This is a genomic window from Cellulomonas sp. P2_B4 (assembly GCF_056404795.1).
In genome coordinates, this window is the sequence record NZ_JBFUDI010000013.1 from 1 (window position 1) to 57,671 (window position 57,671).

General features: G+C 72.8%; 45 protein-coding genes, 2 tRNA genes and 1 pseudogene (1 of these 48 running past the window's edge). 37 read left to right on the forward strand and 11 right to left on the reverse strand.

Annotated features, from left to right (window positions below):
* The 13 genes and pseudogenes from AC1DZC_RS17840 to AC1DZC_RS17900 all read left to right on the forward strand — a co-directional run.
* Nucleotides 1-943 (forward strand): annotated as a pseudogene (locus AC1DZC_RS17840) (hypothetical protein); the annotation flags it as partial.
* Between the two features lie 10 nt (nt 944-953).
* Nucleotides 954-1,496, forward strand: a complete 543-nt coding sequence (locus AC1DZC_RS17845) for a hypothetical protein (RefSeq protein WP_477038958.1) — start codon at nt 954-956, stop codon at nt 1,494-1,496.
* Nucleotides 1,497-1,515: 19 nt separating this feature from the next.
* Entirely contained in the window at nt 1,516-1,935 is a 420-nt protein-coding gene (locus AC1DZC_RS17850) for a hypothetical protein (RefSeq protein ID WP_477038906.1), read from the forward strand.
* Between the two features lie 55 nt (nt 1,936-1,990).
* Nucleotides 1,991-6,079, forward strand: coding sequence for a peptidoglycan-binding protein (locus AC1DZC_RS17855; RefSeq protein WP_477044203.1), 4,089 nt, complete (start codon nt 1,991-1,993; stop codon nt 6,077-6,079).
* Nucleotides 6,076-6,963: a hypothetical protein gene (locus AC1DZC_RS17860; protein WP_477044204.1), complete on the forward strand. Its 888-nt coding sequence runs from the start codon at nt 6,076-6,078 to the stop codon at nt 6,961-6,963. The genes AC1DZC_RS17855 and AC1DZC_RS17860 overlap by 4 nt, the downstream gene beginning before the upstream one ends.
* The gene (locus AC1DZC_RS17865) at nt 6,963-8,015 is read left to right on the forward strand and encodes a hypothetical protein (RefSeq protein ID WP_477044265.1); all 1,053 of its coding nucleotides are present in this window, start codon (nt 6,963-6,965) and stop codon (nt 8,013-8,015) included. The genes AC1DZC_RS17860 and AC1DZC_RS17865 overlap by 1 nt, the downstream gene beginning before the upstream one ends.
* Nucleotides 8,012-8,812 carry a phage baseplate assembly protein V gene (locus AC1DZC_RS17870; protein ID WP_477038910.1) on the forward strand — a complete coding sequence of 267 codons (801 nt, stop codon included), beginning with the start codon at nt 8,012-8,014 and terminating at the stop codon, nt 8,810-8,812. The genes AC1DZC_RS17865 and AC1DZC_RS17870 overlap by 4 nt, the downstream gene beginning before the upstream one ends.
* 24 nt (nt 8,813-8,836) lie before the next feature.
* Entirely contained in the window at nt 8,837-9,169 is a 333-nt protein-coding gene (locus AC1DZC_RS17875; RefSeq protein WP_477038911.1) for a hypothetical protein, read from the forward strand.
* A gap of 43 nt (nt 9,170-9,212) precedes the next feature.
* Nucleotides 9,213-9,707: a GPW/gp25 family protein gene (locus AC1DZC_RS17880; protein WP_477038912.1), complete on the forward strand. Its 495-nt coding sequence runs from the start codon at nt 9,213-9,215 to the stop codon at nt 9,705-9,707.
* Nucleotides 9,704-11,287 (forward strand): baseplate J/gp47 family protein, encoded by a 1,584-nt coding sequence (locus tag AC1DZC_RS17885; RefSeq protein ID WP_477044205.1) that lies wholly within the window; start codon nt 9,704-9,706, stop codon nt 11,285-11,287. The genes AC1DZC_RS17880 and AC1DZC_RS17885 overlap by 4 nt, the downstream gene beginning before the upstream one ends.
* Nucleotides 11,280-15,560 carry a hypothetical protein gene (locus AC1DZC_RS17890; protein WP_477044206.1) on the forward strand — a complete coding sequence of 1,427 codons (4,281 nt, stop codon included), beginning with the start codon at nt 11,280-11,282 and terminating at the stop codon, nt 15,558-15,560. Before AC1DZC_RS17885 ends, AC1DZC_RS17890 begins: the two co-directional genes overlap by 8 nt.
* Nucleotides 15,557-16,561, forward strand: coding sequence for a hypothetical protein (locus tag AC1DZC_RS17895; protein ID WP_477044207.1), 1,005 nt, complete (start codon nt 15,557-15,559; stop codon nt 16,559-16,561). The genes AC1DZC_RS17890 and AC1DZC_RS17895 overlap by 4 nt, the downstream gene beginning before the upstream one ends.
* A gap of 62 nt (nt 16,562-16,623) precedes the next feature.
* Nucleotides 16,624-20,757: a hypothetical protein gene (locus tag AC1DZC_RS17900; RefSeq protein WP_477044208.1), complete on the forward strand. Its 4,134-nt coding sequence runs from the start codon at nt 16,624-16,626 to the stop codon at nt 20,755-20,757.
* A gap of 3 nt (nt 20,758-20,760) precedes the next feature.
* On the opposite strand, the gene AC1DZC_RS17905 is transcribed toward AC1DZC_RS17900, so the two are convergent.
* Genes AC1DZC_RS17905 through AC1DZC_RS17915 form a run of 3 tightly spaced genes read right to left on the reverse strand, consistent with a single transcriptional unit; the run spans nt 20,761 to nt 22,788 of the window.
* Nucleotides 20,761-21,177 carry a nitroreductase/quinone reductase family protein gene (locus tag AC1DZC_RS17905; protein ID WP_477044209.1) on the reverse strand — a complete coding sequence of 139 codons (417 nt, stop codon included), beginning with the start codon at nt 21,175-21,177 and terminating at the stop codon, nt 20,761-20,763.
* Nucleotides 21,178-21,187: 10 nt separating this feature from the next.
* Entirely contained in the window at nt 21,188-22,264 is a 1,077-nt protein-coding gene (locus tag AC1DZC_RS17910) for a Gfo/Idh/MocA family protein (protein WP_477044210.1), read from the reverse strand.
* Nucleotides 22,265-22,299: 35 nt separating this feature from the next.
* A complete protein-coding gene (locus tag AC1DZC_RS17915; RefSeq protein WP_477044211.1) occupies nt 22,300-22,788 on the reverse strand; it encodes a winged helix-turn-helix transcriptional regulator in 489 nt (162 codons plus the stop codon).
* 73 nt (nt 22,789-22,861) lie between these two features.
* On the opposite strand from AC1DZC_RS17915, the gene AC1DZC_RS17920 reads away from it, so the two are divergent.
* Nucleotides 22,862-23,452, forward strand: a complete 591-nt coding sequence (locus AC1DZC_RS17920) for a dihydrofolate reductase family protein (RefSeq protein ID WP_477038920.1) — start codon at nt 22,862-22,864, stop codon at nt 23,450-23,452.
* Complete coding sequence (locus AC1DZC_RS17925; protein WP_477044212.1) at nt 23,452-24,267, forward strand: MBL fold metallo-hydrolase; 816 nt, start codon at nt 23,452-23,454, stop codon at nt 24,265-24,267. Before AC1DZC_RS17920 ends, AC1DZC_RS17925 begins: the two co-directional genes overlap by 1 nt.
* 21 nt (nt 24,268-24,288) lie before the next feature.
* Here the strand turns inward: AC1DZC_RS17925 and AC1DZC_RS17930 are convergent.
* Nucleotides 24,289-24,362: transfer RNA gene (locus tag AC1DZC_RS17930), tRNA-Gly, on the reverse strand.
* Nucleotides 24,363-24,480: 118 nt separating this feature from the next.
* Between AC1DZC_RS17930 and AC1DZC_RS17935 the strand changes: the two genes are divergently transcribed.
* The 7 genes from AC1DZC_RS17935 to AC1DZC_RS17965 all read left to right on the forward strand — a co-directional run bounded on the left by AC1DZC_RS17935 (nt 24,481) and on the right by AC1DZC_RS17965 (nt 31,011).
* Nucleotides 24,481-24,557, forward strand: a tRNA-Pro gene (locus AC1DZC_RS17935).
* Nucleotides 24,558-24,821: 264 nt separating this feature from the next.
* On the forward strand, nt 24,822-26,234 hold the full coding sequence (gene tig, locus AC1DZC_RS17940) for a trigger factor (protein WP_477038959.1): 1,413 nt from the start codon (nt 24,822-24,824) through the stop codon (nt 26,232-26,234).
* Between the two features lie 218 nt (nt 26,235-26,452).
* Nucleotides 26,453-27,070: an ATP-dependent Clp protease proteolytic subunit gene (locus AC1DZC_RS17945; protein WP_477038922.1), complete on the forward strand. Its 618-nt coding sequence runs from the start codon at nt 26,453-26,455 to the stop codon at nt 27,068-27,070.
* A 45-nt stretch (nt 27,071-27,115) separates the two neighbouring features.
* Entirely contained in the window at nt 27,116-27,817 is a 702-nt protein-coding gene (locus tag AC1DZC_RS17950) for an ATP-dependent Clp protease proteolytic subunit (protein WP_028047103.1), read from the forward strand.
* 246 nt (nt 27,818-28,063) lie between these two features.
* Nucleotides 28,064-29,341 (forward strand): ATP-dependent Clp protease ATP-binding subunit ClpX, encoded by a 1,278-nt coding sequence (clpX, locus tag AC1DZC_RS17955; RefSeq protein ID WP_477038923.1) that lies wholly within the window; start codon nt 28,064-28,066, stop codon nt 29,339-29,341.
* Between the two features lie 31 nt (nt 29,342-29,372).
* Nucleotides 29,373-29,687, forward strand: a complete 315-nt coding sequence (locus AC1DZC_RS17960) for a chorismate mutase (RefSeq protein WP_477038924.1) — start codon at nt 29,373-29,375, stop codon at nt 29,685-29,687.
* Between the two features lie 127 nt (nt 29,688-29,814).
* A complete protein-coding gene (locus tag AC1DZC_RS17965; RefSeq protein WP_477044213.1) occupies nt 29,815-31,011 on the forward strand; it encodes a baeRF2 domain-containing protein in 1,197 nt (398 codons plus the stop codon).
* Nucleotides 31,012-31,131: 120 nt separating this feature from the next.
* Here AC1DZC_RS17965 and valS read toward each other — a convergent pair whose 3' ends face one another.
* A complete protein-coding gene (gene valS / locus AC1DZC_RS17970) occupies nt 31,132-33,765 on the reverse strand; it encodes a valine--tRNA ligase (protein ID WP_477044214.1) in 2,634 nt (877 codons plus the stop codon).
* Between the two features lie 204 nt (nt 33,766-33,969).
* Between valS and AC1DZC_RS17975 the strand changes: the two genes are divergently transcribed.
* The 4 genes from AC1DZC_RS17975 (at nt 33,970) to AC1DZC_RS17990 (ending at nt 40,976) form a co-directional block, all read left to right on the forward strand.
* Nucleotides 33,970-37,818, forward strand: coding sequence for a Pls/PosA family non-ribosomal peptide synthetase (locus AC1DZC_RS17975; RefSeq protein ID WP_477044215.1), 3,849 nt, complete (start codon nt 33,970-33,972; stop codon nt 37,816-37,818).
* On the forward strand, nt 37,815-39,116 hold the full coding sequence (locus tag AC1DZC_RS17980) for a M1 family metallopeptidase (RefSeq protein ID WP_477044216.1): 1,302 nt from the start codon (nt 37,815-37,817) through the stop codon (nt 39,114-39,116). The genes AC1DZC_RS17975 and AC1DZC_RS17980 overlap by 4 nt, the downstream gene beginning before the upstream one ends.
* Before the next feature lie 79 nt (nt 39,117-39,195).
* Nucleotides 39,196-40,212: a TIGR03557 family F420-dependent LLM class oxidoreductase gene (locus AC1DZC_RS17985; RefSeq protein WP_477044217.1), complete on the forward strand. Its 1,017-nt coding sequence runs from the start codon at nt 39,196-39,198 to the stop codon at nt 40,210-40,212.
* Nucleotides 40,209-40,976, forward strand: a complete 768-nt coding sequence (locus AC1DZC_RS17990; protein WP_477038930.1) for a coenzyme F420-0:L-glutamate ligase — start codon at nt 40,209-40,211, stop codon at nt 40,974-40,976. Before AC1DZC_RS17985 ends, AC1DZC_RS17990 begins: the two co-directional genes overlap by 4 nt.
* On the opposite strand, the gene AC1DZC_RS17995 is transcribed toward AC1DZC_RS17990, so the two are convergent.
* Nucleotides 40,960-41,541, reverse strand: coding sequence for an HhH-GPD-type base excision DNA repair protein (locus AC1DZC_RS17995; protein ID WP_477044218.1), 582 nt, complete (start codon nt 41,539-41,541; stop codon nt 40,960-40,962). The genes AC1DZC_RS17990 and AC1DZC_RS17995 overlap by 17 nt on opposite strands.
* A gap of 45 nt (nt 41,542-41,586) precedes the next feature.
* Between AC1DZC_RS17995 and cofC the strand changes: the two genes are divergently transcribed.
* Nucleotides 41,587-42,189, forward strand: a complete 603-nt coding sequence (gene cofC / locus AC1DZC_RS18000; protein ID WP_477044219.1) for a 2-phospho-L-lactate guanylyltransferase — start codon at nt 41,587-41,589, stop codon at nt 42,187-42,189.
* Here the strand turns inward: cofC and cofD are convergent.
* The 4 genes from cofD to AC1DZC_RS18020 are packed head-to-tail and all read right to left on the reverse strand — an operon-like array spanning nt 42,163 to nt 45,882.
* Nucleotides 42,163-43,122 carry a 2-phospho-L-lactate transferase gene (gene cofD / locus AC1DZC_RS18005; RefSeq protein WP_477044220.1) on the reverse strand — a complete coding sequence of 320 codons (960 nt, stop codon included), beginning with the start codon at nt 43,120-43,122 and terminating at the stop codon, nt 42,163-42,165. The two genes, cofC and cofD, sit on opposite strands and share 27 nt — an antisense overlap.
* Nucleotides 43,119-43,886: a putative F420-0 ABC transporter ATP-binding protein gene (locus AC1DZC_RS18010; protein ID WP_477038934.1), complete on the reverse strand. Its 768-nt coding sequence runs from the start codon at nt 43,884-43,886 to the stop codon at nt 43,119-43,121. The genes cofD and AC1DZC_RS18010 overlap by 4 nt, the downstream gene beginning before the upstream one ends.
* Nucleotides 43,877-44,896, reverse strand: coding sequence for a putative F420-0 ABC transporter permease subunit (locus tag AC1DZC_RS18015; protein WP_477038935.1), 1,020 nt, complete (start codon nt 44,894-44,896; stop codon nt 43,877-43,879). The genes AC1DZC_RS18010 and AC1DZC_RS18015 overlap by 10 nt, the downstream gene beginning before the upstream one ends.
* Nucleotides 44,893-45,882: a putative F420-0 ABC transporter substrate-binding protein gene (locus AC1DZC_RS18020; protein ID WP_477044221.1), complete on the reverse strand. Its 990-nt coding sequence runs from the start codon at nt 45,880-45,882 to the stop codon at nt 44,893-44,895. The genes AC1DZC_RS18015 and AC1DZC_RS18020 overlap by 4 nt, the downstream gene beginning before the upstream one ends.
* A gap of 215 nt (nt 45,883-46,097) precedes the next feature.
* On the opposite strand from AC1DZC_RS18020, the gene AC1DZC_RS18025 reads away from it, so the two are divergent.
* Nucleotides 46,098-47,357 carry a hypothetical protein gene (locus AC1DZC_RS18025; protein ID WP_477044222.1) on the forward strand — a complete coding sequence of 420 codons (1,260 nt, stop codon included), beginning with the start codon at nt 46,098-46,100 and terminating at the stop codon, nt 47,355-47,357.
* A gap of 10 nt (nt 47,358-47,367) precedes the next feature.
* Here the strand turns inward: AC1DZC_RS18025 and AC1DZC_RS18030 are convergent, their stop codons facing one another.
* Entirely contained in the window at nt 47,368-48,690 is a 1,323-nt protein-coding gene (locus AC1DZC_RS18030) for an aminotransferase-like domain-containing protein (RefSeq protein ID WP_477044223.1), read from the reverse strand.
* 233 nt (nt 48,691-48,923) lie between these two features.
* Between AC1DZC_RS18030 and AC1DZC_RS18035 the strand changes: the two genes are divergently transcribed.
* From AC1DZC_RS18035 to AC1DZC_RS18075, 9 genes are all read left to right on the forward strand, one after another.
* Nucleotides 48,924-49,772 (forward strand): nitrilase-related carbon-nitrogen hydrolase, encoded by an 849-nt coding sequence (locus AC1DZC_RS18035; protein WP_477038938.1) that lies wholly within the window; start codon nt 48,924-48,926, stop codon nt 49,770-49,772.
* A gap of 16 nt (nt 49,773-49,788) precedes the next feature.
* The gene (gene hydA, locus AC1DZC_RS18040; protein WP_477044224.1) at nt 49,789-51,207 is read left to right on the forward strand and encodes a dihydropyrimidinase; all 1,419 of its coding nucleotides are present in this window, start codon (nt 49,789-49,791) and stop codon (nt 51,205-51,207) included.
* A 10-nt stretch (nt 51,208-51,217) separates the two neighbouring features.
* Nucleotides 51,218-52,234, forward strand: a complete 1,017-nt coding sequence (locus AC1DZC_RS18045; protein ID WP_477038940.1) for a TIGR03842 family LLM class F420-dependent oxidoreductase — start codon at nt 51,218-51,220, stop codon at nt 52,232-52,234.
* On the forward strand, nt 52,231-53,163 hold the full coding sequence (locus AC1DZC_RS18050) for an ABC transporter permease (protein ID WP_477044225.1): 933 nt from the start codon (nt 52,231-52,233) through the stop codon (nt 53,161-53,163). The genes AC1DZC_RS18045 and AC1DZC_RS18050 overlap by 4 nt, the downstream gene beginning before the upstream one ends.
* Nucleotides 53,160-53,960, forward strand: coding sequence for an ABC transporter ATP-binding protein (locus AC1DZC_RS18055; protein WP_477038942.1), 801 nt, complete (start codon nt 53,160-53,162; stop codon nt 53,958-53,960). Before AC1DZC_RS18050 ends, AC1DZC_RS18055 begins: the two co-directional genes overlap by 4 nt.
* A complete protein-coding gene (locus tag AC1DZC_RS18060; protein WP_477038943.1) occupies nt 53,957-54,739 on the forward strand; it encodes an ABC transporter permease in 783 nt (260 codons plus the stop codon). The genes AC1DZC_RS18055 and AC1DZC_RS18060 overlap by 4 nt, the downstream gene beginning before the upstream one ends.
* 110 nt (nt 54,740-54,849) lie before the next feature.
* Entirely contained in the window at nt 54,850-56,016 is a 1,167-nt protein-coding gene (locus AC1DZC_RS18065; protein ID WP_477044226.1) for an ABC transporter substrate-binding protein, read from the forward strand.
* Between the two features lie 88 nt (nt 56,017-56,104).
* Nucleotides 56,105-57,418: an aminotransferase class III-fold pyridoxal phosphate-dependent enzyme gene (locus tag AC1DZC_RS18070; RefSeq protein ID WP_477044227.1), complete on the forward strand. Its 1,314-nt coding sequence runs from the start codon at nt 56,105-56,107 to the stop codon at nt 57,416-57,418.
* A gap of 29 nt (nt 57,419-57,447) precedes the next feature.
* Nucleotides 57,448-57,671, forward strand: the beginning of a protein-coding gene (locus AC1DZC_RS18075; RefSeq protein WP_477044228.1) for an SDR family oxidoreductase. 535 nt of this gene lie beyond the right edge of the window; the window shows 224 of its 759 coding nt (coding positions 1-224); its start codon is at nt 57,448-57,450; its stop codon lies off the right edge, out of view.

Below are 57,671 nucleotides of genomic sequence, written 5' to 3' on the forward strand. Positions count from 1 at the left end.
GCCGGCGACGCCCGCGCCGCGCACGCGCGTGCGCCCGACCACCCCGGAGCCGGCGACGACGCAGGAGGTCTGCCCGCCGGGACAGCAGCCGCGACACCGTCCGTCGGTCACGCCCCTGCCGCAGCCCGCGCGTCCGGAGCAGCCGATGGTGCGCACGCCCGACCCGGGCGCGCACCGCACCTCGGTGCCGGCACCGCTCCCGCCGGTCGACCGGCGCGAGCAGCGGATCGAGCCCGACTGCCCGCCCGACGAGGTGCCGGGGTCGCCCGCCCGGGCGGCGCGGCTCACCGACCAGCCGGCGAGCTGCCGGGTCCCGGCGGGGCACCTCCTGGCGCTCGCGGGCCCGACGAGGTCGCTGGAGGTCGCCTCCTCGGAGCCGCGGTCGCTGCCGCGGCCCCGGACGCCGCAGGTCCGTCGGCCGCGGCCCACCGCGCCCGCGGAGCAGTTCGCCCCCGGGGTGGCCGACCGGCTGGTGCGCAGGCTGGGCACCGACGTCCCGACCGCGCGGCTGCTGCGCCGGGGGCTGCGGCCTCTCGAACCGCAGGACACCCCGACCAAGGCGCAGCTGCTCGCGCTCGCGGTCCCGACGAGGGTCGTCGCGACGCCCTCGGACGCCGCGCCCGTCCCACCGCGCCGTCGTCGCGCAGGGACGCCGCCGACGCCCGCCCCGACGCCCACGCCCCGCACGGACGAGACGGCCGTACGGACGCTCGGCGGGTTCGCCGAGCAGCCCACCGAACCCGCGCGGCTGCCCGCCGACGACCGGTCCGACGAGGCGGCGTCCGGGCTCGGCGGCGCGTTCCAGGCCGCCGGCCGCCGCGAGATGCCGGCCGTCCCCGGACCCACGCCCGGCGCGGTCGCGGGGCTGGCCGAGCCGGACCTGGAACGCCTGATGACCCGCGTGCTCGACGACGCGGCCCGTCGGCACGGGATCGAGGTGTGACGTGCGACCGATGCTCGCCGGCACGGAGCTGCCGCAGGTGCAGGACCTCACCACGACGGACCTGCGCGCCGTCGCCGAGCACAAGGCTCCCGGCAAGGACGGCTCGATGCTGCAGAACCTCGGCCGCGCGCCCACCGGCGTCACGGTGCGCGGGGTGGCCACCGACACGCACGCCCTCGAGCTGCTCGACACGCTCAAGAGCGACCTGCGCACCGGGCAGCCGGTCGCGTTCGTCGCGGACATCACCGCGGACACCACGATCGAGCAGGTCCTCATCGACGACCTGCAGATCCGCCAGCTCGCGGGCCGCCCGGACCGGTTCGCCTACGCGCTCACGCTGCGCGAATTCATCGAGCCGGTCGAGCCCGCCAGCACCGACGCGCTCGACGCGGACATCCTCGGCGACGCCGGCGACCTCGTCGGCGACCTGCTCGACGGCCTCGACATCGCCGTCCCGTTCGCGACAGGACTGGAGAACTTCATCACTCCGTTGTCCGACCTGCTCGCACGTCTCGCCGCCTTCCGCGACGCGATCAGCGCGAACCAGCACTGACAACCGACAGGAGAGACCGATGGCCGACCAGAGCCTCTTCGACCAGCTGAAGACCGTGCTGGCCGAGTTCAAGACGTTCCTCGACGACAACGTCCCCACCATCAAGCCTGCGATCCAGGCGATCGCGTCGCTGGTCCCGCAGGTCACCGAGCTGCTCGACGAGCTGGTCGGGCTGCTGGACAAGCTCAAGACGGAGATCAACAACCTCGACGTCGGGGCGATCCCCGGGCTCGGGGAGGTCGCCACGTTCACGGGGATGATCCCGGCGCTGCTCGACGCGGCCAAGAAGCTGCTGCCCAACGAGACGACCGCGATCGACGCGATCGCGGACGTCGCCGACGTCGTGACCGGCCTGCCGTCGGTGGACGCGATCAAGCAGGAGCTCCTCGACCTCATCACGGCGATCTCTGCCCACCTGACGAGCCTCAAGCCGGCCTGACACAACCCACCGGTACGAGCACGAGCCCGAGCGACGGAGAGGAGGGGAGCGAGACGTGGTGCGTCCCATGCTGGGTGACCTCGAGCTGGAGCAGGTCCAGCTCGTCGAGACCGACGAGGACCAGGTCGTCGTCCGCCACCCCGTCCCTGCGCTCGAGGGCGACTTCCTGCAGGACATGGGCCGCCGCGGCGCGCGCCTGTCCCTGACCGGGGTGCTCACCAAGCCGGAGGTGCAGGACAACCTCAAGGACTTGCGGGACGCGTTCCACGCCGGCGACCCGGTCGCGTTCGTGTCCGACATCTCGTCGGCGACCCTCGTGGACGACGTGATCATCGAGCGGATGGACGTGCGCGAGCTCGCCGGCCGCGACAGCGCTTACGAGTACCACCTGACGCTGCGCGAGCTCACCGAGGCCGAGCCGATCCACGAAGAGCCGATCATCATCCCGCCGCCCCCGCCGCCGGTGGTCACCGACGGCAAGCTCGCGATCACGGTGGTGGTCGAGGGCGACCCGGCGTTCGACATGGACCGGGTCAAGGTCTCGGTCGACGCCAACCCGCCCGCCGGCGGGACGGCCCGCGTGCTGACCAACCGCGTCCGGCCCGACACGTGGTTCGAGGACCCGTTCCCGGCGGGCAGCTGGACCGCGACCGCCCTGGTGGACGACAACGCGACGCCCACCGGCCAGCACGAGACGCTCACCGGCTCGGCCGACGTCGTGGTGCGGGAGGGCGAGACCGCCCAGGCGACGATCGTCCTGCGCCGCGGCTCGAAGATCGGCACCGTCTTCGTCATCACGTTCCACTTCGACAAGGCGTTCGTCGAGCCGTGCGAGCGGCACGTGCTGCAGCAGGTCCGCGCGTACGCGGCGGCGCACCCCGACGAGAAGATGCTGATCGTCGGCAACACGGACCTCGTGGGTTCCGACGAGTACAACCAGGCGCTGTCCGAGCGTCGCGGGCGGTCCACCTACGCGATGATGACGTTCGGCAGCGACCCGGCGAAGTCGGTGGCCGAGTGGGACGAGCTGCGCCGGGCCCGCCCGAGCGGCACGATCACCACCGTCCGCGACACCTGGGGCACCCGCGAGATCCAGTTCATGCTCCAGGACCTGGGGCGCTTCCAGGGGAACGTCGGCAAGGATGCCGCCCTGACCGACGAGGCGATCCGGAAGTTCCAGTCCGACCACGGCCTGACGCCCGACGGCGTGGTCGGCGACGACACGTGGCCCGTGCTGATCGAGGAGTACCTGGCGCACGAGGCGATCGACTTCCCGACCGCCCAGCTCATGCCCAACAAGAACGCGGCCGGCTGCGACAGCGGGCCGCTGCGCTGGATCGGCGTCGGCGAGCAGGACCCCGTGCGGAACATCCCGACCGCGTGGCGGCCGAACCGGCGCACGGAGCTGATGTTCGTCAAGGAGGACACGTTCCCGTGCCAGGTGCCCGAGCCGGTGACGCTCGCGCTCGTGCCCGAGGGCGCCGGCGGCGGGGGCTGGTGCCTGAACGACGGCACGGCGACGAGCCGCAGCTGCTTCGTCACGCGGTACGGCGAGCCGTGCCCGACGAACGCGCCGGGCACCACGGGACCCGCGCCGGCCGACCGCACGTGGTGCCGCGTGCCCGCCGAGCCGGGCACCTTCCCGGTCGAGGGGAAGATCACGTTCGAGGACGGCACACCGTTCGCGCAGGGGTCCTACGTGCTCATGGCGCCCGACGGCGAGTACCTGAACGGCGAGGTCCCGACCACCGGCGTCGAGCACGCGGGTACGCCGGTGCCCGGCAGGACCGCCGACGACGGCAGCTTCACCTTCCCGCCGTCCCCGCCGCAGAAGGGCCGCGGAACGTATGTCATCTCGGTCGACGGGCCGTTCCTCGTGCGGTCGCGCTCGCAGACGCTCGCGGACGTCACGGGCAACGCGACCTGCTTCCGGCTCGACGGGTCGGCGCCCGCCGACATCGTCATCGTCGACCGCGCCGTCGGGTCGGTGATCCCGATCATCTCGGGCCGGATCGAGCCCGACGCCGGGACGACGACCGCGGTGCTGACGTCGCCCGGACCGCCGGTCGTCGTCGTGAAGAAGGTGCACACCAACCCCGCGCGCAAGCCCGTCGTGCTGCGCGCCACCCCCGCCTTCGTGGGGACCGGCACGTTCACGCGGTCCAGCGACCGGGTCCGCTTCTTCGACGCTGCCACGGCCGGCACGGAGCTGACGTTCGACGGCGTCGACAACGTGTTCACGTCGGCGCAGCTGCTCGCAGGCGTGACCCTGTTCGCCGAGGGACGCGCCGCGAGCGCCGCCGTCAACGACGTCACGCTCACGCTGGCGCTGACGGTCAACGGCACGCCCGGCCACAGCACGACCCACACCATGACCTCGGTCGAGCTGTTCCTCGACCTGCACCAGAGCCGCACGGCAGCGGGGGTCGCGCCGGCGGCGCTGGGCGAGGCCGCGAAGATCAACCCGGGCCGGTTCGTGCAGGTGCAGGACACGGGCAACCACGCCGGCCGCGCCCTCGTCACGGTCCGGCAGGCCGTCCCCGCCGCCTTCACCGGCACGCTCGTACTCACGGCGCTCTCGCCGCGCACGCGGTTCTTCGCGGCCGCCGACGAGGTCGCCGCTGCCGGTCAGGCCGTCGTCCCGGCACCCGTGAACCTGCCGAACGCCGCGATACCGGCGGCGGGCACCCAGTTCTGGGTGGAGGGCACGGCGGTCAGCGGGGCGCTGCGGGACGCGTCGCTCCAGCTCGGCATCGACACCGTCGAGGCCGACGGCGACCGCGCCGTGCTCACGGTCGTCCAGCTGAGCAGTCTCACCGCGACCATCCCCGCGACGCCTGCGGCTACGGCACGCCTGGGCAACTCACCCGTCCCGCCGCACGTGGTCACCGTCGGCGCGGTTCCCGCCGCAGCGGACTTCGACGAGGACCCGACCGTCAACCCGCCGGTCGCCCTGGTCGAGAACTCGGTGGTCGCGGCGACGCCGATCACGCTCTCGGTGACCGTGGCGCCCGCGGGGGTGCCCGTGCTCTGGGGAGCGCAGCGCGCGCGGGGGCTGTCGGCGGCGTCCGGCGGTGACGACGCACCGGGGATCGTCGCCCTGAGCGCAGGGGCCGCGCCGACCGTGACAGCCACGGGGGCGACCACCGCGACGATGCTCACCGACAACGTGGGGACGTTCCACGTGCGGCCGTTCGTCGACGGGAACGGCAACGGGGTGTTCGACCACAAGATCGACCGCGAACCGAACCTCGTGCTCAACGTGGTGCTCGGCCGGGCGACGATGTTCCTGGACAGCTCCGTGGCCCGCAGCACGAACTTCGCGGTCACGCCGCGCGGGGTCGGCGGGATCAACGTGAGCTCGGGCTCGTTCAACATCGCGGCCCCCGCGACCGCCGCGATGCACATGAACGCGCAGGTGGACCTCGTGACCGGCGGCGCGAACGGCCGACGCCTGGTGGCGCAGTTCTTCGGCGGCTGGATCAACAACGAGACCGCGGTCGAGGCGATCGCGGGGACGTTCGTGGACGGTGGCGGCGTCGCACACACGGATCCGACGGTGTTCGCGTCCAACCGCGGCGCGGCCACGGGCGGCACGGCGGGGAGCCCGATCTTCCAGCCCGGCGACCCTGCGCCCGCGCTGATCGCGCCCCCCTTGCTCGACTCGGGCCGTGGCGCCGGTGTCGTCGGGCTCGGCGGTGACTCCGCCACGCTGACGCGCAGCCGGATCCGGTCGCGGACACCGCAGGCCCTGGGCGAACGGTGGATCGTCGAGTCCGTCGACAGTCCCGGGGACGGGGAACCGGCCACGCACCCGGGGTTCGCCGCGGCCACGCTGCGCCAGTTCCACTTCGGACTGACGTTCTCCTCGACGCTCGGGGTCTGGACCAACCGGACGGCGGTCAGTGGGGCCACCGGCGACCCGGCCGACCGGGCGTACGCGGTCGTGCTGCAGGTGCGCTGGACGCAGTTGGGCGAGTGGACCGTCACTCCGGGTACCGGGGCGATCGCCGTCGTCATCGGCCCGACCACGACGATCGCCGGCACCACGACGACGAATCCCGCCGTCGCGGCATCGACCACGCCGGTCGAGGTGCGGTTCCCGGCCTCGACCGACCAGCTGGCAAGGGATGCGCGGGCATGAGCGAGTACGCCGTGAGCTCCGAGATCGTCGACGCCGGCCTGGTGGTCGTCGTCGAGGTGGTGGCCGAGGACCTCGGGCCGTGGGTCGACGACGGCTCCATGCTGACCCGGACGGGCACGGTCGGGCTGCGGGTGCTCGAGGTGCTGCGCGGACGCTCTCGAACCGCCGTGGGCGAGACCGCGACGGTCGACATCGTCGACCGCACGGCCGCCGCGCGCCGCCCGGGCGGCTACCACGGTCTCTGGTCCCAGGTGCCGACGAGGATCGGCACCCGGCTGGTCGCCTTCTGCGACTCCGCGTCGACGGACCTGGCCGTGGCGCTCACGGAGGAGCACTGCACGCAGCTCGTCGAGGCCTCGACAGTCCTCGACGACCTGCACGCCGCGGTCGCGCTGCAGAGGCGCCACCTCGTCGCGGACCCGCTGCTCACGGCGGCCGAGAGGCAGCGGGCCACCGGTGGCGCGATCTTCGCGCGGTACGTCTGGGTGGCCACCCGCGAGGCCCTCAAGGCCTCGGTCGAACGGTTCGAGACGCTCATGCAGATCGCCTCGTCCCCGCAGACCTCCGTCGCCGCGCAGGAGGCCTACCTCGTGTCGGCGTACGAGGACGTCACGTTCACGGGGGACTTCCCGCAGGAGCAGCGCGCCTCCCTCGTGCGCGCCATGCTCCGCAGCGCGCTCGACCCGCGGCTCGGAGAGCTGCGCGGGCATCTCGTGAGCGTCTACGTGCCGAACCTCGTGCGGTCCCAGCCGCTGCCGGCGGCCGTGGTCTTCGCCGCCGACGAGCAGCTGCGCGAGGCGGTCCGCGACGAGGTCGTCGACCCCCTCGACCCCGCGACGACGAGCCCCGAGCTCGCCCGGTGGCTGACGAGCGAGGTGTCGTGATGCTGCGCCCCGGCTACCGCCTCACGATCGGCGACCACGTGGTCGACACGACCGCCGAGGCCCGCGCGAGCACCGCGATCGAGGTGACCGTGGTGCTCGACATGGACACCCCGGCCGACTCCCTGACGCTCGTGCAGGGGCAGGTCGGCGGGCTGCGGGCGGTGCCGGGCGACGACCTGTCCGTCGAGCTCGGCTACACCGACGAGGACGACGGGCTGCTGCGGGTGCTCACCGGCACGGTCGTCGCGGTGGAGCCGGGGCTGCGCACCGCGCGGATCATCGGGCACTCCACCGCCGACGCCCTGCTGCGCGCCCGGCTCGACCGGACGTTCGAGGACGGGTCCGCCGGCGACATCGTGCGCGCGCTCGCCGACGAGGCCGGCGTCGACGTCGAGCGCGTCGAGGACGGTCCGGCGCTCTCGGCGTACGTGGTCGACGGTCGTCGCGACGCCGCCCGGCACATCCGCGACCTGGCCGAGCTGGCCGGGTTCGACACCTACATGACGCCCGAGGGTGGCCTGGTGTTCGAGGCCCTGACCGGCAGCCGGACGGTCCATGTCCTCAAGTACGGGGAGCACATCCTGGCCGCCGAGCAGACCCGGGTCCGGCCGCGCGCCGGGACGGTCGAGGTGTGGGGCGAGTCGCCCGGCTCCTCGCGCGGCGACGAGTCGTGGTCGTGGCTCACCAACGACCCCTCGTCGCGGCGTGGGACGGCCGGCACGGGCAGCCCGACGCTCGTGGTCGAGCGGCCTGTCATGCGCACCGCGCAGATCGCGGGCGTGGCGGCGCAGGGGATCGCCGACGCGATCACGGCGTCCGCGCTGCAGGTCTGGGTCCGGATCCAGGGGCGTCCGCAGATGAAGCTCGGCGACCTCGCGCGGCTCGAGCGGTTCCCGTCGCGCGCCGGCGTGGACCAGCTCGACGGCACGTACCAGGTGCGCGGCGTGACGCACCGGCTCACCAAGGCCGACGGCCTGCTCACCGACCTMACGCTGCGCAGCCTCGTCGGCGCCGCGGCCGCCGCGGCCGCACCGGGAGGGGGAGCACCGTGACCCTCGTCGACACCATCGCCGCGATCGTCCGTCACGAGCTGGCGGCCGTGCGCGTGACCGAGCTCGGCATCGTCGAGGAGGTCTACCCGCACAGCGACGCCGACGACGACGGGAACTACGGCGTCGACGTCACGCTCAAGAACAGCGGCCTGGCGCTCAAGCGGGTCCCCGTGGCGACCGGCCACGTGGGGTCCGTCGCGATCCCCAACGTGGGCGACCTCGTGGTCGTCGCGTTCGACCACGGCGACGTGAACAGCCCGCTGGTCATGGCCCGCGTGTACGACGACGTCGACCGGCCGCCGCTGTCCACGAGCGACGAGATGGTCATGCGGCTCCCGCTGGCCGCGGACGACGACGCGAGCGTGCTCTACGCGCTGCGCAACCACCAGGACCAGGACCCCAAGCGGGAGATGGTCTTCGAGATGCCGCCCAAGATCACGGTGCGGATCGTCGACGGCGTGGTCACTGCGACCGCGGGCAAGACCGAGCTCGTCCTCGACCAGTCGGGGTCCAGCGGGGGCACCGTCACCGTGAAGTCCGGCTCGTCGACCGTCGTGATGGACCAGGACGGCGACGTGACGCTCGAGTCGGCGGGCGACGTCACGCTCAAGGCGGCGGGCGACATGACGCTGGAGGCCGGCGGGTCGGTGTCGGTCAAGGCCGGCTCGAGCCTGACCGCCGAGGCGGGGTCGAGCGCGACCGTCAAGGGGCTCATGGCCTCGCTCGAGGGCACCGCGGGAGCGACCGTCCAGGGCGCCTCGATCTCCGTCAAAGGCATGACGTCGTTCACCCCGTGACCCGACCAGGAAGGAGGACCAGCGATGCCAGGGATGCCCGTCACCATCGGCGCCTCCGTCATGGTCACGCCCGGCGCGGCCGGCGCGCCGGACACCGGCACGATCCTCGTGATCCTGCCTCCGTTCCTGACGGCGGGCGGCATGCCGCTGGCCACCACCGGGTCGATCTGCCTGATGGTCAACTCCGTGACCGGCGTGCCCTACCCGCTGACGATCGGACCGCTGGGCAGCACCGGCGTGACCGTGAGCGGCGCCGGCCTGGTGCGGATGGGCGACATGATCCCGTCGCCGCCGGGGGTGCTGACGATCATCGGGCCGCCTGCCGCGACCTTCGTGAACGACTCGTGGCCGCCATGACCGGGCCCGCGATCCCGAACCCCACCAACGAGAGGACGCAGCGATGAGCACGCCGACGGCAGCCCTGTTCGGCGCCGACCTGCGCCTCCTCGGCGGTCTTGAGCACGCCGAGCAGCGCGAGCGCGGCGACGACCTGTACGTCGCCGTCCGCCCGCAGCAGCTCGACCCCGCGAACCCGGTGCAGTCCCCGCACGACCTGCAGAGGCTCGAGGGCGTCGAGGACCTCCAGCAGGCGCTGATCCTGCGCTTCCTCACGCAGCAGGGAGAGCTCGCGCACCTCGGCCACCCCACCTACGGCAGCCGCCTGCACGAGCTGATCGGGGAGCCGAACACCGAGACCACCCGCAACAAGGCCAAGCTCTACGCGCTGCAGGCGCTGAACGAGGAGCCGCGGGTCGCGTCGGTCCGCTCGCTCACCGTCGACACGCGCCCGGGGCAGCCGACCTTCGTCGACATCCGGGCCGCCGTCGTGGCGATCGACCAGGTCACCGAGCTGAACCTCGTCTTCCCCGTGCCGCTCGAGGGAGGTGTCTCGTGAACATCGACACGGTGACCCTGGTCAACCGCCCGTTCGGGGACCTGGTCGACGACATCCTCACGTCGGTGGTCGGCGGCGTGGTCAACGAGCCGATCCGGTTCGACCTCAAGGTGCTCACCTACGCGCTCGCGGAGCCGTCCTCGGGGGTCCGGGGCATCACCGGCATGACCGAGGACGGGCAGGCCCGGACGTTCCTGGCGCGGATCGACTTCGAGTTCAGCCCCGTCACCAACGTGGTGGTGTGGCTCGACGACGGCACGCTGCCCAAGGACGACTCGACCTTCTACGTCGACTACTTCCGCGTCGACTCCCGCTCGCCCCTGTCGGACATCAACGTCGGCTCGGTCACCCGCACGCTCACCGAGGCGGTCGGCCGCGAGGTCGCCACGGTCTACGAGCAGATCAACCTCGCCTACCTGTCGGCGTTCGTCGACTTCGCGACGGCGAAGTCGCTCGACTACGTGGTCGCGATCCTCGACGTCACGCGCAAGACCGCCGAGTTCGCCGAGGGGCTGGTCACGTTCTTCCGCAGCCCGACGGTCGACGGCAACATCACGATCCCCGCCGGGACCCGTCTGACGACGACGAGCGGGTCGGTCGTGTTCGTCACCACCCAGGTGCGGACGCTGCAGCGCGGTCAGGTGCGCATCGACGTGCCCGTGCGCGCGGACACCGGGTTCGCCGGCGACCCCGGGCTCGTGGCCGCCGGGACGATCACGGAGATGTCGCAGCCGGTCGGCGGCATCGAGCGCGTGAGCAACCTCGACGCCACGCTGCGGGCGGCCGCCGACGAGACGGACGACGAGCTGCGCACGCGCGCCAAGGCCGTGCTGCGCGGGCTCGGCAAGGCGACGCTCGCCGCCCTCGACCGGGCGATCCGGGAGGGCCGCGGGACGCCCGTCGAGTTCTTCGACCCGAACAGCCCGCTGGCCAACCGCTCCGAGCCGGGCACGGTGACGGTCGTGGTGGACGCCGAGCCGGAGCGCCTCCCGAGCCTGGTCGACGCCGTGCACACCACCCGCGCCGCGGGCGTGCTCGCGACACTCGTCGCGCGGTACGTGTTCATCACCCCGCGGATCCGCGCGACGATCACCGGCGGGCTGTCCAACCCCGGCAAGGAGCAGGTGCGGACCGACATCGTCGCCGCCCTGCAGGCCTACGTGGACGGCCTCTCGCGCGGGAACCCGGCCGACGGCGCCGCGATGCTGAAGGCCGTCACGGACGTCGACGACGTGACCGCCGCGGTCATCGCGGACGTCGTCGTCGCCCGCGCCGACCTGGCCGGACCCGACGGGGACGGCGCCCTCGTCGACGCGCTCCTGCAGGCGGTGCTGCTGGCACCTCCGGACGGGCTGCGGGACGCGCTGGTCGCCGCCGTCGACGCGACCGGCAGCCAGGCGCCGAGCGGCGGCGCCGTCCCGGACCGGTCTTTGCTGCTCGGTCCCACCGGGGCACCCGCCACCGACGCCGAGATCGAGGCCGGCACGTTCCAGGTGTCGGCGACCGTCGCGGGCGACCCGTGGTGGATCGCGCTGCAGATGGTGCCCGGCGACGTCGGGACGGAGGACGCCGGTGCCTAAGGCCGACCGGATCCTGGCCAACCTCCCGCCGACGTTCAAGCTGCGGGGGGACCCGTCCGCGCTGCGCGCCCTCGTGGACGCCTACGGCGGGGAGCTCCAGGCCGCCGAGAACGCCCTCGTCGCCGTCATGCGGGCGCACTGGGTCGAGTTCGCCGATGCGGGCGAGACCGAGGTGTTCGACCTTGCCCGGTTCGGCGCCCTCTACGGCCTGGCGCCGAGGCCCGACGAGAGCGTCGAGGAGTTCCGCGAGCACCTGCGCCGGTACGTCAGGACGCAGCTCGACAGCACGGTCACCGTGCAGGGGATCCTGCGGACCACGGCGGAGGCCCTCGGGCTGCACATCGAGGACGAGGCCCTGGACACCTGGTGGTCGCGGCCCGAGCCGGTGCTCGTCACCTCGCAGCCGGTCGGCGCGGATGCGGCGTCGCTCGTGCTGGGCGTGCCCGCGGTCTCGTCGATCGGGCTGCCCGCGGCGCCGGCCGCGCTGACCGGGTCGGTGGTGCTCCCCGAGAGCGTCGACCTGAGCGCGCGGTCCGCGCTGTGGCTCGCGCTCGACGGTGCCGGGGCGGTGCGGGTCGACCTCGCGTCCGGTGCTGCGGACCCGGCCGCCGTCACCGCCGCGGAGATCGTCGGCGCGATCGAGGCGGAGCTCCCCGGGGTGGCGGAGCTCGTCGACGGTCGACTCGTGCTCACCTCGTCGTCCACCGGGCCGACCGCGCAGGTCGAGGTGGCCGACGGGGACGGCGACGTCGCGGACCTCGTGCTCGGCCTGCGGCCGCGGTCGTACCTCGGGGTCGCGGCGACGCACGCGCGGATCGTCGGGACGCCCGACCTGTCGACGGCCCTCGACCTCACCGACGCGCGCTACCTGCGCCTGGCCGTCGACGCGACCCGCCTGGCCGAGATCGACTGCGCCGCCCTCGCGCCCGACCCGGCCGCCGTGGACCTCGCCGACGTGACAGACGCCATCAACGCGGCCCTCGGCGTCACCGTCGCCTCCGACGACGGCCGGTTCCTCACGCTGACCTCCCCGACCCTCGGCCCGGCCGGCTCGCTCGTGGTCCTCGACCCCGCCGCGCAGCCCGCGGCCGACCTGCTGCTCGGGCAGGCGCCGCGCGGCGCGACGGGTTCTCCCGCGCGCAAGGCCACGGTCGTCTCGGACCGCAGCATCGGCCTGGGCGTCGACCTGCGCACGGCCTCGGTCCTGCGGCTCCAGGTCGACGCCGACCCGGCCGTCTCGATCGACATCGCGGGGCTGGATCCCGACGCCACGACCCCCGCCGAGATCGTCGCGTCGGTGAACGAGGGCGTCGGCGCCACGGTCGCGTCGCACGACGGCGACCGGGTCACGCTCGTCTCGCCGACCGAGGGGGAGACCGGTCAGCTGCGCGTCGAGGACGTGGACGGCGACGCCGCCGAGCCGGTGATGGGCCTGCGCCCGAGGTCCGCGCACGGCGCGCCGCCGGTCACCGCCGCCGTCACGGGCACGGCGAACCTCGCGGGCACGGTGGACCTCTCCGCCCGCGACACCCTCGTGCTGGCCCTCGACGGCGCCGAGCCGGTGCACGTCGATCTCACCTCGCACGCCGCGGACCGCACGCACGCGACGCTCGAGGAGATCGCGACCGCGATCAACACCGCGCTCGGCCGGCCCGACGACGACCCGGTGGCCTCCGACGACGGGGCCCACCTCGTGCTCGTGTCGCCCACCGAGGGCGCGGGCGGCCGGCTCGAGGTGCGGCCGCTGACCAGCACGTCGCGACGCCGCTTCGTCACGCGCGCCCGCGTCACCGACGACGCCGCGACCACGGTGCTCGGGTTCACGTCCCGCAGCGCGACCGGGACGACCGCGACGTCGGCCCGGCTGACCGGGACGCCCGACCTCTCCGGGGGCATCGACCTGACCGTGAACCGGTGGCTGCGGCTCGGCATCGGCGACGCGGCGCCCGTCGACATCGACCTCGCCGGACCCCGCCCGCGCGCGACCACACCGGCCGAGGTCGTCGAGAGGATCACCGCCGTCTTCGCGGGAAGCGCACAGACCGACGGCCACACGGTCACGCTCACCGACCCGGTCCCGGGCGCCGGCTCGCGCGTCGTCGTGGCACCCCCGCAGGCGCTCGACGCCCTGAGCCTCGTGCTCGGCGACGCCCCCGCCCAGGTCCCCGACGACGTCCGGGGTCGCGGCGCGGCGAACGTGCGGTTCGTCGGCACGGTCGACCTGGCCGAGGGCGTCTCCCTTCCCGCGGACGCGGCCCTGCGGCTCGGCGTGGACGGCGCCGCGCCGGTCGACGTGCCCGTGGGCGACGGCGTCGCGACGACCGTCCGGCCGCTGAGCCAGCTCGTCGCGCAGATCAACTTCGCGCTCGGCGGCTCGCTGGCCGCCCACGACGGTGAGCACCTGCTCCTCACGGCTGCGGCCGGGCTGGTGATCGAGGCCCCGACCGCCGGGACCGACGCCACGGCGGCCGTGCTCGGCATCTCGGCACCGCGCACCTACGTCGGCCTGCCGGCCTCGTCGGCCCGGATCGTCGGCGTGCGCGACCTGACGGCCGGCGTCGACCTGCACCTGGCGCACCTGCTCGTGCTCACCGTGGACCGCGAGGACCCGGTGACGGTCGACCTCACCGCCGCGGCGGACGACCCGAGCGCCGTCCCCGCTGGCGTCCTCGCGGCCGCGATCAACGCCGCCACGACCGCGAACGCCACGACCGTCGCGATCCCCGGCGGCGTCGCGCTGCAGATCACCTCCCCGACGACGGGACCGAACAGCCACCTGGTGCTGGGCCGGTCGGGTGCGGGGGACGCGGCACCTGTCGTGCTGGGATCCGGTCCGCGACAGGCCTCGGGCGTCGCGCCCGGGCCCGCCACGGTCGACGGGGTCGTGGACCTGATCGGACCCGTGGACCTCAGCGAGCGGTCGGTGCTGCGGCTGGCGATCGACGGCGGCGAACCGGTCGACGTGGACATCGCCGGGGTCGTCCCGTCGGCGACCATGCTGAGCGAGGTCATCGTCGCGATCGACACGGCGCTGCCCGGCGTCGCGCAGCGCGGCCCCGCCGACACGCTGCGGCTGGTCTCGTCGTCCGACGGACCCGACAGCCGCGTCGAGGTGGTCCCCGTCCGATTCCTGGACCTGCAGGAGTACCCGCCGGCCACCGACCAGGTCACCTCCGCGGTCCGGCACGGCTCGGCGCTGCGGTTCAGCAACACCGGTGCTGCGGCCGTGCCTGGTCGCGTCGTGCTCGACACCGCCGCAGGGGTCGCCGGCCCGCGCCTGGCCGACCCGTCGGCGGGCTGGTCGGTGCGCATCGACGGCGCGGTCGTGGCGGGCGGACGGCTCGTGCTCGAGGTCGGGCCGTCGGGGGACGTCGTCGCGACGGTCGCCGTGGGCGGGGCCACGCACGAGGTCCCGGTCCTGGTGACCGGCGCCGACCCGCTCACGGTCCGTCGCGGCCGGAACACGTGGAGCTACACCGAGTGCCGGGCGGCGCGGTTCGACTCCGCGGTGTTCGACGACGACGAGTTCGCGGGCGGCTCCTGCTCCGAGGAGGCGATCTTCGACCTCAGCCGGTTCGGCCCGTCGGCGGTGCCGGCCGTGTTCGCCGGGACCGAGCCGCACGCGGCGACCGCACAGGTCCAGGTCACGTGGGACAGCCACGAGGCAGGCTCGTTCGTGGTCAACCTCCCGCGCGAGCTCGACGTCCGCTTCGGCGAGGAGCTCGGCGTGGTGCGGTTCGGAGCGGGCGAGCCGGAGCATCTCGCGGGCGTCGTGACCGAGCCGGTCGACGACCCGAGCCACATCGTCACGCGGATCAACGCGGACTCGCGCCTGGTCGAGGCGGACCCGATGTTCGTCGCGCAGGTGCCGATCGGCTGGTCGGCCGTGACGCTGCCCTTCCGCGACCCCGTGCACCTCTCGCTCGGCCGGCCGGACCAGGCCGCGCGGCTGTACCTGGCCGACCCGGGCTTCGGTTCGCGCTTCCTGGTGCTGCGCGCGGCCGAGGTCGGCACGTACGGCAACCGGATCTCGGTGAGCGCCCGCGTGGCCGGCCCCGCGATCTTCGACCTCGACGTCTTCTTCACCGGCAGCGCGTTCGAGAACGCCCGCAGCACCGTGCTCGGACCGCCGCTGCCCACCCTCGCCGACGACCTCCTCGCGCCGCGCCCCCAGGGCGTCGGCACGGCCAAGGCCGCCGGGATCCGTGCAGTTGTCACCAGGGACCGGGTGGCAGTCGGCCAACCCAGACCGCCCGAGGAAGGAACATCATGAGCGAGACGACCGACGCGCCGTACGTGAAGCGCGACCCCGGCGACCTGCTGACCGCCGAGGACTGGAACACCCTGCAGGACAAGATCCACGACGACATCCGCTCGACGTCGCAGGCCGCCGCCGACGCGGTGACGCACGTGGCCAGCGCCGACGACGCGGACCACCTCGAGGGCAAGGACCTCGACGCGCTGACCGACGAGATCACCAAGCGCGTGCTCGACGAGGTGCGCGGCCGCAGCGGCTACCAGCAGCTGTTCAAGATCCTGCGCGCGGGCGAGGTCACCGTCCTCGAGCACGAGCTCGGGACCGCACCGCTGGTCGACCTCTACAAGCTCGAGTACTTCGCGGTCGTCACCCGCGAGGACGACGAGACGCGCCTGACCTACGCGACCTTCTACCTGCACAACTCCGAGGAGAAGCGCGTCCGCGTCAACGACCCGGACAACCCGTCGAAGCGGATCTCGGTGAACATCCAGGCGCCGGACCTGCCCGAGCGCGGGATCCCGTTCGCGGACATGCTCGCCCGCTACGACGTGCCGTACACCGACACGACGACGCTCGACGACCTGGAGACCGAGTTCTGGAAGGCGTTCTACAAGGACCCGAACGACCAGTTCGGCGACGACCAGTACTCCCACTCGCCGTGGTTCGAGCGGTGCTGCAAGGAGCAGCAGACCGTCAAGCAGCTCAAGGCGAACGGCGACTGGAACGACATCGTCTTCCAGTTCCGCCCGCACCGGACGGAGAACTTCGTCGGGCTCCCGCAGCTCGACAACGGCCTGGCGGCGGTGTTCCCCAAGCCGGCCAACGTCCACATCTCGCACCTCGACAACAACCGCACCGCCGTGTGGTTCACGGGCGAGGCGGTGCACGACGTCCCGCCGAAGGACGGCACGCTCGCCGACGAGGGCGGCAACGACGACGAGGAGGCGGCCCGCGAGTACATCGGCACCCGCGAGTTCGACTCCGAGCTCAAGCTGATGATCCTGCTGAAGGTCTGAGCCGGCCCGTCCTGCTCCTTCCCGTTCCCGACCTGATTTCCGACGACGAGAGAGGTCCACCGATGCGCGTGGTCGCGGGTCACGCCGGGCGGCAGCTGCCGTTCGAGCGCGACCGTCGCCTGGTCCTGCGGCGTGTGCCCGTGGGGGCCGTCGTGACGCGCGCCGTGCTCGCGCTGACGCCCGTGAGCACGGACGCGGGCCGACGGTTCCTCGAGACGCTCAGCTTCACGGGCGGCGTGGGGGACTGGGGTGCCAACAAGGTCACGACGAACGGGGCCGTCGAGGTCGACCTGCACGCGCGCCGCAAGCTCGCGTCCCTGGCCGGGTCGGGTCTGGGGGGCGGGTCGGTGTTCGTCGACATCGGCGGCGGCTACCTGGGCGTCAACACGAGCGGCGGGCTCGGCTCCGGGCCGGCCCTGGCGTCGGCGGACTCGATGGACCTGCCCGGACTGACCGTGACGGGCCTGCGCATCCCCGTCGCGGGCTCGCCCGACGTCAGCCAGGTGCGGGTGTCGTCGCCACCGAGCAACCTCACGCTCGCCGTCGAGGGCGGCCCGGTGTTCTTCTCGCACCTCGGCGACCTGGTGGACCCGACCTCCACCGGCGACTTCTCCGACCTGCTCAACGGCCTGCTGCCCACGCTGGACGTGGAGAACGGCTGCTACGTCGTGCCGTTCCTGCTGCACTCCGACACGATCGCGCGCCTTGACCTCGCCCTCGAGCTCGACTTCACGCTCTCGGTCAGCGGGTCGCCGGAGGGCGTGCGGACGGTCTCGGCGCCGTACGCGTACGACGGCACGCCGGTCGCCGGTCAGGGGAATCTCTCGGTCAGCGTCCCGCCGGGGATGGTCGCCGTCGAGGGCGGGACCGTGGGGCGCGTGCAGGGTGCGTTCGCCGAGACGCGGGTCGTCTACGGGCCGGTCACCGGTGCGGCCGCGACCGAGCTCGTGCAGGTCACCGCCGGGCAGTCGCTCGCCCAGCCGTTCGTCCTGCCGGGCACGCAGGTGGCCACGTCCGTCGACCTCCTGCTCACCGCCGTGACCTCGGCCGTCACGCTCGCGATCGACCTCGTCGACGACCTCGACGGCAAGCCGGGCCGCGCCTCGATGCTCAGCCGGCCCGCGACGGTCAGCCTGACGCGTGACGCCGCGGGCAGCCCCACCTGGGTCAGCGTCCCGCTGCCGGCCGAGGTCGAGGTGGTCGCCGGCCAGCGCCGGTGGATGGTGCTGCAGGTCCGCGAGGGGACCGCCGCGTGGAGCGCCGGCCCGGACACCGGTGCGGGCGCCGCCCCACCGACGGCGGTCGGCGGTACCCCGCCGCCCCCACCCGTCCTCCAGCTGACGCGCGACGGCGGCCTGTCGTGGCGCGCCGTCGTCGGCGACGCGTCCGGCGCGCTGGGCGCCCACCTGCGCCTGCGGCACACGACCGAGGGGTTCCAGCTGCCGCTCGAGCTCCGCGTCGGTGCGGGTGGCACCGAGGTTGCCGTCGACCTGCAGCGGTTCGCCGCATCGGGCACCGTCGACTTCGGCCTCGGCTTCCCCGAGGTCGCCCGGGCCGTGAACACCGCGCTCGCGTCGGCCGGTGCCGGGGCCACCGCGGGCGGTGGGGAGCGCGTCGCCAACGGCGACTTCGTCGACTGGTACCGGGTCGGCACCGTGGTGCGGGACGGCCGCACGCTCCCGTTGCGCCGGCCCGACGAGTTCCTCGGCGTCGTCGCGTTCGGGCCGGACAGCGCGATCGCCCACCTGGCCACGCAGCAGCAGTCCGACGGCTCCACGGTCGCCGCGCGGTACGTGCGGTCCAACGTGTTCACGCGGATGCCCGAGGTCGACGAGGCCATCGGGGTGGGCGCCCCCGGGGCGATCGTCGTGGACGCGTCGGGCCGGACCGCCCTGGTCTCCTTGGACCAGCTCCGCGTCGTCGGGGTGGCGAGCGGCGGCCCGCGCGGCGTCCTCGTGCTCGTCGACACCGACACCGGCCGGCCGGTCGGCGCACCCGTCGCGGTGCCCGAGGGCATCGGTCGGATGGCGGCCGCCCCGGACGGTCAGGGCGTCTACCTGCTGGGTGCGACGAGCACCCAGGCGGGCATCGCGTCGGCTGTGCGGCACGTCGGCTGGTCCGACCTGCGGGCCGCCGCGGCGGGCTCGACGGTGCCCTGGTCGTCGCTTCCGAGGGCCGTCGAGACCGGCAGGCCGGTCGACCTCGCCGTCGGGCCCGACGGGMGCGTGGTCCTGCTGGTCGAGGTCGACGACGCGACCGGGGTGCCCGCGTCGAGCGTCGTCACGTACGCCGACCGCGCGGCCGTCGCGAGCGGGACGTCCGACGAGATCGCCGTGCAGCCGGGCGCCCGCGCGGTCACCGTGACGCCGGACACGCAGTCGATCCTCGTGCTCGGCCCGCAGGAGGTCCGATACCTGCGCGTGGCCGACCTGTCCACGGAGCTGGACCTGGACCTGGGCGTCGACAACGACCGCCCGACCCAGGCGTTCGCCGTCGACCCGACCGGGCAGATCGGCGTCGTGATCGCCGGTGGGTCGGCGGTCGCGTTCGACGCGTCCGACCGACGTCTCACCGGCGACCGGCCGGTCGACCTGCCGAACCTCGACAACGCCCACGTCGCGATCAACGCGGCGGGCACGCACGCCGTCGCCGTCGGTTCGGGGGCGTCGCTCGCCAACGTGCTGACGCTCGGCGACGCCGTGCCGGCCGAGTGGGAGATCACCGCCGGGTCCGTGCGACCCGCGGGACTCGCGACGACCGGCGAGGTGTTCGCGGTGCTGGGTCTGGCGTCCGTGGCGTCGAAGAGGCCCACCGAACGTGCCTCCGACCCGGCCCCGGGCGAGCCCGCACCGGCCGTCCAGGCGTCGTCGATGTCCCAGGTCGTGCCCGCCGTCGGGGGAGCGCGGTACCGGTTCTCGTTCGACGGGATCGCGTTCGTCGAGGGGGCCGTCGCGCAGGTGCGCTGGAAGGGCGACCGCTGCTCGGGCGAGCGGGTCGACCGGGTGCCCGTCACCGCGATCGACCTGGAGAAGCGCCCGTCGGTGGACGCCATCCCGCACCACGAGGCCGTCCTGGTCGCACCCGCGAACGCCACCCAGGCCGAGATCCGGTTCTTCACGCCCGAGCTCATCCTGGCCGTCGACAAGGTCAGCCTCGTCGGGTCCGCCGACGTCGTCTCCTCGACCTGGACCCCGTCGTCGCCCGCCACGACCTCCGCGCCCACGGGCTCGGGCGTGACGCTCTCCAACGGCGGCGCGGTCCCCGACACGGTCAGCCAGCACGTCGCCGCGACCCCGGGCGACGCCTACGACCTGCAGCTCTCCGCGACGGTCAGCGGCGAGCCCGGCGTGACCGTCGACCTGACGTTCACCGACGATGCGGGGGCCGTCTTGGCCCCGGTCGCCCGGGTCCCGCTCGACGCGCTCGACTTCGACCGCCGCTCGGCCGGCGGGACGGTGCCGGCCGGCGCGACGGAGGCGACCCTCGGCATCGTCCTGCCCGCCGGGTCGGCCGTCGTCCTGAGTGAGCTCACGCTCTCGATGGGCGCCCCCGCCGACGTCGGGCTCTACTTCGCGTCCCAGGCGCCCGGCGAGGTCCGCATGACCGACGTCGCGGTGACGTTCGACGCCGGCGTCTCACCACCGGTGGCGGTCCCGCCCGGCGGCCTGTGCCCGGCCACCCCGAGCGGTGACGGTCCCGAGGGCGAGTCCTGCTACTGCCAGTCCTGCGGCTCCCACACGCCGGCGACGAAGGCGGTCGCGGCGGTGTCGCCGGCCGGCCGGCCCGTCACCGTGACCCCGTGCCAGACGTGCGGCGCGGAGCGCGTCCGCGTCGGTGGCCGGGTGGCGCTGCACGCCCAGCCGGTGCGCCTGCAGCAGTTCCAGGTGCTCGACCGCGTCGCCGCCGTCCGGCCCGCCTCGCAGGTCACGGTCCTCGCGCAGCAGGCCAGCTACTCGGGTCCGGCGGTCGTCAGCCGCGTGCGCGTCGACGCCCCGATCCTGGCCATCGACGGCATCGCCGAGCACCGCGCCGCCGCGCTGGCCGCCTCGGGCATCACCGACGTGGTGACGCTCGCGAAGGCGGACCGGGCCACCGTGGCGGCCCTGCGCGGCGTGTCCGACAGGCAGGCCGCCGCGATGATCGCCGAGGCCCGCGTCCTGGTCCGCGACCAGGGCCGGCGCGTGGTGTTCGAGTAGGGGTCAGGCGTCGCGGGGTGCGAGCCGCAGCACGGGGATCGTGCGCGTCGTCTTCTGCTCGTAGGACCGGAAGCCGGCCGACCGCGCGGTGAACTGCGCCCAGCCCGCCTCGCGCTCGTCGCCGGTGAGCTGCGTCGCGCTCACCTGGAGCGTCCCGTCGTCGGGCGTCTCGATCTCGACGTCGGGGTGGGCGAGCAGGTTGTGGAACCACGCGGGGTTGTCGGGCGCTCCGCCCTTCGAGGCGGCGACGAGCCACGAGCCGTCGGCCTGGGCGATGCCGGCCACGGGGCTGATGCGTTCGGTGCCGGTCTTGGCGCCACGGTGGTGCAGCAGGACGAGTCCCTTGCCGAACCCGTTCGTCGTGACGTCGCCGCCGTTCGCACGGAACTCGTCGATGATCTGCTTGTTCCAGTCGCTCATGGGCTCAGTGTCAGGTCGGTGCCGGCTCCCTCGCGACTCGGGCCTCACCCGGATAGACGACGCCGACCTGCCGGCGGATCTCGTCGGCCGTCTCCAGGATCGTGACCGTCTCGTCGAGGGGCAGCAGCGGCGAGTCCGTGCGACCTTCCGCGACGTAGGTCGCGAGCGCCGCGGCCTGGAACGCGAGGCCGCCGTACCCGTGGACGCGGTTGGCGTCCCAGGTCCCGGACCGCTCGCCGACGGTGAGCGTGACGCCGGCCGGGACGTAGCACCGGTCGTCCACCTCCAGCCGGCCCAGCGACCCGTACACCTGCGCCGTGTGCCCGGAGGCGGTGAGGATCGACGTGAACAGCTGCGCCTGCGCGGTGCCGTAGCCGATCTGGGCGCTGACCTGCGCGTCCACCCCGGTCGTCGTGAGGGAGCCCGCGGCCTGGACGCTGGTCGGCCGCACCGGCAGTCCGGCCGCGCGCGCGACCGACGACGCGAACGACAGCGGGTAGATGCCGAGGTCGAGCAGAGCGCCGCCGGCAAGGGCCGGGTCGAGCAGCCGGTGCGTCGGGTCCTGCTCCGCGCGCACGCCGTAGTCCGCGGTGATCCGGTGCACGTCCCCGAGGAGCCCGTCCTCGAGCACCCGGCGCACGACGTCCGTGTGCGGGAGGTAGCGCGTCCACATGGCCTCCATGAGCAGGACGCCCGCCTCGCCGGCGGCCGCGACGAGCTCGCGCGCCTCGTCGGCGTTGCGCGTGAAGGCCTTCTCGACGAGCACGTGCTTGCCGGCCCGCAGCGCGAGCAGCGCGTGCTCGCGGTGGTGGCTGTGCGGGCTGGCGACGTAGACGGCGTCGACCTCGGGGTCGTCGACGAGAGCCTTGTAGGACGTGTGCACCCGGTCCACCCGGTGCTCGGCCGCGAACGTCGCGGCCCGTTCCGGCGAGCGTGACCCGACCGCGACGAGCCTCTGGCGGGTGTGCTCGCGCAGGGCGGTCGCCCACTGCTGCGCGATGTGGCCAGGGGCGAGGATTCCCCAGCGCAGCGGGGGAGCGTCCGCGGGGTCGCCGGTGCGCGGCTCGGGGAGGGTCAGGTCCGACATGCGCACAGCCTGTCATCGCGCGCGGGGCTCTCCGGTCAGTCGGCGTGGTCGTGGTCGGCGGCCGCGGACTCGAGCCGTTCGAGCGGGCCCGGGCCGTCGTGCGGCTCCGGCGGTGCATCGAGGTGGCGCACCCGGAGCTCGTCCATGAGCGCGGCGACGAACGCCGGGCCCTCGTCGTGCAGGAGCTGCTGCCTGCTCTGCAGCGCGGCGCTCCCCGGTCGCCACTCGAGGCCCCAGTTGCCCAGGGCGTCCAGGATCGGGAGGGTCTGGATGCCGGCCTCGGTGAGGCTGTACCGGGCGCGCGCCCCGCGGGCGGCCGTGCCACGGGTCAGGATCCCCGCCTCGACGAGCCGCACGAGGCGGTCGGCGAGGATGTTCGACGCGATGCCCTCGGCCGAACCGGTGAGCAGCGCGCGGAAGTGGCGGCGGTCGCGGAAGATGACGTCGCGCAGGATGAGCAACGACCAGCGATCTCCGAGCACGTCGACGGCGGCGCCGATCGGACCGCCAGACCCTGGATCCACGACCCCTCCTTGACACGTCTTTCGGCCTCACTATAGTGGTTGCAGATCGCAATCACTATGCGAGGAGGAGACGATGGGCCGTTTCGTGTACGCCATGAACGTGTCCCTCGACCTGCGGATCGAGCAGGTCCCTGGCGACGACGGCGCGGGCGAGTGGCTGCGCATCGACGAGGAGCTGCACCGCGAGCTGAACGCCTTCGCACGCGCGGCGTCGATGATCGTCCACGGCCGGGTCTTCTACGAGACGATGGAGCAGACGTGGCCGGGGGCGCGCGACGACGACTCGTTGCCTGAGGTGCTGCGCGAGTACGGCGAGATCTGGACCACCACGCCCAAGGTGCTCGTCTCCCGCACCCGGCACAGCGCCGATCACGACACCCGGATCATCGGGGGCGACGACGCCATCGAGCAGCTCGCGGTGCTGCGCGCCGAGACCGACGGCATGATCGGCGTCGGTGGGGCGTCGCTGGCCACCCAGCTGCTCCGCGCCGGCCTGCTGGACGAGCTGCTGCTCACCACCCATCCCGCGATCCTCGGCTTCGGTCGGCCGCTCTTCGACGACTACGACCGGCCCGTCGAGCTCGACCTGCTCGAGCACCGCTCGTTCGACTCCGGCGTGACGCTGCGCCACTACGCCATCCGCGACGAGAGCGAGGTCGGCTGATGCTGCGACAGGTCGCCGAGGGTGTGCTCACCCACGAGAGCACGTTCCTGCAGAGCAACGCCGTCGTGGTGCACGGGGCGGCGGGCGTCCTGCTGGTCGACCCGGGAGTGCTCGCCGACGAGCTCGCCGGCATCGCCGGGGACCTGGGACGGCCCGTCGCGGCGGGGTTCTCGACGCACCCGCACTGGGACCACCTCCTGTGGCACGCCGGGTTCGGCGACGTGCCCCGCTACGGCACGGCCACCTGCGCGGCCGCCATCGCGGCGCGYCTCGCCGACCCGGACTGGAGGGCCTTCGTCGCCAGGATGCTCCCGGCGGACATCGCGGACCAGGTGCCGGTCGACGACGTCTTCGGCCGCATCGACGGCCTGCCCGCCGGGGCGACGAGGATCCCGTGGGACGGCCCGGCGGTCCGGGTCATCGAGCATCGCGCGCACGCCCCCGGGCACGCGGCCCTGCTGATCGAGGAACGTGGCGTGCTCGTCGCCGGCGACATGCTCTCCGACGTGCTGATCCCCCTGCTCAACGCGTTCGCCGAGGACCCGGTCGGGGACTACCTCGCCGCCCTGCAGCTGCTCGAGGACGCATCGGACGGCGTCGAGGTCGTCGTGCCCGGCCACGGGTCCGTGGCTGGAGCCGCCGAGCTCCGCACACGGATCGACCAGGACCGGGCCTACCTGCACGCCCTGCGCGACGGGCGCACTCCCGACGACCCACGGATCGGTCCGCGGGCCAGGGCAGGCTACGAGTTCGTGACCGGTCTGCACGAAGGCCAGCTCGAGCGGTTCACCCAGAACCGCGACGAGGCGAGCTGAGAGCTCGCCGGACGGACGGACTGGAGCGGACGACGGGAATCGAACCCGCGTAGCCAGTTTGGAAGACTGGGGCTCTACCATTGAGCTACGTCCGCACAGGTCCGACCGTCACCCAGAGCTCTGAGTGATCAGTCCGGACCGCGGCACCCAGGGTACCGGGTGCGCGAGGGCGCAACGTGCACCCAGCCGGCCTCCGGGCCCGGTCGGGTGTGCCGGGATGTGGCGCAGGTTGGTAGCGCGTCCGCTTTGGGAGCGGAAGGTCGTGGGTTCGAATCCCGCCATCCCGACCAGGGTTCTGTCGAGGCGCCGCGGCTCGGTGGGACGGCGGCCGAGCGCCGACGGCCCGCGGTCCTCGCGGTCCTCGTCGGCCGTCGAGTGGTCGGGGGCTCGCTTTGGGCCACCCGGCGCGGTGACGTAAGATCGAGGGTCGCCAGCGCGCGCCCGACGGGTCTGCGCGCGGCAGTCGTGAGCATGAGCACGCAGAATCCGCTCAGAGATCCACGGAGAACGCCGGAGTCACCGGCGCCGGACCCGATCAGTTGGAGACCATCGAAGTGAAGAGCGCCGTCGAGACCCTGGACCCGACAAAGGTCAAGCTGACCGTCGAGGTGACGTACGACGAGCTCAAGCCGAGCATCGCGCACGCCTACGAGCACATCGCGCAGGACGTCACCGTTCCCGGCTTCCGCAAGGGCAAGGTCCCGCCGCGCATCATCGACCAGCGCGTCGGCCGTCCCGCCGTCCTCGAGCACGCGATCAACGAGGGTCTGTCCGGCTTCTACGCCGAGGCCGTCCGCGAGAACAAGCTGCGCCCGCTCGGCCAGCCCGAGGTCGAGGTCACCCAGATCCCCGGCACGCCGTCCGGCGAGGAGGGCGAGCTGCACTTCACCGCCGAGGTCGAGGTCCGCCCCGAGATCACCGTCCCCGCCTTCGACGGCATCGCGATCACGGTCGACGACGTCGAGGTCTCCGACGAGGACATCACCGGCCGCCTGGACGCCCTGCGCGAGCGCTTCGGCACGCTGGTCGGCATCGACCGCCCGGCCGCCGAGAAGGACTTCGTCGTCCTGGACCTCGTCGCCAAGATCGGTGACGAGGAGGTCGACCAGGTCAGCGGCGTCAGCTACGAGATCGGCTCGGGCAACATGCTCGAGGGTCTCGACGAGGCGCTGACCGGCCTGTCCGCCGGCGAGACCACGACGTTCGAGACGGCCCTCGCGGGCGGCGACCACGAGGGCGAGACCGCCCTGGTGACCGTCACGGCGACCACCGTCAAGGAGCGCCAGCTTCCCGAGGCCGACGACGACTTCGCCCAGCTCGCGAGCGAGTTCGACACGCTCGACGAGCTGACGGCGGACCTGCGCGAGCAGGCGTCGAAGACCAAGATCTCCAACCAGGCGGTCCAGGCCCGCGACCTGCTGCTCGAGCAGCTCCTCGCCGGCACCGAGATCCCGATCCCGCAGGGCGTCGTCGAGGCCGAGGTGCACCGTCACCTCGAGGGTGAGGGTCGTCTCGAGGACGACGAGCACCGCGCCGAGGTCGGCGAGCAGGCGACCACCGCGCTGCGCAACCAGATCCTCCTGGACACGCTCGCCGAGGAGCTCGAGATCAAGGTCAGCCAGCCCGAGCTGCTGGACTACCTGGTCAGCGCGTCGCGCCAGTACGGCATGGACCCGAACACGTTCATCCAGACCATCGACCAGCAGGGCCAGATCGGCATGATGGTCGCCGAGGTCGCGCGCTCGAAGGCCCTCGCGGTCGCCCTGCGTCGCGTCGCGGTCACCGACGCGGCCGGCAACGCGGTCGACCTGAGCGACTTCATCGGCACGGACGCGGACGACGCCGCCGAGGAGCTGGCCCAGCAGGCCGCCGTCCTCGCGGACGTCGAGTCGGAGGCCGGCGACGAGCAGCCGAGCACCGACGCGGCCAGCGACATCTCGTCGTTCACCGAGGACGCCAAGGCCTGACGCCTCCCGAAGGCCCCGCACCGGCTCGATCGGTGCGGGGCCTTCGTGCATCCCACCCGTACCGGGCGTGCGGCTCTGCCGTCAGCGAAAACGCTCGCGGCGGGGACATGGAGGGGTGTTCCTGCGCGTTAGGGTCACTGCATCGCACAGGTGGGACGGGTCGATCCCGGGTCCTCTGGCGAGCAGGACAGATGTCACCGTCAGACGAGGGAGCCTTCGTGAACGAGCACGTGCCGACGCTGGCCAGGGCCGAGTCCCCGGCATTCGGCCTCAATGACTCCATCTACAACCGACTCCTGCGCGAGCGCATCATCTGGCTGGGCTCGGAGGTGCGCGACGACAACGCGAACGCCATCTGCGCCCAGATGCTGCTGCTGGCGGCCGAGGACCCCGACAAGGACATCTGGCTGTACATCAACTCGCCGGGTGGCTCGATCACCGCGGGCATGGCGATCTACGACACCATGCAGTTCATCCAGCCGGACGTCGCCACGATCGCGATGGGCATGGCCGCCTCGATGGGGCAGTTCCTGCTCTCGTCGGGCGCGCAGGGCAAGCGCTACGCGACGCCCCACGCCCGCGTGATGATGCACCAGCCGTCGGGCGGCATCGGCGGCACCGCCACCGACGTCCGCATCAACGCGCAGCTGATCCTGCACATGAAGACGGTGCTCGCCGAGCTGACCGCCGCGCAGACCGGCAAGAGCGTCGACCAGATCAACAGCGACGCCGACCGCGACCGCTGGTTCACGGCCCCCGAGGCCCTCGAGTACGGCTTCATCGACCACGTGGTCGAGCGGGCGGACTCGGTCGCCGGTGGCGGCGGGACCAACTGAGCCGGTCCTCCAGACCGCTGCCATCACCATCTTGAGGAGAATCTCGTGAGCATGGAGTCCCAGTTCATGGCCCGCGCGGGGATGCTGGCCGGCCCTGGTGGGCTGGCCCCCTCGTCGCCCGCGGCCCGGTACGTGCTGCCGCAGTTCGAGGAGCGCACCGCCTACGGCTTCAAGCGTCAGGACCCGTACACCAAGCTGTTCGAGGACCGCATCATCTTCCTCGGCGTGCAGGTGGACGACGCGTCTGCTGACGACGTCATGGCCCAGCTCCTGGTGCTCGAGAGCACCGACCCGGACCGCGACATCATCCTGTACATCAACTCGCCCGGCGGCTCGTTCACCGCGCTGACGGCGATCTACGACACGATGCAGTACATCAAGCCGCACATCCAGACGGTCTGCCTCGGGCAGGCCGCCTCGGCCGCGGCCGTGCTGCTCGCCGCCGGGTCGCCGGGCAAGCGCCTGGCCCTGCCCAACGCCCGCGTGCTGATCCACCAGCCCGCGATGGAGGGTGGCGGCTACGCGCAGGCCTCGGACATCGAGATCCACGCGAACGAGCTCATCCGCATGCGCGAGTGGCTCGAGCTCACGATCGCGCACCACACGGGCCGCGACATCGAGCTGGTCCGCAAGGACATCGAGCGCGACAAGATCCTGACGGCGCAGCAGGCGCAGGAGTACGGGATCGTCGACCAGGTGCTCGAGAGCCGAAAAGGTGTCATCGCGACGACTGTTCAGCCGAAGTAGTTAGTAGGACGACTGCGTCCACGGACCGGGCCGGCACGTTGCGGCCCGGTCCGTGGACCATCCGGGGAGTTTTCGCATCCCGGCGCACCGCGCCCCGTGTGTTCGGCTGACATCCCGGCCGGTGTGGTGTGCAATGGGGGAGGACGCGCACCCTCCGGGGTCGCGCTGCACCGACTTGCTGCACCGACCAGCTGTGCACGGACGCATCGCCCGCCGGGCGGAGGCGACACGAGGAAGGGGATCGACGTGGCTCGTATCGGGGACGGAGCCGATCTCCTCAAGTGTTCCTTCTGCGGCAAGTCGCAGAAGCAGGTCAAGAAGCTGATCGCGGGCCCCGGCGTCTACATCTGCGACGAGTGCATCGAGCTCTGCAACGAGATCATCGAGGAAGAGCTGGCGGAGGCCACCGAGGTCGGGCTGGTCGAGCTGCCCAAGCCCAAGGAGATCTTCGACTTCCTCGAGCAGTACATCATCGGCCAGGAGTCGGCCAAGCGAGCGCTGTCGGTGGCCGTGTACAACCACTACAAGCGCGTCCAGGCGGGCGAGGCCGGTCGGTCCACCGACGACCAGATCGAGATCGCGAAGTCGAACATCCTGCTCGTGGGCCCCACCGGCACCGGCAAGACGTACCTCGCGCAGACCCTGGCCCGCATGCTCAACGTCCCGTTCGCCATCGCGGACGCCACGGCCCTGACCGAGGCCGGCTACGTGGGCGAGGACGTCGAGAACATCCTGCTCAAGCTCATCCAGGCCGCTGACTACGACGTCAAGAAGGCCGAGTCGGGCATCATCTACATCGACGAGATCGACAAGATCGCGCGCAAGAGCGAGAACCCGTCGATCACGCGCGACGTCTCCGGCGAGGGCGTCCAGCAGGCGCTGCTGAAGATCATCGAGGGCACCACGGCCTCGGTCCCTCCGCAGGGCGGCCGCAAGCACCCGCACCAGGAGTTCATCCAGATCGACACCACGAACGTGCTGTTCATCGTGGCGGGCGCGTTCTCGGGTCTCGACGACATCATCGCCGCCCGCGCCCGCAAGCGGGTCGTGGGCTTCGGCGCCCCGCTCCTGGAGTCCGTCGACGAGGGTGACCTGTTCTCGGAGGTCCGACCGGAGGACCTGCAGAAGTACGGCCTGATCCCCGAGTTCATCGGCCGGCTGCCCGTGGTCGCCGCGGTCGCGCGGCTGGACCAGGACGCGCTCGTCCGCATCCTCACGGAGCCCAAGAACGCGCTGGTCAAGCAGTACCAGCGCATGTTCCAGATCGACGGCGTCGACCTCGAGTTCGACGACGAGGCCGTGGCCGCGATCGCCGACCAGGCGCTCTTGCGCGGCACGGGTGCCCGTGGTCTGCGGGCGATCATGGAAGAGGTCCTCCAGCAGGTCATGTTCGAGGTCCCCAGCCGCGACGACGTCGCCCGCGTGGAGATCACGCGCGCGGTCGTCCTGGAGAACGTGAACCCGACCCTGATCCCGCGCGAGACCCCCCGCGAGAAGCGGCCGCCCCGCGAGAAGAGCGCCTGACCTTCGTCGTCGGGGACCTAGGATCGCGTTCGTGAGCGACCTCCCCACCCCGATCCCGCCGGACCTGGTCCGGCTGCGCGGCAGCATCGACAACATCGACGCCGCGCTGATCTACCTGCTCGCCGAGCGGTTCAAGGCGACGCAGCAGGTCGGCGTGCTCAAGGCCACGCAGGGGATGCCGCCGTCGGACCCGGGTCGCGAGGAGCAGCAGGTCGCGCGCCTGCGCCAGCTCGCGCACGAGGCCGACCTCGACCCGGTCTTCGCCGAGAAGTTCCTCGCCTTCATCGTCGAGGAGGTCATCCGGCACCACGAGGAGATCGCGCAGGACCACGCGACGCGCAGCTGAGACGGATTCGCTGCCCGGGGTAGCGGACGGACCACAGGTGGCGGAAGGTAGACAGGGTCAGCTCCGGCGGACCGTACGGGGGGGACCCGCGACCGCTGGGGAGCCGTCGATCCCGGAGGATCTGCCCATGGACCTGCACTGGCTCAAGCCCCTGCTCGGACGTCCGTCGCCGTTCACGACCGTCTACCTGGACGTGACCCGCGCCGACGCTGCCGGGGAGGCGGAGGCAGCCGACCGCTGGAAGGCCGTCCGACGCCAGCTGGAGCGCGACGGAGCGCCCGCCCGCGTGCTGGACGAGATCGGGGACCTGGTCGCCACGCCGACCGGTGTCCGCGGCCCGCACGGCCGCGTGATCGTCTCGGACGCCGACTCGGTCGTCGTCGACCGGGTGCTCGCCGAGCCGCCCGCACAGGCGCACGCCGTGTACGGGCCCGTGCCCGCGCTGCTCCCCGCGATCCGCGCGGCCGACCAGACCGTCAGCTACCTGCTCGTCGAGGTGGACCGCAACGGTGCGGACCTCACCTGGGCCACGGGCGGCAGCGTGCGGACCCTCGGGGGGCCGGAGGTCGAGACCGTCGAGGGTGGGCACGACGACGTGCACAAGACCCGTGAGGGCGGGCTCGACCGGCGCAGCCAGACGCGGGCCGAGGACTCGTGGCAGCGCAACGCCGAGGCGGTCGCGGCCGTGCTCGACAAGCGCGTGTCCGAGCGGAACCCGGACGTGGTCGTGCTCACGGGCGACGGGCGCGCCGTGGGACTGGTCCGCGAGGCGGTCGCGCAGCACGTCACCGAGGTGCTCGTCGACGTGCTCGGCGGTGCGCGGGGCGACGGGGTCAACCAGGACGTGTTCGACGGACGGGTCGCCGAGGTGCTCAGCGGGTTCCGCGGCCGTCGTCGCGACGCCGTGCTGGACCGGTTCCGGCAGGCGCAGGGTCGCGGCGAGGGTGCCGTGACCGCCCTGGACGACGTGATCGAGGTGCTGCGGCGCGGGCAGGTGTCCGAGCTCGTGCTGCACGTCGACGCGCTCTCGCAGGGCCTCTCCGAGCGGGAGCTGTGGGTCGGTGACGAGCCGTTGCAGCTCGCGTCGTCGGCGGACGACCTCGCGGCGATCGGGGTGAGCGACGGCGCGCGCCGGCTCCCGGCGGACGTCGCCCTGGTGCGGGCGGCGATCGGTCAGGATGCCGGCCTCACGTTCGCGGAGAACGGCTCGGTGGACCTCGTGGACGGCATCGGCGCCGTCCTGCGCTGGTCCGACGGTTCCACGCCGAGCGAGGCGGTCCCCACCCAGTCGGCCGACCAGGCCCGCCTCCGCACGGTCGTCTAGCCCGCAACGTCCGAGCAGATGTGGGCCAGAACCCACGTCTGCTCGGACGTCAGACGCGAGAGACAGCAACGTCCGAGCAGATGGGCGCTATAGGCCACATCTGCTCGGACGTCGTGGGTGCTACGGGGCGGGAGCCGGGGTCGGGGGGACGAGCTCGGCGTTGCTCGCGACGACCGTCTCGGCGTCGCCGTCGACGAGGTCGAGGGTGCCCGTGACGCGGCCGGCCGAGCGGACGTCGTCGAGAGCGACCTCGACGCCGGCGCGCAGGCCGGCGGGCACCGAGAGCGTCACGGCGGCGATCTCGGTGCGCATCGACACCTTGGCCTCCGACTTCACCTTGCGCAGGGCGGCCAGGGCGGAGCCGGCGGCGGCCACGACGCCCGCGTCGGCGGATCCGGCGGCCGAGCGCAGGGGAGCGGCGTCCGGCCACGCGGCGCGGTGCACCGACCCCTCGCGCCACCACGACCAGACCTCCTCGGTCGCGAACGGCAGCACCGGCGCGAACAGGCGGAGCATCACGTCGAGCGCGATGGCCAGCGCGGTCCGGGCCGACTGTGCGGCCTCACCGTCGGAGTAGGCGCGGTCCTTGACCAGCTCGAGGTAGTCGTCGCAGAACGTCCAGAAGAACGTCTCCGAGAGCTCCAGGGCCCGCGTGTGGTCGTAGGCGACCAGGGCGGCGGTGGCCTTCTCGACGACGTCCGCGAGCCCGGCGAGCATCGCGCGGTCGATCTCTGCGGTCACCAGCGCGGGGTCGAGCGACAGCGGCTCGTCGGCGCCCCCGAAGGAGAGCGCGAACTTCGAGGCGTTGAGGATCTTGATCGCCAGGCGCCGGCCGATCTTCATCTGCCCGACCTCGAACGCGGCGTCGGTACCCAGGCGCGCGGACGCGGCCCAGTACCGGACGGCGTCGGACCCGTGCTCCTCGAGCAGCCCGAACGGGGTCACCACGTTCCCGACGGACTTGGACATCTTCTTGCGGTCGGGGTCCAGGATCCAGCCGCTGATGGCGGCCGACGACCACGGCAGCGAGCCGTGCTCGAGGTGGCTGCGCACGACCGTCGAGAACAGCCAGGTGCGGATGATGTCCTGGCCCTGGGGGCGAAGGTCCATGGGGAAGACGCGCGCGAACAGGTCGGGGTCGGTGCGCCAGCCGCCGACGATCTGGGGTGTCAGGGAGCTGGTCGCCCAGGTGTCCATGATGTCGGGGTCGCCGACGAAGCCGCCGGGCACGCCGCGCTGCTCGGCCGTGTGGCCGGTCGGGACGTCGGAGGACGGGTCGACCGGGAGCTGGTCCTCGGTCGGCACCAGCGGCGTCTCGTAGACGGGCTCGCCGTCGGCGTCGAGCGCGTACCAGACCGGGAACGGCACGCCGAAGAACCGCTGCCGCGACACGAGCCAGTCGCCGTTCAGGCCGCCGACCCAGTTCTCGTAGCGGACGCGCATGAAGTCCGGGTTGAACCCGAGCTCGGCGCCGCGGGTCAGCAGCGCCTCGCGCAGAGCCTCGTCGCGACCGCCGTTGCGGATGTACCACTGGCGGCTGGTGACGATCTCGAGGGGCTTGTCGCCCTTCTCGTAGAAGTTTGCCTTGCGCTGCGTGGGCACGGGCTCGCCGTCGAGGTCGCCCGCGGTGCGCAGCCCTGCGACGACGGCCTCGCGTGCGGAGAACGTCGTCTTGCCGGCGAGCTCCTCGTAGGTGGCGCGGCCCTCCGGCGAGGTGATCCACTCGGGCGTCTCGCGCAGGATGCGGCCGTCGCGGCCCATGATCGAGCGCGTGGGCAGCTGCAGCTCGCGCCACCACTGCACGTCGGTCAGGTCACCGAAGGTGCAGCACATCGCGATGCCCGCGCCCTTGTCCGGCTCCGCGCCGGGGTGCGCGAGCACGGGCAGCTCGACGCCGAACAGCGGGGAGCGCACGGTCGTCCCGAAGAGGTGCTGGTAGCGCTCGTCGTCGGGGTGCGCGATCAGGGCGACGCACGCGGGCAGGAGCTCCGGACGCGTCGTCTCGATGAAAACAGGCGACGTCTGCGCTGCTCCCACTGGATGGAACGCGACGCGGTGGAACGCCCCCGGGTAGTCGCGGGCCTCGAGCTCGGCCTGCGCGACCGCGGTCTGGAACGTGACGTCCCAGAGGCCGGGCGCCTCGGCCTGGTAGGCCTCGTCGCGGGCGAGGTTGCGCAGGAACGCCTGCTGCGCGACGGCCCGCGACTCCGCGGACACCGTCTGGTAGGTCATGCCCCAGTCGACCGAGAGGCCGAGCCGGCGCCACACGGCCTCGAACTGGCGCTCGTCGACGACCGTCAGGCGCTCGCAGAGCTCGACGAAGTTGCGACGGCTCACCGGCACCTGCTGGGCGCCCTTGGGGACGTCGCCGTCGAACGGCGGCTCGAACGAGGCCTCGTACTGCAGGGACGGGTCGCAGCGCACGCCGTAGTAGTTCTGCACGCGACGCTCGGTGGGCAGGCCGTTGTCGTCCCAGCCCATCGGGTAGAACACCTCGCGGCCGCGCATGCGCTGGAAGCGCGCGACGACATCCGTGTGCGTGTAGGAGAACACGTGCCCGACGTGCAGGGAGCCCGAGACGGTCGGCGGCGGGGTGTCGATCGAGTACACCTGCTCGCGCGTCGCCGTGCGGTCGAACGCGTACAGACCCTGCTCGGTCCACGCTGCGTCCCAGCGGACCTCTACCCCGTCGAGGGAGACCTTGTCCGGGACGTGTCGCGGGGCCGTGATGCGCAGGGGGGAGTCGGAGCTCATGGGGCCATATCTTCCCAGATCGGCGGACAGCCCGGGTCCGCGTCCCGTGCCCTCCCGGGATCGACGCCGGTGAACGGTGCGTGACCAGTCGATGAACGACGCAGCCGACGTGACCGACGGATGGCAGGATCGCCGTTCGCCGGGTCATGGGGGCCATGATCGGGGGAACATGCACGCGCGAAGAGACGAACACGGGGTGTGGCGATGACGACCGAGGGATTCCTCCGGTCAGGTCTCGCCCCGGAGCCTCGGACGCTCATCGACGTCCTGCGCGCAACGGTCGACGCCCACGCGGACAGCCCGGCGCTCGACGACGGCAGCGTGAGCCTGACGTACCGGGAGCTGTTCGACGCCGTCCGGGGCGCCGCCGCCGGTCTGGCCGCGGTGGGCATCGGTCCGGGTGACCGCGTCGGCGTGCGGATCCCGTCGGGCACCGCCGAGCTCTACACGGCGATCCTCGGCGTCATGGCCGCGGGTGCCGCATACGTGCCGGTCGACGTCGACGACCCCGACGAGCGGGCCGCGACGGTGTTCCGCGAGGCCGGCGTCGCGCGGGTGCTCACCGAGGGCGACCTGGCGATCCTGACGCGCACGCGGGCGACGCCCACCGAGCCGAGCGTCACGGACGACGCCTGGATCATCTTCACGTCGGGCTCGACCGGCGCGCCCAAGGGCGTCGCGGTCACGCACCGCTCGGCTGCGGCGTTCGTCGACGCCGAGGCGCGCATGTTCCTGCAGGACGAACCGCTGGGCCCCGGCGACCGCGTGCTGGCCGGCCTGTCCGTCGCGTTCGACGCCAGCTGCGAGGAGATGTGGCTGGCCTGGGGGCACGGCGCCTGCCTCGTCCCGGCGCCGCGTGCCCTGGTCCGCACCGGCATGGACCTCGGCCCGTGGCTGGTCGCGCAGCGGATCACGGTCATCTCCACGGTCCCGACGCTGGCCGGCCTGTGGCGCTCCGAGGAGCTCGCCGGTGTCCGGCTGCTCATCTTCGGCGGCGAGGCGTGCCCGCCCGAGCTCGCGGCCCGGCTCGTCGGCGACGGGCGCGAGGTCTGGAACACCTACGGCCCGACCGAGGCGACCGTCGTCGCGTGCGGCGCGCTGCTCACCGGCGAGGGGCCGGTCCGCATCGGGCACGCGCTGGACGGGTGGGACCTCGCGGTCGTCGGACCCGACGGCGTGCACGTCGCCGAGGGGGAGGTCGGCGAGCTGATCATCGGCGGCGTCGGCCTGGCGCGGTACCTGGACGCGGCCAAGGATGCCGAGAAGTACGCGGGCGTCGAGACGCTCGGCTGGGAGCGCGCGTACCGCAGCGGCGACCTGGTCCGGTACGAGGCCGAGGGACTGCTGTTCCAGGGACGGGCCGACGACCAGGTCAAGGTCGGGGGCCGACGGATCGAGTTGGGCGAGGTCGACTCGGCGCTGCTGGCGCTGCCGGGTGTGGCGAGCGCCGCGGCCGCGGTCCGGCGCACACCGGCCGGGACCGCGGTCCTCGTCGGCTACCTCGTGCCGGAGCCGGGCGCCGACATCGACCTCGCGGCGTCCCGGGAGGCGCTGCGCGGTGTCCTGCCGGCCGCCCTGGTGCCGCTGCTCGCGCCCGTCGAGCAGATCCCCACGCGGGGATCGGGCAAGGTCGACCGCGACGCGCTGCCCTGGCCGCTCGCACGTCCCGACGACGACGCCCCGCCCGCGGCGGGCCTGTCCGACACCGCCCGGTGGGTCGCGCAGCGCTGGACGGCGGCCCTCGGGGTGGCGGTGGCCGGACCCAAGGACGACTTCTTCGACGCGGGCGGCGGCAGCCTCGTCGCCGCGCAGCTGGTCTCGGCGCTGCGCGAGCGGTTCCCGACGGTCACGGTGGCGGACGTCTACGAGAACCCGCGGATCGGCGACCTCGCCCGAACCCTCGACGAGTTCGAGCCCGTGACCGTCTCGGACCAGCGCGTGGTGCGGCCGACCCCGCTGCGGACCCAGGTGATCCAGACGATGCTCGCGGTGCCGTTGTCACTGCTCGTGGGCCTGCGCTGGCTCACCTGGCTGCTCGCCGCGGACGCGGTCCTGCGCACCGCGACGAACGCGACGTGGGTGCCCGTGGTCGCCGGTGTGTGGTGGTGGGTCGCGCTCGGCTGGCTGGTGCTCATCAGCCCGCTCGGCCGCATGGGGACCACGGTGATCGTCGCGCGCGGCCTGCTGCGTGACCTCAAGCCCGGCTGGTACGCCCGCGGCGGCTCCGTGCACCTGCGGATCTGGTTCGCCGAGTCCTGGGCGGCCGCGGCGGGCTCGGAGAACCTCTCGTGCTCGCCGTGGACCGCCGCGTACGCCCGCGCGCTCGGCGCGACCGTGGGCAAGGACGTCGACCTGCACACGCCACCGCCGGTCACCGGGATGCTCCGGCTGGGCAACGGCTGCTCGGTCGAGCCCGAGGTCGACCTGCGCGGCCACTGGCTCGACGGCGACATCCTCAAGGTCGGCCGTATCCGGATCGACAAGCGCGCCACGGTCGGCACGCGTTCCACGCTCGGCCCGGGGACGCGCATCGGCCAGGGCGCGGAGATCGCTCCCGGCTCTGCCGTCCTGAAGTCCGTTCCCCCGGGCGAGCTCTGGACGGGTTCGCCCGCGGTGTTCGACGGTCCCGCGCCGGGGCAGTGGCCCGCCGAGCGCGCCCCGCGCGGACGCCGCTGGGTGGCCGTCTACGGCCTCACCGCGGCGCTGCTCGCCGCGCTGCCGGTGGTCGCCGCGCTGTGCGGCCTGCTCGTCGTCGGCTTCTCCGTGCGCGACAGCGCCGGCTGGTGGGACGCGGCCGGGGACGCGCTGAAGGCCGTGCCGCTCGGCGCCCTGACGATGGTCCTCGTGCTCCTGCTGGTCACGCTGGTCTCCGTGCGGCTGCTCGGCGTCGGGCTGCGCGAGGGGTACCACGCGGTCCGCAGCCGGCACGGCTGGCAGGTCTGGGCTACGCAGCGGCTGATGGACGACGCACGGACCACGCTCTTCCCGCTCTACTCGAGCACGGCGACGCCGCTGTGGCTGAGGGCGCTCGGCGCGGACATCGGTCGCGACGTCGAGGCGTCGACCGCCCTGATGATCCCGTCGCTGACGAGCGTCGGCGACGGGGCGTTCCTGGCCGACGACACCCTGATCGGCTCCTACGAGCTGGGCCGCGGCTGGCTGCGGGTCGAGCGGAGCAAGGTGGGCAAGCGCGCGTTCCTGGGCAACTCGGGGATGATCGCGCCCGGCCGCGCGGTGCCCAAGCGCGGGCTCGTCGCGGTCCTGTCGGCCACGCCCGAGGGAGCGCGCGCCGGGACGTCGTGGATCGGGTCGCCGCCGACGAAGCTGCGGCGGGTCGCCGGGGAGGGCGACGACTCGCGGACGTTCGAGCCGCCGACCCGCCTGCGGGTGGCGCGCGCGGTCGTCGAGCTCTGCCGGATCGTGCCGGTGATCTGCACGTTCGGCCTCGGCGTGCTCGTGCTCCTGGTCCTGCAGGCCGCGCTCGACCAGTGGGGGCTCGCGGCCGCGGCGGCCGTCTCCTGGCTGGTCGTGCTGGGGGCGGCGGCGCTGGCGTGCGCGCTCGCGACGGCCGCGAAGTGGGCCCTCGTCGGCAGGCTGAAGCCGGGCGACCACCCGCTGTGGAGCTCCTTCATCTGGCGCAACGAGCTCGCGGACACCTTCCTCGAGTCGGTCGCCGTGCCGTGGCTCGGTCCGGCCACGATCGGGTCGCCCGCGCTCACGGTCTGGATGCGCACGCTCGGCGCCCGGATCGGTCGCGGGGTCTGGTGCGAGACGTACTGGCTGCCCGAGGCGGACCTCGTGCGGCTCGGCGACGCGTCCACGGTGAATCGCGGCTGCGTGCTGCAGACGCATCTGTTCCATGATCGGGTGATGAGCATGGACACCGTGGTGCTGGGACAGGGAGCGAGCCTCGGCCCGCACGGCGTGGTGCTGCCGGCGGCGTCGCTCGACGACGGCGCGAGCGTGGGGCCGGCATCGCTGGTCCTGCGTGGCGACTCGATCCCCGCCGGCTCGCGCTGGACCGGCAACCCCGTCGCCCCGGTGCCGGCGTGACAGCTCCCCTCGACCTCGCGGCGCCCGACCCGTACCTGCCGGGGCACGTCGACGGTGACCTGGACGTCGACCTGTACGAGCTGGAGCTCGACTACCGGGTCACGACGAACCGCCTCGAGGGTCGCGCGCGGGTCTACGCCCGCGCCGCGCGGCCCACCAGGAGCGTCTCGCTGGCCCTGCGCGGGCTGCGCGTGAGCCATGTCCTCGTCGACGGCTCGCGGCCCGAGCGCTGGACGCAGCACGACCACCGGATCGTCGTGAAGCTCAAGCACGAGGTCGCCGCCGGCGCCGCGCTGGTGCTCGACGTGAAGTACGCCGGCCAGCCCCGGCCGTTGCGCGGCCCGTGGGGCGACGTCGGCTGGGAGGAGCTGTCCGACGGCGTGATCGTCGCGGGCCAGCCGAACGGCGCGCCCAGCTGGTTCCCCTGCCACGACAGTCCCGCCGACAAGGCCGCGTACCGGTTCACCGTCAGCTGCGAGGCGGGCTACGAGGTCGTCGCGAACGGGCGCCTCGTCTCGCGCACGGCACGCGCCGGACGCGTGGTGTGGGTCTACGAGCAGCTGGACCCGATGGCGCCGTACCTGGCCACGCTCCAGGTGGGCCGGTACCTGCGCATCCGGACCGGTCCGCGCGAGGAGGCGTTGGTCCCGCCGCGGCTGCGCGTGCAGACGGTGAACGACCTCGGTCGCCAGACCCAGATGGTCGAGCTGTTCGAGCGCCTCTTCGGGCCCTACCCGTTCGCGGCGTACACGGTCGTGGTCACCGACGACGACCTGGAGATCCCGCTCGAGGCGCAGGGCCTGTCCGTCTTCGGCGCCAACCACATGGACGGCGACCGCGGCTCGGAGCGGCTGGTCGCCCACGAGCTCGCGCACCAGTGGTTCGGCAACAGCCTGACCGTGGGCCTGTGGCGCGACATCTGGCTGCACGAGGGGTTCGCCTGCTACGCCGAGTGGCTCTGGTCGGAGGGGTCGGGCGGGCGCTCCGCGGAGTACCACGCACGTGCGACGCACCTGCGCCTGGCCGGCCTGCCGCAGGACCTCGTCATCGGCGACCCGGGCCCGGACGCGATGTTCGACGACCGCCTGTACAAGCGCGGGGCGCTGACCCTGCACGCCCTGCGTCTGCGCCTGGGCGACGCGGTGTTCTTCGACCTCCTGCGCACGTGGACCGCCCGCTACCGGCACGGCACGGTCAGCACGGAGGAGTTCCTCGTCTGCGCGGAGGAGGTCGGCGGCAAGCCCCTCGCCTCCCTGATGCACGCGTGGCTGTACAGCGCGGCGCTGCCTTCCCTCTAGCCCTGCGGCATCATCGACGCGGTCCCGTGGTTAGGGTGATTCGGGGGCGACGTCCTCGGGTTCCGAAACAGGAGTGTGAATGTCCACGGTCACCGCGAACGGCCTCACGGTCGGGTACGCAGCCATGCTCGAGCAGTTCCACCCGACGGAGGCCGTCGAGCTCTCCGCGCACGCGGAGGCCCACGGGTTCTCCGGTGTGATGGCGGCGGACCACTACCAGCCGTGGGTCCCGGCGCAGGGGCAGGCGGCGTTCGTCTGGAACGTGCTGACCGCGCTCGGCGAGCGCACGACAGGCGACATCGGCCCCGGCGTCACGGCGCCGACGTTCCGCTGGCACCCCGCCATGGTCGCGCAGGCGTCCGCGACGCTGGCCGCGATGTACCCGGGCCGGCACTGGCTCGGCCTGGGCTCTGGCGAGGCGCTCAACGAGCACATCGTCGCGAACTACTGGCCCGAGGCCCCCGAGCGGATCAACCGCATGTTCGAGGCCATCGAGATCATCAAGAAGCTGTTCACGGCGTCGATCGCGGGCAAGGACGTCAAGCACGCCGGCCCGTTCTACAAGCTCGAGTCGACGCGCCTGTGGACGATGCCCGAGGTCGCCCCGGAGATCCTCGTCGCTACCGCCGGGCCGGTCACCGCCAAGCGGGCGGGCCGCCTGGCCGACGGGCTCATCACGGTGGGCGCCCCGCTGGAGAAGATCAGCGGGCTGTTCGGCAAGTTCGACGAGGGCGCGCGCGAGGCGGGCAAGGACCCGGCGACGCTCCCCAAGGTGCTCCAGCTGCACCTGTCGTGGGCCGAGACCGACGAGCTGGCCCTGGCCCACGCGATGCACGAGTGGCCCAACGGCGGCATGAAGTTCCCCAAGGCCGACATCCGCTCGCCGTTCGACTTCGAGCAGATGGCCAAGCTCGTGCGCCCGGAGGACTTCGAGGGCCGCATGGTCATCTCGGCGGATCCCGACGTCCACCGGGCCGAGATCCAGAAGTACGTCGACCTCGGCTTCGACCGCATCTACCTGCACAACGTCGGGCGCAACCAGCGCGAGTGGATCGAGACGTTCGGGGCGGACGTGCTGCCCAAGCTGGTCCGGTGACGGCGCGGCTCCAGGTCTGGGCACCCGACGGGCTGCCCGAGGTCGCACCCGGCGACGACCTCGTCGTCCTGCTCACCGCCCTGCTCCGCGACGAGCCCCCGCAGGACGGTGACGTCCTCGTGCTCACCTCCAAGGTCGTCTCCAAGGCGGAGGGCCGCGTGGTCTCCGCCGACGACCGCGAGCAGGCGATCACCGACGAGACGGTGCGCGTCGTCGCGACCCGCGAGCACTCGACCGGCGTGACGCGGATCGTCGAGAACCGGCTCGGCCTGGTCATGGCCGCGGCTGGCGTCGACGCGAGCAACACCCCCGAGGGGACCGTGCTGCTGCTCCCGGTGGACCCGGACGCGTCGGCGCGACGGCTGCGCGCCGGGCTCGCGCACGCGTTCGGCGTTCGGCTCGGGGTCGTCATCACCGACACCGCCGGGCGACCCTGGCGGCAGGGCGTGACCGACATCGCGATCGGCGCCGCCGGGCTCGTGGTGCTCGACGACCTGCGCGGTCAGGTCGACACGTTCGGCCGGCCCCTGATCATGACGCAGGCCGCGGTGGCCGACGAGATCGCCTCGGCCGGCGAGCTGGTCAAGGGCAAGGCCGAGGGGCGCCCGCTCGCGGTCGTACGTGGTCTGGGGCACCTGGTCACGGACGAGGACGGACCCGGTGCGCGGGCGCTCGTGCGGCTCGGCGAGGAGGACATGTTCGCGCAGGGCAGCGCCGAGGCGTACTCGCAGGGCTGGAAGGACGCCCTCAGGGAGCAGCCGTAGCGGCCTTCGCCGCGGCCTTGGCAGCCTGCTTGGTGGCGCGGACCTCGAGCATCGACGTCGGGTCGGTGACGTCGGCGATCGAGCGGCGGGCGTCCGGGTCGCCGTACGCCCCGGCCGCCTCGGCCCACCCGGCGGGCTGCACGCCGACCTGCTTGCCCAGCAGGGCCAGGAAGATGCGGGCCTTCTGGTCGCCGAAGCCGGGCAGCGCCTTGAGCCGTGCCAGCACGGTGCGGCCGTCCGGGTCGCCGTCGGTCCACAGGCGCGTGACATCGCCGTCGTACTGCTCGACGAGCGCGGCGGCGACACCCTGGATGCGGCCGGCCATCGAGCCGGGGTAGCGGTGCACGGCCGGAGGGGTGGCGCACATGGTGGCGAACTCCGCGGGGTCCGCCTCCGCGATCCGGTGCACGTCGAGGCCGCCCATCCGGTCGGCGATCTTGGCAGGACCGGAGAACGCGGCCTCCATCGGGTACTGCTGGTCCAGCAGCATGCCGATCAGGAGCGCGAACGGGTCGTCGGTCAGGAGCTGGTCGGCGGTCGGGTCGCCGGTGAGCCAGAGCGTCATGGCAGCATCCTCTCCCGGGGTCGGTTCGAGACGGAAGGCTGGCAGATGGAGTGGGTCGTCGTCGTGCCGGTGAAGCCGGCCGCCGAGGGCAAGACGCGCCTGGCCGGGTTCCTGTCCGCGGGGGACCGGGCGGCGCTCGCCCGGGCGATGGCGCTGGACACGATCGAGGCGGCCGCGGCCACGCCCGGGGTGGCGCGGGTGCTCGTGGTGACGTCCGACGACGAGCTCCGGTCCCTGGTGCCCGTCGTCGTCGACGACCCCGGGGGCGGGCTCAACGCCGCGATCCGCGCGGGTCTGGCTCGCGCGGACGGCCCGGTCGCGGTCCTGCTCGGCGACCTGCCCGCGCTGCGTCCCGGCGACCTGCGGCGCGCCCTCGACCTGGCCGAACGGCATCCGCGCGCGTTCGTCGCCGACGCCGACGGGACCGGCACGACGCTCCTCACGGGGCTCGTGGCCCTCACGCCGCGGTTCGGACCCGGGTCCGCCGCCGCGCACGAGGCCGACGGGCACGTCCGGCTCGACATCCCGACGGGTTCGAGCCTCCGGCGCGACGTCGACGTGCCCGCGGACCTGTCGGCCGTGGCACGGCTCGGCGTGGGGCCGCGGACCACCGCCGTCCTGTCAGGGACGCCGGTCGACGAGGGATAGCGCGTCGGCGGCGATGCGCGCGGCCGTCGAGACGCCGGTCATCAGCGTCGGCACGGCGCGCGCGGTCCAGCCGGCCGCACGGAGCCGGTCCGCCGCCGGGGCGTCGACCTCGTCGACGAGCCAGGCGTCGAGGATGCCGCCGTCCGCGCGACGCCCGTAGTGCTCGGCGACGGCGAGGGCGGTCGTCTCCACGCCGATCGCCGCGAGGCAGGCGTCCGCCATGCCGCGCACGGGCGCACCGCCGATCACAGGGCTGACGCCGACGACGGGGGCGTCGGTGGCGGCGAGGGCGTCGCGGATGCCGGGGATCGCGAGGATCGTGCCGACGGACACGACCGGGTTGGACGGCGGCAGGACGACGACGTCGGCGGTCGTCAGCGCCTCGAGCACGCCGGGCGCCGGGGTCGAGGTCGACAGGTTCGTCTGCACGAAGCTCCGGGCGGGGATCGCGGCCCGGTGCCGGACCCACCACTCCTCGAAGTGGATCTCCCGTCCGTCGTCGAGGACCACGTGGGTCTCGACCTCGTCGTCGGTCATGGGCAGAAGGGTGACGCCGGGCCGCCAGCGTTCCGACAGACGCGCCGTGACCTGCGAGAGCGCAAGGCCGTCGCGGAGCAGCTCGGTGCGTGCGAGATGGGTGGCCAGGTCGAGGTCACCGAGCGTGAACCAGTCCCAGCCGAGGCCGTAGCCGGCCAGCTCGTCGCTCACGCGCCTGGACTCGCCTCGTCGGCCCCAGCCCTGGTCCTCGTGCACCGCGCCGCCGAGCGTGTACATGAGGGTGTCGAGGTCGGGGCACACGCGCACGCCGTGCAGCCACATGTCGTCGCCGGTGTTGGCGATGACGGTGATCGGGTGCTGGTTGCCGACGAGGGCCAGGAGCCCGCGCGTGAAGCGCGCACCGCCGACGCCGCCCGACAGGACCGTGATCTTCATGGCTGCTCCGGTTCGTGGAACGCGATGACCGGTCGCCCGGTCCGGGGGTTGCTCAGCACGTCGGCCTCGACGGCGTAGACGTGCTGGAGGAGCGCGGGCGTCAGGACCTCGCGTGGGTGGCCGGCGGCCGCCAGCCGGCCGTCCTTGAGCACGAGGACGTGCTCGCAGAACGCGGCCGCGAGGTTAAGGTCGTGCAGCGCCGCGACCGTCGTCGTGCCCAGGTCCCGGACGAAGGCCAGCAGGCTGAGCTGCGCGCTGACGTCCAGGTGGTTCGTCGGCTCGTCGAGGAGCAGGAGGTCGGGCTCCTGCGCCAGCGCGCGGGCGATCTGGACGCGCTGCCGCTCGCCGCCGGACAGCGACCACCAGGCGCGCTCGGCCAGGTGCTCGGCGCGGGCGCTCACCAGCGCGCGGTCGACGGCCGCGTCGTCCGGGTCGTTGCCCCAGATCGTCCGGTAGGGGATGCGACCGAGCGCGACCACCTCGCGGACCGTGAGCGGGACCGAGCTGGTCGACTCCTGCTCCAGGAGCGCGATCCGCCGCGCGCGCGTCTTGCGGGGGATCGCCTCGACGTTCTCGTCCTCGACGAGGACCGCGCCCTTCTCGGGGCTCATCAGGCCGGCGATCATCCGCAGGAGCGTCGTCTTGCCCGCGCCGTTGGGACCCAGCAGGCCGGTGAGCGCGCCGGCCGGGGGAGTCGCGTCGACGCCGTCGACCACCCAGCGCCCGCCGAGCCGTGTGCCGACGCCCTCGAGGGTCAGGTCCATGCCGACCCCTTCCCGCGGCGGAGGAGGAACGCGAACACCGGCACGCCGATCAGTGCGGTCACGATGCCGACCGGCAGCTCGCGGGGGTCGAACAGGGTGCGCGCGACGGTGTCCGCCCACACCAGGAAGACGGCGCCGGCCAGGGCCGAGATCGGCAGCAGGCGCCGGTGCGCCGGGCCCGTGAGCGACGAGACGGCGTGCGGCAGGATCAGGCCGACGAACCCGATGGCCCCGCTGACGGCCACCATCGCGCCCGTGAGCAGGGCGACGACGATCATCAGGGTCCAGCGCGTGCGGTTCACGTCGATGCCGAGCGCGGCCGCGGACGTGTCGCCGAACGCGAACGCGTCCAGCCGCGTGGCGTTCATCAGCAGGTACGCGCCGATCGCGATGACGGCGATGCCCGCGATCGCGACGTCTCCCCACGTCGAGCCGGCGAGCGAGCCCAGGAGCCAGTTGAGGATCTCGCGGTAGGAGTCGCCCGTCGCGGTCCAGAAGATGACGAACGACGTGCCGGCGGCCGCGAGCTGGGAGACGGCGAGGCCGGCCAGGACGGTGCGGCCGGGGGCGAGCGTGCCGCCCGTGCGGGCGAGGGTCAGCGTGGCCAGGAGCGCGAGGATCGCCCCCGCGAACGCGGCGACGGGCAGCAGGAGGCTGACCCCGACCACGAGCACCGCGACGGCACCGAGCGACGCACCCGACGACAGACCCAGCAGGTACGGGTCGGCGAGCGGGTTGCGCGTCAGGCTCTGCATCACCGCACCCGCCATCGCGAGCCCCGCCCCGACCGCCGCCGCGGTGAGCACCCGAGGCAGCCGCAGGTCCCAGACGATCGCGTCGTGCAGCCTCGGGACGTCGGTGACCGTGAGCCCGAGGTGCCCGGCGATGCTGCGCGCCACCTCGGCGACGTCGAGGTTCGCCGGACCGATGGTGACGGCGACGAGGATCGTCGCGACGACGGCGAGGACGCCGACGGTGACGAGCAGGGCCAGGGGAGCGCGTTGCCTCACGTGTCGAGGGCCGCCAGCTGGTCGTCCAGCGACTTCACGGCCTCGGCGTTGCGGACGCCGGCCTCGGACGCGGCGAACGGGATGGTCAGGTAGCGGTGGTCCCGCACGGCGCTGAGCTGGGCCGTCGCGGGGTTGCTCTCCAGCAGCTTGATCTTGGACGCGGCCGTGTTCCAGCTCGCGTCGACGAGGACGATGACGTCCGGGTCCGCCGCGACGATGCTCTCCCAGCCCGCCGACGTCCAGGTGTCGTGCACGTCCGCGAAGATGTTGGTCAGCCCGGCGGCGTCCATCATCATCTGCGGCGCGCCGATACCCGCGCCGACGTACGGGGTGTCCGAGCCGGAGCTGTACCAGAGGGCCGTGGTCGTCTCGGCGGGCTTCTGGGCTGCCGCCAGCGTCTGCTTCTCCGTCGCGATCAGGGCCTCCGCCCGGTCCTGCACACCGAAGACGCTGGCGACCTCACGGATCTCGTCGTCCACCTCGTCGAACGTGAGCGGGTCCGGCATGTACTCCGGCTCCTTGCACGCCGCCGGGGAGACGTACGTCCCGATCCCGAGCCCCCGCAGGCTGGCGCGGTCTCCGGCGCCGTCGTCGGAGAAGTTGGACTCCCAGCCGCCGTAGACGAAGTCGGGCTCGAGGGCGAGCAGCGCCTCCTGCCCGGGCACCTTGTCGGAGATCACCGGGAGGTCCTTCGCCGCGGCGGCGTACTCGTCCGGGACCGGGCCGTCGGAGAAGGCGGTGCCGACGATGACGTCCTGCAGGCCGAGCGCCAGGAGCATCTCGGTGCTCGTCGACTTGATGGTGACGACCTTGTGCGGAGGCGCGTCCACGGTGACCTGCGTGCCGCAGTTGTCGAGCGTGACGGGTGTGAACGCGGCGGACGTCGGCGTCGGGGACGCCTCGGGCGTGCCGGCCGTCGAGCACGCGGCGAGGGTCGCGACGAGGGCCGTGGTGGCGATGAACAGGACGCGCCGGGTGGCGGGCATGGGGCTCCGGAGGTCGATGCTTGGAAGAGTGCGCGTGGGGGTGGGGCGCACGTCGCGCCTCCGGACGGCCGCCCATGCCAGGCAGCGCGACCCGAGCCAGACCGGACCGGGTTCCGCACTCAGACTAGGCCGGACGGGGGGCGGTCGCGCAAGCGCGCCGGCGTGTGACCTCCACCGGTGATCGGCCGGGTCACCGATGCGCGAAGATCTCCCGCATGTCGTCTCACGCAACCGGGCGCGCGCGCGCCTGGCTCGCCACGCCCGTGGCCACCAGACCGTCCTGGATCTGGGCCGCCGTCGCCGCGGCGACCATCGCGGTGGTCACCGCCTCCATGCCGCTCTCCGAGGACGCGGGACGGTCCCCGGACCGTCAGGCGTGGGCCGACCCGTCGCACCACTACGGCGACTACGCGCTCTTCGTCGGCGCCGGAAAGGCGGTCCTCTCGGGTCACCTGGGCCTCGCCTACAGCGACCACTCGGTCCAGAGCGGTCCGCTCGCGCTTGCCTGGGCGGCGGGGCTCGCGGGCTTCCTGCGCCTGGTGCACGGCCCGGGCGGCCTCGGATTCCTGCTGTCCGTCTTCACGGCACTCCTGCCCGCCGTCTACGCCGCGGGGCTCTGGTCATCCCGTCACCGCCCCCCACGCTCCCTCTACGTCGCCGCCGTGGGCGTGCTCGTCGTGCTCACGCCGTTGTGGCAGCTGTCCGAGCTGTTCACCTACCAGCACCCGACGTATCTGTGGGTTCCCGCTCTGTGGTTGCTGGCGGCGGACGCGGCACGCCGAGGAAGGGCGACGACGACGGCGCTCCTGCTGGTCGGCAGCTGCGCCCTGGAGACCTGGGGGGTGCTGGCGGTCCCTGTGCTCCTGCTCGCTCTGCCGGCCTGGAGGCTGCGTGTCCAGGCCGGCGTCACCTGGGCGGTGGGGACGGCGGTGGTCTGGGCCCCCTTCGTCCTCAGCGGTCAGTTCCACATGCTCGAGATGACGTGGCTCACGGCCATCGACAGCCCCGTCGTGCTGCTCCTGGGCAGTCCCGAGGACGCGGGGTGGGAGGTGCGTGCCACGCAGGGAGCGATCATCGCGCTCGCCAGCATCGTGGCGTGGCTCGTCGGCCGGGGACGCACGGATGCCGCCACGGTCGCGACCGCGGTCGTCGTGTGGACGCGCGTCGTGACGGACACGATCTGGTTCCCGTACTACCAGCTGGCTCTCGACGTCGCGACGGTGGCGGTCGTCCTCGCTGCTGTGGCCGCGTACCTGCGCACGCGGCGACCCAGGACCCTGCTCGCCGTCGGTCTCGGCCTGGCACTCGTGTTCGTCGCCCAGGCCGAGATCCTCTCGGAGTCGGTGCTGGTGAACACCCTCGTCCCCCTGGCGCTGCTCGTGGGGCTCGTCGTCGCGGCCCGCGACGTACCCGCCGCCCCTCCCGATCCCGCGCTGCCGCCCGTGGCGTCCCCGTCGGGCAACCTCGCGGTGTGACGACCGGGGTTCAGGTGACCGCCGCCGCGAGGGCGAGGGCCCGCGCGACGTCGTCGACCTCACGGTCGAGCAGTCCGACGGTGACCCGGACGTGGTCGGCCGCAGCGGCGTCCGCCCGGAAGGGCGCTCCTGGTGCCACGCGGATGCCGGCGGCCTCCAGCCGGACGAGGGCGGTGCGCTCGTCGTGGACCGGGAGCCAGAGGTTGATGCCGTCGCCCGGGTCGAGCACGACGCCGTGGGTGGCCAGCGACTCGCGCAGGGCTCGGCGCCGGGCGAAGTAGACGCGGCGGGCGTGCGCGACGGCCTCGACGGCGGCCGAGTCGGTCAGCAGGTCGACCAGGACGTGCTGCAGCAGCCGGCTGGTCCAGCCCGGTCCGAGCATGCGGCGGGCGACGAGCGCGTCGAGCACGCTGGCAGGCCCGCCGACGGCGGCGATGCGCAGGTCCGGACCGTGGGACTTCGAGTACGACCGCACGTGCACCACGCGGTCGGGCAGGAAGGCGCCGAGGCTGACGTCGCGGGCCGACGCGATCTCGCCGGAGGCGTCGTCCTCGACGACGAGGGCGTCGTGCCGGCGCAGGATGCCGGCGAGCTCGCGGGCGCGGGTGCTCGTCATGCTCACCGCCGTCGGGTTCTGGGCGCGGGGCTGCAGGATGACGACGCGGGTGCCGCTCTCCAGCGCGTCGCGCAGCTCGTCGGGACGCATGCCCTGCCTGTCGAGGGTGACGGGGACCCGCTGCAGGCCGAGCTGGTCGAGGAGGTCGAACAGCGGCGGGAAGCCGGGGTTCTCGACGGCCACCCGCGAGCCGTACCCCGCGACCTGCTCGAGAGTGCGGCTGATCGCGTCCAGGGCGCCGTCGACGACCGTGATCCGTTGCGGTGCGAAGGGCCAGGACTCGCGCAGCAGCACCTCGAGGGCGGGGACGACGGGGGAGGAGAGGTAGGCGCCCGTGTCGGCGGACGGCATCTGCACGGCGACCCGAGCGAGGGCCGGTCCGATGTGCGGCAGGAGGTCCGGGTCGGGCGTGCCGCTGGACAGGTCGAGCCGCGCGGGMGCCCCGCCGGCCAGGTCCCGGTAGCGCGGCGGGAGCCAGCTGGCGGGAGGCGGCAGGACGACGGTCCCGGCGCGCCCGCGCGACGTCACGATGCCGACGGCGGCCAGCGCCTGCCAGGCGCCGCTGACGGTCGCGGGGCTCACGCCCAGCTCGGCGGACAGGACGCGGACGGTGGGCAGCCGGTCGCCGGGCCGCAGGTCACCGCCCCGGACCAGCCGCGCCACGGTCGCCGCGATGCCCCGAGGGCTACGGTCGTCGACATGCGCGGCGAGATCCATGCGGGTCAGGATGCCCGCCCTGATGCGCCTGCGAGGGGCCTCCGGACCGCCCACGGGCGTCCGATTCGTCCGTCGGCCAAGATGTTTACACGCTCGACACAGACGTTCGCGCGGAAGAAACTCGCGGTAACGCCACAGAAATGTTCAACCCCGACAGTCACATTCCAGGCGAGGGCGCCCCGGCGTCCGAGACCGGGGGTCTGCCGTCGGCGGACGAAGACCGGAGGCACTCCATGACAGTCGTGCGCGTCGCGTTCACGCAGGCCACCTGGACGGGCGACAGAGAGTCGATGACCGCCCTGCACGAATCCTGGACGCGCGAGGCCGCGTCGCAGGGCGCGCAGGTGATCGCGTTCCAGGAGCTGTTCTACGGCCCGTACTTCGGGATCACGCAGGACACCGCCTACTACAGCTACGCCGAGACCGTCCCGGGGCCGACGACCGAGCGCTTCGCCGCGCTGGCCAAGGAGCTCGGCATCGTCATCGTGCTCCCGGTGTACGAGGAGGAGCAGCCCGGCGTGCTCTACAACACCGCCGCGGTGATCGACGCGGACGGCACCTACCTCGGCAAGTACCGCAAGCACCACATCCCGAACCTGCCGAAGTTCTGGGAGAAGTTCTACTTCCGCCCGGGCAACCTCGGGTACCCGGTGTTCGAGACCGCGGTCGGCAAGATCGCCGTGAACATCTGCTACGACCGGCACTTCCCGGAGGGCTGGCGGGTGCTCGCGCTGAACGGCGCGGAGATCGTGTTCAACCCGAACGCGACCGCCCCCGGCATCTCCAACAAGCTCTGGGAGATCGAGCAGCCCGCCGCAGCCGTGGCCAACGGGTACTTCGTCGTCGCGAACAACCGCGTGGGTCTGGAGGACAACGAGTACGGCGACGAGGCCGTGAACTTCTACGGCTCGTCGTACGCCGTGGGACCTGACGGCAACTACGTGGGCGAGGTCGGGTCGTCCAGCGAGAACCAGCTCCTGATCCGCGACCTCGACCTGGAGCAGGTGCGGATCGTGCGCGAGCGGTGGCAGTTCTTCCGCGACCGCCGGCCGGAGGCGTACGGCCCGATCGTGGCGCCGTGACGAAGGGGATGCAGAGATGAAGACGCTCATCACGGGCGGCACGCTGGTCAGCGCGACGGGGCGCACACCGGCGGACGTGCTGATCGACGGCGAGACGGTCGCGGCGGTGCTCAGCCCGGGCTCGACGCTGCTGGGCTTCGACCTGGCGGCGAACGTCGACCAGGTGATCGACGCGACCGGCAAGTACGTCATCCCGGGCGGCATCGACGCGCACACGCACATGGAGCTGCCGTTCGGCGGCACCAACGCGAGCGACACGTTCGAGACCGGCACACGGGCGGCCGCCTGGGGCGGGACGACGACGATCATCGACTTCGCCGTCCAGCGCACGGGCGAGCGCGTCATGGACGGGCTGGCCGCCTGGCACGAGAAGGCGGCCGGGAACTGCGCCATCGACTATGGCTTCCACCAGATCATCGGCGGGGTCGACGACGATGCGCTCAAGGCCATGGAAGGCCTGGTGGCGGAGGGGATCACCAGCTACAAGCTGTTCATGGCGTATCCGGGGGTCTTCTACTCCGACGACGCGCAGATCCTGCGGGCGATGCAGAAGGCCGCCGACCTCGGGCTGCTCACCATGATGCACGCGGAGAACGGACCGGCCATCGACGTGCTGGCCGCGCAGCTGGTCGAGGCCGGCAAGACCGACCCGTACTACCACGGCATCGCCCGGGCCTGGCAGCTCGAGGAGGAGGCCACGCACCGCGCGATCATGCTGGCCGACGTCACCAACGCCCCGCTGTACGTCGTGCACGTGAGCGCCAAGCAGGCGGTCGCGCAGCTGGCGTGGGCGCGCGACAACGGCAAGAACGTGTTCGGCGAGACGTGCCCGCAGTACCTCTACCTCTCGCTGGAGGAACAGCTGGGCGCGCCGGGCTTCGAGGGGGCCAAGTGGGTCTGCTCGACGCCGCTGCGCTCGCGGGCCGAGGGGCACCAGCGGCACATGTGGCAGGCGCTGCGCACCAACGACCTGCAGATGGTGTCCACCGACCACTGCCCGTTCTGCATGAAGGGCCAGAAGGACCTGGGCGTGGGCGACTTCCGGGCCATCCCCAACGGGATCGGCTCGATCGAGCACCGGATGGACCTCATGTACCAGGGGGTCGTCACGGGCGAGATCACGCTCGAGCGCTGGGTCGAGCTGACGTCGACCACGCCGGCCCGGATGTTCGGGCTCTACGGCAAGAAGGGTGTCGTCGCGCCGGGGGCCGACGCCGACATCGTGGTCTACGACCCGAACGGCCACACGTCGATCGGGGTCGGCAAGACGCACCACATGAACATGGACCACTCCGCGTGGGAGGGGTACGAGATCGACGGGCACGTGGACGTCGTCGTGTCCCGCGGGTCGGTGGTGGTGGACGAGACGGGCTACCGCGGCCGTCCCGGCCACGGGCAGTACGTGCCGCGCGGCCTCACGCAGTACCTGCTGTAGGGAGACCCAGATGGACTTCGGTGTCGTGCTGCAGACGAACCCGCCGGCCTCGCGCACGGTCGAGCTCGCCCGCCAGGCGGAGACGTACGGGTTCAGCCACGTGTGGACGTTCGACTCGCACCTCCTGTGGCAGGAACCGTTCGTCATCTACTCGGCGATCCTCGCGGCCACCCGCAAGGTCATGGTCGGGCCGATGGTCACCAACCCGGCGACGCGCGACTGGACGGTCATCGCGTCCCTGTTCGCGACGCTCAACGAGATGTACGGCAACCGGACCATCTGCGGGATCGGCCGGGGCGACTCGGCGGTCCGGACGCTGCACGGGCGACCGTCGAACCTGGCCACCCTGCGCGACTCGATCCACGTCATCCGCGAGCTGGCCAACAGCCGGGCGGTCGAGGTGAACGACGCCAAGGTCCAGTTCCCGTGGTCCAAGGGATCGGCGCTCGACATCTGGGTCGCCGCGTACGGTCCGCTCGCGCTGAAGCTCACCGGCGAGGTGGGCGACGGGTTCATCCTGCAGCTGGCCGACCCCGACATCGCCGCCTGGACGATCAAGGTGGTCCGGGACGCCGCCGAGCAGGCGGGCCGGGACCCGGACGCGATCCAGTTCTGCATCGCCGCGCCCATGTACGTCGGGGACGACCGTGAGCACATGCGGGAGCAGTGCCGCTGGTTCGGCGGGATGGTCGGCAACCACGTCGCCGACATCGTGGCCCGGTACGGCACCGACTCCACGATCCCCAAGGCGCTGACCGACTACATCGCTGGCCGCGACGGCTACGACTACAACGAGCACGGCCGGGCCGGGAACACGCACGCGGCGTTCGTTCCCGACGAGATCGTCGAGCGGTTCTGCATCCTCGGGTCCGCCGCCGAGCACGTCGAGAAGCTCGAGGCCCTGCGTGCGCTGGGCGTCACCCAGTTCGCGGGGTACCTCCAGCACGACAACAAGGAGGAGACGCTCCGGCAGTACGGGGAGCACGTCATCCCGGGCATGGCGACGTCGGTCGTCGCCACCGGATGACCGACCTCGCGACGAGCACCAGCGCGCCGGTCGGGACACCGGCCGTGCCTCCGCGTGCCTCCAGGGGCGTCGGCCGACGGATCGCCGTCGGACTCCTCGCGGTCGTCCTGCTGGCCGTCCTGTGGGAGCTGGTCAAGGCCGTCGTGCCGGACACCGGCGGGCACCTGCTCGGCGCGAGCGTGCTGCCGCGGACCGACGACGTCGCGATGCCGCACGTGTGGACGATCGTGCAGCGCATGCTCGAGCCCGAGACCTCCGCGGTCGGATCGCCCACGGTGCTCAGCGCGATGTTCCAGGCGTGCTGGTTCACGTTCCGGGTCGCGCTCGCGGGCTGGGTGCTCGGGTCGGTCGGCGGCTTCCTGATCGCGGCTCTCATGCAGCGCTGGATGGTCGCGGAGTCGGCGCTGCTGCCCTGGGTCGTGCTCAGCCAGACGGTCCCGCTCATCGCGCTCGCGCCGCTCGTCGTGGGATGGGGCGGCAAGATCCACGTCGGCTCGTTCGAGTGGCAGCGCTGGATGTCGGTCGCGCTCATCGCGTCCTACCTGGCGTTCTTCCCGGTCGCGGTCGGTGCGCTGCGCGGCCTGCAGTCGCCGCCCGCCGCGCAGGTCGAGCTCTTCCGCTCGCTCGCCGCAGGGTGGACCGGCACGATGCGCAGCCTGCGGATCCCCGCGAGCGTCCCGTACCTGCTCCCCGCGCTGCGCCTGGGAGCCGCCACGGCGGTGGTCGGGGCGATCGTCGCGGAGGTGTCCACCGGGACCAAGGGCGGCATCGGCCGCATGATCATCAGCTACGCGCAGTCGGCGAGCGGCGACCCGGCCAAGCCCTGGGGCGCGATCGCCGGCGCCGCGGTCCTCGGCCTGCTCGCCGCGGGGCTCGTCTCGCTGCTCGGGCTCGGGCTCGGTCGTTACCGTCACGCGGAGGTCTCATGAACGCGCCCGCAGTCGTCGCCCGGGGGATCGGCAAGACGTTCGCGTCCCGCGCGGGTGAGGTCGTCGCGCTCGACGGCATCGACCTGACCGTCGACGCGGGGGAGTTCGTCTCGCTCATCGGACCGTCGGGCTGCGGCAAGTCGACGCTCCTGCGGCTGATCGGCGACCTGGACCAGCCGACGACGGGCGAGCTGAGCGTGTTCGGCAAGACCGCGCAGGCGGCCCGCGAGGCGCAGGACTACGGCATCGCGTTCCAGCAGGCCGGGCTGCTGCCCTGGCGGGACGTGACGGGCAACGTCGAGCTGCCCCTGGAGCTGCACGGCGTGGGCAAGAAGGAGCGGGCGGCGCGGGCGGCCGAGCTCCTGGCCCTCGTCGGTCTCGACGAGTTCGCCGGGCACTTCCCGCACCAGCTCTCGGGCGGCATGCAGCAGCGCGTCGCCATCGCCCGGTCGCTGGCCGAGCGGCCCAACCTGCTGCTCATGGACGAGCCCTTCGGCGCGCTCGACGAGATGACGCGGGAGCGGATGCAGACCGAGCTCGTGCGGATCTGCGGCGAGAGCGGCGCCGCGGTCGTCTTCGTCACGCACTCGATCCCCGAGGCGGTGTTCCTGTCGCAGCGGGTGGTGGTCATGTCGCCACGGCCCGGCCGGATCACGGCCGTCGTCCCCGTGACGCTCGCCGACGAACGCACCGAGGGGCTGCGCGAGGACACCTCGTTCTTCGCCGCCGTCACGGCGGTGCGCGAGGCGCTGCACGGTTCGGGCGCGATCCCGGCCGCGGGGGTGGACCTGCGATGACCACCCCGACGAGCAGCGCCCGCCGTCGCTCGACGGTCCGCTGGCTCGCGCCCGTGCTCCTCGGGCTGCTCGCGCTCGCGCTCTGGCAGGCGCTCGTCGTCGTGACGGGGATCAAGCCCTACCTGCTGCCGAGCCCGACGGCGATCGTCGACCAGCTCCGGCAGGTGGTCCCGCTCGTGTGGTCGGCCGCCCTCGCCACCGGACTGAACGTGCTCGTCGGACTCCTCGTCGGCGGGACGGCGGCCGTCCTCGCGGCGATTGTCGCGGCCCGCAGCCGGATGGTCGACACGCTCATGTCGCCCACCGCGGCGGCGGTCTCGGTCATGCCGATCGTCGCGCTCGCGCCGGCGCTGAACACCATGTTCGGCACCACCTCGACCACACCGCGCCGGCTCGTCGTGGCGGTCGTGGTGTTCGCGCCGATCTTCGTCAACACCCTGCGCGGCCTGCGCCAGGTGCAGCCCGTGCACCGCGACCTGCTGCGGGCCTACGCCGCGACGCCCCGCCAGATCACGCGCACCGTGACGATCCCCGGCGCGCTGCCGTACTTCTTCACCGGTCTGCGCATCGCGTCGTCGACCGGTGTCATCGCGGCGGTCGTCGCCGAGTACTTCGGCGGCCTGCAGAACGGGCTCGGCTCGCGCATCACGTCGGCCGCGTCCAACAGTGCCTACGCGCGGGCGTGGGCCTTCGTGCTCGGGGCGATCGTGCTCGGGCTCGTCTTCTACCTGGCGACCCTCGCGCTCGAACGCGCGGCGGCTCGTCGCACCGGGGGCTGAGCTCCCCCGCCAGGGGCGAACGAGCAGAGCCCCACGCACGTCCCGCCTGTCAGCGAGGCCAGGCCGGCCGATCCAGAAGCGGTCCGAGGCAGCCAACGAAAGGGATGACGATGAGACACACCAGACGTACGGCGTGGAGCGTGGCGGCGTTGGGGGCCGCGGCAGCGCTGGCTCTGTCCGGGTGCGGCAGCAGTGACGACTCCGCCGACGCCCCCACGGACGGCCCGGCCATGTCGGTCGACCCGCTCACGCCGGTCAAGCTGCAGCTGCAGTGGTTCACCCAGGCCCAGTTCGCGGGCTACTACGCGGCGCTCGACCAGGGCTACTACGTCGACGAGGGCCTCGACGTGCAGATCATCGAGGGCGGCGTCGACATCGTGCCGCAGTCCGTCCTCGCCGACGGTTCGGTCGACTACGCGATCGCGTGGGTGCCCAAGGCGCTGGCCTCGCGCGAGCAGGGCGCCGAGATCACCGACGTCGCCCAGATCTTCCAGAAGTCCGGCACGCTCCAGGTCTCGTTCAAGGACGAGGACATCACCACCGCGGCGGACCTCGCCGGCAAGAAGGTGGGCAACTGGGGCTACGGCAACGAGTTCGAGCTCTTCGCCGGCATGACGAAGGCGGACCTCGACCCGGCCACCGACGTGACGCTGGTGCAGCAGCAGTTCGACATGAACGCGCTGCTCGGCAACGAGATCGACGCGGCCCAGGCCATGACCTACAACGAGTACGCCCAGCTCCTGGAGTCGACGAACCCCGCGACGGGCGAGCTCTACACGGCCGACGACTTCAACACGATCAACTGGAACGACGAGGGCACGTCGATGCTCCAGGACGCCATCTGGGCGAACTCGGAGAAGCTCGCGTCCGACGAGGAGTACCAGGCGACGACCGAGAAGTTCATCAAGGCCAGCCTCAAGGGCTGGATCTTCGCGCGGGACAACCCCGAGAAGGCGCGTGACATCGTCGTTGCCCAGGGCTCGCAGCTGGGCAACAGCCACCAGCTGTGGCAGACCAACGAGATCAACAAGCTGATCTGGCCGTCGCCGGACGGCATCGGCATGATCGACAAGGCCGCGTGGGACCAGACCGTCGACATCGCCCTGCACACCAAGAACGACCAGGGCGCGACCGTCATCACCACGGAACCGAGCGAGGACTCGTACACCAACGAGTACGTCGAGAAGGCCCTCGCAGCGCTGAAGGACGAGGGTGTGGACGTGACCGGGGCGGACTTCACCCCGATCGACGTCACACTGGAGGCCGGAGGCAAGTAGACCGGCACGTAGGGCAGGATCGCGGGCGGTGGCCTCACGGGGTCACCGCCCGCGGCAGGCCGCGGCACGACGAAGGAGCGCGACGAAGATGACCTCGCAGGACGGCGCCACGGCGCTCCGGCTCGACCGCGACCACGTGTTCCACTCGTGGTCCGCGCAGGCGCACCTGGACCCGCTGGTGATCGCGGGCGGTCTCGGCTCGACGGTCTGGGACCACGACGGCCGGCGCTACCTCGATTTCTCGAGCCAGCTCGTCAACGTGAACATCGGCCACCAGCACCCGCGCGTCGTGGCGGCGATCCAGGAGCAGGCCGCCACGCTCACGACGATCGCGCCGGCCACGGCCAACCTGACGCGCGGGCAGGCCGCGGAGCGCATCCTGTCCCACGCACCCGCGGGCTTCTCGAGCGTCTTCTTCACCAACGGCGGTGCCGACGCCAACGAGAACGCGATCCGCATGGCCCGCCTGCACACCGGCCGCGACAAGGTCGTCTCGGCCTACCGCTCGTACCACGGCAACACCGGCGCGGCCGTCGTCGCGACGGGCGACTGGCGGCGCGTGCCCAACGAGTTCGCGCGCGGGCACGTGCACCACTTCGGGCCGTTCCTGTACCGCTCGGAGTTCTGGGCGACGACGCCCGAGCAGGAGTCGGAGCGCGCGCTGCACCACCTCGAGCGCGTGATCCAGGCGGAGGGTCCGGCGTCCGTCGCGGCGATCCTGCTGGAGACGATCCCCGGCACGGCCGGCGTCCTCGTGCCCCCGCCCGGGTACCTGGCCGGCGTGCGCGCGATCGCGGACCGGTACGGGATCCTTCTGATCCTCGACGAGGTCATGTGCGGGTTCGGGCGGACCGGCAACTGGTTCGCGTTCGACGCGTTCGACGTGCGCCCCGACCTCATCACCTTCGCCAAGGGCGTGAACTCGGGCTACGTGCCGGCAGGCGGCGTGATCATCAGCGACCCGATCGCCAAGACGTTCGACGACGCGGTGTTCCCCGGCGGCCTGACCTACTCGGGCCACCCGCTCGCCATGGCGTCCATCGTCGCGACCCTGGACGCGATGGCCGACGAGGGCATCGTCGAGCACGCGGCCGCGATCGGTGCCGACGTCCTGGGACCCGGCCTGACGGCGCTCGCGCAGCGCAACCCGCTGGTCGGCGAGGTGCGCGGACTCGGCGTGTTCTGGGCCATCGAGCTCGTGCGCGACAAGGACACCCACCAGCCCGTCGAGCCGGCGGTGATGGGCAAGGTCAAGGCCGCCGCCCTGTCCCTTGGCCTGCTCCCGTTCCTGGCCGACAACCGCGTGCACGTCGTGCCGCCGTGCGTCGTCACGGCGCAGGAGGCGGCCACGGGGCTGGGCCTGCTCGAAGAGGCGCTCGACGAGGTCGCCGCGTCCGTCTAGTTCCACCACGACCCGAGGAGCACCACCACATGTTGCCCAGAACGATCCGTCGTGCCCTGGTGACGGGCGCGTCGTCCGGGATCGGCGCCGCGACGGTCCGCCGGCTGCGGGCGGAGGGCTGGGACGTCGTCGCGACAGCCCGCCGGGCCGACCGGCTGGAGGCGCTCGCGCAGGAGACCGGTGCGGAGACGTTCGTGGCGGACGTGACCGTCGACGCGGACGTCGCGCGGCTGGCGGAGTTCGTCGCCTCGGG

Coding starts and splice junctions, on each gene's coding strand:
- AC1DZC_RS17880 (WP_477038912.1), top strand. CDS start 9,213: ATGAGCACGCCGACGGCAGCCCTGTTCGGCGCCGACCTGCGCCTCCTC.
- AC1DZC_RS17860 (WP_477044204.1), top strand. CDS start 6,076: ATGAGCGAGTACGCCGTGAGCTCCGAGATCGTCGACGCCGGCCTGGTG.
- AC1DZC_RS17995 (WP_477044218.1), bottom strand. CDS start 41,541: ATGACGCTCTGGCTCACCGGCGACCCGACCGCCGACCAGCTCCTGACC.
- AC1DZC_RS17850 (WP_477038906.1), top strand. CDS start 1,516: ATGGCCGACCAGAGCCTCTTCGACCAGCTGAAGACCGTGCTGGCCGAG.
- AC1DZC_RS18025 (WP_477044222.1), top strand. CDS start 46,098: ATGTCGTCTCACGCAACCGGGCGCGCGCGCGCCTGGCTCGCCACGCCC.
- AC1DZC_RS17905 (WP_477044209.1), bottom strand. CDS start 21,177: ATGAGCGACTGGAACAAGCAGATCATCGACGAGTTCCGTGCGAACGGC.
- AC1DZC_RS17875 (WP_477038911.1), top strand. CDS start 8,837: ATGCCAGGGATGCCCGTCACCATCGGCGCCTCCGTCATGGTCACGCCC.
- AC1DZC_RS18060 (WP_477038943.1), top strand. CDS start 53,957: ATGACCACCCCGACGAGCAGCGCCCGCCGTCGCTCGACGGTCCGCTGG.
- AC1DZC_RS18020 (WP_477044221.1), bottom strand. CDS start 45,882: ATGCCCGCCACCCGGCGCGTCCTGTTCATCGCCACCACGGCCCTCGTC.
- AC1DZC_RS17910 (WP_477044210.1), bottom strand. CDS start 22,264: ATGTCGGACCTGACCCTCCCCGAGCCGCGCACCGGCGACCCCGCGGAC.
- AC1DZC_RS17920 (WP_477038920.1), top strand. CDS start 22,862: ATGGGCCGTTTCGTGTACGCCATGAACGTGTCCCTCGACCTGCGGATC.
- AC1DZC_RS18055 (WP_477038942.1), top strand. CDS start 53,160: ATGAACGCGCCCGCAGTCGTCGCCCGGGGGATCGGCAAGACGTTCGCG.
- cofC (WP_477044219.1), top strand. CDS start 41,587: ATGGAGTGGGTCGTCGTCGTGCCGGTGAAGCCGGCCGCCGAGGGCAAG.
- cofD (WP_477044220.1), bottom strand. CDS start 43,122: ATGAAGATCACGGTCCTGTCGGGCGGCGTCGGCGGTGCGCGCTTCACG.
- AC1DZC_RS18035 (WP_477038938.1), top strand. CDS start 48,924: ATGACAGTCGTGCGCGTCGCGTTCACGCAGGCCACCTGGACGGGCGAC.
- AC1DZC_RS17845 (WP_477038958.1), top strand. CDS start 954: ATGCTCGCCGGCACGGAGCTGCCGCAGGTGCAGGACCTCACCACGACG.
- AC1DZC_RS18070 (WP_477044227.1), top strand. CDS start 56,105: ATGACCTCGCAGGACGGCGCCACGGCGCTCCGGCTCGACCGCGACCAC.
- AC1DZC_RS18045 (WP_477038940.1), top strand. CDS start 51,218: ATGGACTTCGGTGTCGTGCTGCAGACGAACCCGCCGGCCTCGCGCACG.
- valS (WP_477044214.1), bottom strand. CDS start 33,765: ATGAGCTCCGACTCCCCCCTGCGCATCACGGCCCCGCGACACGTCCCG.
- AC1DZC_RS18010 (WP_477038934.1), bottom strand. CDS start 43,886: ATGGACCTGACCCTCGAGGGCGTCGGCACACGGCTCGGCGGGCGCTGG.
- AC1DZC_RS18065 (WP_477044226.1), top strand. CDS start 54,850: ATGAGACACACCAGACGTACGGCGTGGAGCGTGGCGGCGTTGGGGGCC.
- AC1DZC_RS17965 (WP_477044213.1), top strand. CDS start 29,815: ATGGACCTGCACTGGCTCAAGCCCCTGCTCGGACGTCCGTCGCCGTTC.
- AC1DZC_RS17975 (WP_477044215.1), top strand. CDS start 33,970: ATGACGACCGAGGGATTCCTCCGGTCAGGTCTCGCCCCGGAGCCTCGG.
- hydA (WP_477044224.1), top strand. CDS start 49,789: ATGAAGACGCTCATCACGGGCGGCACGCTGGTCAGCGCGACGGGGCGC.
- AC1DZC_RS17895 (WP_477044207.1), top strand. CDS start 15,557: ATGAGCGAGACGACCGACGCGCCGTACGTGAAGCGCGACCCCGGCGAC.
- AC1DZC_RS17985 (WP_477044217.1), top strand. CDS start 39,196: ATGTCCACGGTCACCGCGAACGGCCTCACGGTCGGGTACGCAGCCATG.
- AC1DZC_RS18050 (WP_477044225.1), top strand. CDS start 52,231: ATGACCGACCTCGCGACGAGCACCAGCGCGCCGGTCGGGACACCGGCC.